The 57,671-nt window shown below is 53.3% G+C and carries 48 protein-coding genes, 3 pseudogenes and 1 riboswitch (1 of these 52 running past the window's edge); of the genes and pseudogenes, 33 read left to right on the top strand and 18 right to left on the bottom strand.

Features of this window, described 5'->3' with window-relative positions; genetic code table 11:
• Positions 1–740 carry the 3' portion of an FAD-binding oxidoreductase gene (locus tag ACR0IU_RS20325; RefSeq protein ID WP_480717523.1) on the top strand. 676 nt of this gene lie to the left of the window's left edge, so the window shows 740 of its 1,416 coding nt (coding positions 677–1,416); its start codon lies off the left edge, out of view; its stop codon occupies positions 738–740.
• Positions 741–1,053: 313 nt separating this feature from the next.
• On the opposite strand, the pseudogene ACR0IU_RS20320 reads toward ACR0IU_RS20325, so the two are convergent.
• The 10 genes and pseudogenes from ACR0IU_RS20320 to ACR0IU_RS20275 form a co-directional block, all read right to left on the bottom strand.
• Positions 1,054–1,246, bottom strand: a pseudogene (locus tag ACR0IU_RS20320) (IS6 family transposase); the annotation flags it as partial.
• A 119-nt stretch (positions 1,247–1,365) separates the two neighbouring features.
• On the bottom strand, positions 1,366–2,418 hold the full coding sequence (pseI, locus tag ACR0IU_RS20315) for a pseudaminic acid synthase (protein ID WP_480717522.1): 1,053 nt from the start codon (positions 2,416–2,418) through the stop codon (positions 1,366–1,368).
• Complete coding sequence (pseC, locus tag ACR0IU_RS20310) at positions 2,415–3,572, bottom strand: UDP-4-amino-4,6-dideoxy-N-acetyl-beta-L-altrosamine transaminase (protein ID WP_480717521.1); 1,158 nt, start codon at positions 3,570–3,572, stop codon at positions 2,415–2,417. The genes pseI and pseC overlap by 4 nt, the downstream gene beginning before the upstream one ends.
• Positions 3,572–4,570 carry a UDP-N-acetylglucosamine 4,6-dehydratase (inverting) gene (pseB, locus tag ACR0IU_RS20305; protein WP_480717520.1) on the bottom strand — a complete coding sequence of 333 codons (999 nt, stop codon included), beginning with the start codon at positions 4,568–4,570 and terminating at the stop codon, positions 3,572–3,574. The genes pseC and pseB overlap by 1 nt, the downstream gene beginning before the upstream one ends.
• Before the next feature lie 77 nt (positions 4,571–4,647).
• Positions 4,648–5,556 carry a class I SAM-dependent methyltransferase gene (locus ACR0IU_RS20300; protein ID WP_480717519.1) on the bottom strand — a complete coding sequence of 303 codons (909 nt, stop codon included), beginning with the start codon at positions 5,554–5,556 and terminating at the stop codon, positions 4,648–4,650.
• The gene (locus tag ACR0IU_RS20295; protein WP_480717518.1) at positions 5,553–8,417 is read right to left on the bottom strand and encodes a hypothetical protein; all 2,865 of its coding nucleotides are present in this window, start codon (positions 8,415–8,417) and stop codon (positions 5,553–5,555) included. Before ACR0IU_RS20295 ends, ACR0IU_RS20300 begins: the two co-directional genes overlap by 4 nt.
• An 11-nt stretch (positions 8,418–8,428) precedes the next feature.
• Entirely contained in the window at positions 8,429–9,220 is a 792-nt protein-coding gene (locus ACR0IU_RS20290; RefSeq protein ID WP_480717517.1) for an SDR family NAD(P)-dependent oxidoreductase, read from the bottom strand.
• A gap of 32 nt (positions 9,221–9,252) precedes the next feature.
• Complete coding sequence (locus tag ACR0IU_RS20285) at positions 9,253–10,140, bottom strand: aldo/keto reductase (RefSeq protein ID WP_480717516.1); 888 nt, start codon at positions 10,138–10,140, stop codon at positions 9,253–9,255.
• The gene (locus ACR0IU_RS20280; protein ID WP_480717515.1) at positions 10,137–10,847 is read right to left on the bottom strand and encodes a cytidylyltransferase domain-containing protein; all 711 of its coding nucleotides are present in this window, start codon (positions 10,845–10,847) and stop codon (positions 10,137–10,139) included. The genes ACR0IU_RS20285 and ACR0IU_RS20280 overlap by 4 nt, the downstream gene beginning before the upstream one ends.
• Positions 10,844–12,517 carry a capsular polysaccharide export protein, LipB/KpsS family gene (locus ACR0IU_RS20275; RefSeq protein WP_480717514.1) on the bottom strand — a complete coding sequence of 558 codons (1,674 nt, stop codon included), beginning with the start codon at positions 12,515–12,517 and terminating at the stop codon, positions 10,844–10,846. The genes ACR0IU_RS20280 and ACR0IU_RS20275 overlap by 4 nt, the downstream gene beginning before the upstream one ends.
• A 166-nt stretch (positions 12,518–12,683) precedes the next feature.
• Between ACR0IU_RS20275 and pseG the strand changes: the two genes are divergently transcribed.
• From pseG to ACR0IU_RS20170, 21 genes and pseudogenes are all read left to right on the top strand, one after another.
• On the top strand, positions 12,684–14,306 hold the full coding sequence (gene pseG / locus ACR0IU_RS20270) for a UDP-2,4-diacetamido-2,4,6-trideoxy-beta-L-altropyranose hydrolase (RefSeq protein ID WP_480717513.1): 1,623 nt from the start codon (positions 12,684–12,686) through the stop codon (positions 14,304–14,306).
• A 789-nt stretch (positions 14,307–15,095) separates the two neighbouring features.
• A complete protein-coding gene (locus ACR0IU_RS20265; protein ID WP_480717512.1) occupies positions 15,096–15,929 on the top strand; it encodes an arsenate reductase/protein-tyrosine-phosphatase family protein in 834 nt (277 codons plus the stop codon).
• Positions 15,926–16,924: an ArsJ-associated glyceraldehyde-3-phosphate dehydrogenase gene (locus tag ACR0IU_RS20260; protein ID WP_480457185.1), complete on the top strand. Its 999-nt coding sequence runs from the start codon at positions 15,926–15,928 to the stop codon at positions 16,922–16,924. The genes ACR0IU_RS20265 and ACR0IU_RS20260 overlap by 4 nt, the downstream gene beginning before the upstream one ends.
• Positions 16,921–18,186: an organoarsenical effux MFS transporter ArsJ gene (gene arsJ, locus ACR0IU_RS20255; protein WP_480717511.1), complete on the top strand. Its 1,266-nt coding sequence runs from the start codon at positions 16,921–16,923 to the stop codon at positions 18,184–18,186. The genes ACR0IU_RS20260 and arsJ overlap by 4 nt, the downstream gene beginning before the upstream one ends.
• Complete coding sequence (gene arsB, locus ACR0IU_RS20250; protein WP_480717510.1) at positions 18,183–19,199, top strand: ACR3 family arsenite efflux transporter; 1,017 nt, start codon at positions 18,183–18,185, stop codon at positions 19,197–19,199. The genes arsJ and arsB overlap by 4 nt, the downstream gene beginning before the upstream one ends.
• A gap of 210 nt (positions 19,200–19,409) precedes the next feature.
• Positions 19,410–20,411 carry a glycosyltransferase family 2 protein gene (locus ACR0IU_RS20245; protein WP_480717509.1) on the top strand — a complete coding sequence of 334 codons (1,002 nt, stop codon included), beginning with the start codon at positions 19,410–19,412 and terminating at the stop codon, positions 20,409–20,411.
• 1 nt (position 20,412) lies between these two features.
• A complete protein-coding gene (locus ACR0IU_RS20240) occupies positions 20,413–21,777 on the top strand; it encodes a DUF2142 domain-containing protein (RefSeq protein WP_480717508.1) in 1,365 nt (454 codons plus the stop codon).
• A gap of 29 nt (positions 21,778–21,806) precedes the next feature.
• Positions 21,807–22,493, top strand: a complete 687-nt coding sequence (locus ACR0IU_RS20235) for a class I SAM-dependent methyltransferase (RefSeq protein WP_480717507.1) — start codon at positions 21,807–21,809, stop codon at positions 22,491–22,493.
• The gene (locus ACR0IU_RS20230) at positions 22,486–23,466 is read left to right on the top strand and encodes a lysylphosphatidylglycerol synthase domain-containing protein (protein ID WP_480717506.1); all 981 of its coding nucleotides are present in this window, start codon (positions 22,486–22,488) and stop codon (positions 23,464–23,466) included. Before ACR0IU_RS20235 ends, ACR0IU_RS20230 begins: the two co-directional genes overlap by 8 nt.
• A 520-nt stretch (positions 23,467–23,986) precedes the next feature.
• A complete protein-coding gene (locus tag ACR0IU_RS20225; protein ID WP_480717505.1) occupies positions 23,987–24,946 on the top strand; it encodes a glycosyltransferase family 2 protein in 960 nt (319 codons plus the stop codon).
• Positions 24,947–25,141: 195 nt separating this feature from the next.
• Positions 25,142–26,638 carry a DUF7056 domain-containing protein gene (locus ACR0IU_RS20220; RefSeq protein ID WP_480717504.1) on the top strand — a complete coding sequence of 499 codons (1,497 nt, stop codon included), beginning with the start codon at positions 25,142–25,144 and terminating at the stop codon, positions 26,636–26,638.
• A 440-nt stretch (positions 26,639–27,078) separates the two neighbouring features.
• Positions 27,079–28,395, top strand: a complete 1,317-nt coding sequence (locus ACR0IU_RS20215; RefSeq protein ID WP_480717503.1) for a TolC family protein — start codon at positions 27,079–27,081, stop codon at positions 28,393–28,395.
• Positions 28,396–28,967: 572 nt separating this feature from the next.
• A pseudogene (locus ACR0IU_RS20210) lies at positions 28,968–29,396 on the top strand (ATP-binding cassette domain-containing protein); the annotation flags it as partial.
• Complete coding sequence (locus ACR0IU_RS20205) at positions 29,359–29,760, top strand: beta-barrel domain-containing protein (protein WP_480717502.1); 402 nt, start codon at positions 29,359–29,361, stop codon at positions 29,758–29,760. The pseudogene ACR0IU_RS20210 and the gene ACR0IU_RS20205, both read left to right, overlap by 38 nt.
• A gap of 716 nt (positions 29,761–30,476) precedes the next feature.
• A complete protein-coding gene (locus ACR0IU_RS20200) occupies positions 30,477–32,150 on the top strand; it encodes an acetolactate synthase large subunit (RefSeq protein ID WP_480717501.1) in 1,674 nt (557 codons plus the stop codon).
• Entirely contained in the window at positions 32,147–33,532 is a 1,386-nt protein-coding gene (locus ACR0IU_RS20195) for an aldehyde dehydrogenase family protein (protein WP_480717500.1), read from the top strand. The genes ACR0IU_RS20200 and ACR0IU_RS20195 overlap by 4 nt, the downstream gene beginning before the upstream one ends.
• 112 nt (positions 33,533–33,644) lie before the next feature.
• Positions 33,645–33,847: riboswitch (cobalamin riboswitch) on the top strand.
• A gap of 130 nt (positions 33,848–33,977) precedes the next feature.
• Positions 33,978–34,763: a DUF4198 domain-containing protein gene (locus ACR0IU_RS20190; RefSeq protein WP_319544458.1), complete on the top strand. Its 786-nt coding sequence runs from the start codon at positions 33,978–33,980 to the stop codon at positions 34,761–34,763.
• 6 nt (positions 34,764–34,769) lie between these two features.
• On the top strand, positions 34,770–35,381 hold the full coding sequence (gene cbiM / locus ACR0IU_RS20185) for a cobalt transporter CbiM (RefSeq protein ID WP_480717499.1): 612 nt from the start codon (positions 34,770–34,772) through the stop codon (positions 35,379–35,381).
• Positions 35,378–35,959: a cobalt ABC transporter permease gene (locus ACR0IU_RS20180; protein ID WP_480717498.1), complete on the top strand. Its 582-nt coding sequence runs from the start codon at positions 35,378–35,380 to the stop codon at positions 35,957–35,959. The genes cbiM and ACR0IU_RS20180 overlap by 4 nt, the downstream gene beginning before the upstream one ends.
• Positions 35,959–36,741: a cobalt ECF transporter T component CbiQ gene (cbiQ, locus tag ACR0IU_RS20175; RefSeq protein WP_480717497.1), complete on the top strand. Its 783-nt coding sequence runs from the start codon at positions 35,959–35,961 to the stop codon at positions 36,739–36,741. Before ACR0IU_RS20180 ends, cbiQ begins: the two co-directional genes overlap by 1 nt.
• Positions 36,738–37,388, top strand: coding sequence for an energy-coupling factor ABC transporter ATP-binding protein (locus tag ACR0IU_RS20170; RefSeq protein ID WP_480717496.1), 651 nt, complete (start codon positions 36,738–36,740; stop codon positions 37,386–37,388). The genes cbiQ and ACR0IU_RS20170 overlap by 4 nt, the downstream gene beginning before the upstream one ends.
• A gap of 77 nt (positions 37,389–37,465) precedes the next feature.
• Here ACR0IU_RS20170 and ACR0IU_RS20165 read toward each other — a convergent pair whose 3' ends face one another.
• On the bottom strand, positions 37,466–38,713 hold the full coding sequence (locus ACR0IU_RS20165; RefSeq protein ID WP_480717495.1) for a glycosyltransferase family 2 protein: 1,248 nt from the start codon (positions 38,711–38,713) through the stop codon (positions 37,466–37,468).
• A 238-nt stretch (positions 38,714–38,951) separates the two neighbouring features.
• Here ACR0IU_RS20165 and hpaR point away from each other — a divergent pair, with 238 nt between their 5' ends.
• Complete coding sequence (gene hpaR, locus ACR0IU_RS20160) at positions 38,952–39,392, top strand: homoprotocatechuate degradation operon regulator HpaR (RefSeq protein WP_010443472.1); 441 nt, start codon at positions 38,952–38,954, stop codon at positions 39,390–39,392.
• Between the two features lie 35 nt (positions 39,393–39,427).
• Here the strand turns inward: hpaR and ACR0IU_RS20155 are convergent, their stop codons facing one another.
• Positions 39,428–40,780 carry an aminotransferase class III-fold pyridoxal phosphate-dependent enzyme gene (locus ACR0IU_RS20155; RefSeq protein WP_480717494.1) on the bottom strand — a complete coding sequence of 451 codons (1,353 nt, stop codon included), beginning with the start codon at positions 40,778–40,780 and terminating at the stop codon, positions 39,428–39,430.
• Between the two features lie 25 nt (positions 40,781–40,805).
• A complete protein-coding gene (locus ACR0IU_RS20150; RefSeq protein WP_480717493.1) occupies positions 40,806–41,591 on the bottom strand; it encodes an IclR family transcriptional regulator in 786 nt (261 codons plus the stop codon).
• A gap of 124 nt (positions 41,592–41,715) precedes the next feature.
• Between ACR0IU_RS20150 and ACR0IU_RS20145 the strand changes: the two genes are divergently transcribed.
• The 7 genes from ACR0IU_RS20145 (at position 41,716) to ACR0IU_RS20115 (ending at position 49,782) form a co-directional block, all read left to right on the top strand.
• Positions 41,716–42,648 carry a tripartite tricarboxylate transporter substrate binding protein gene (locus ACR0IU_RS20145; protein WP_170703645.1) on the top strand — a complete coding sequence of 311 codons (933 nt, stop codon included), beginning with the start codon at positions 41,716–41,718 and terminating at the stop codon, positions 42,646–42,648.
• Between the two features lie 62 nt (positions 42,649–42,710).
• Positions 42,711–43,247, top strand: coding sequence for a tripartite tricarboxylate transporter TctB family protein (locus ACR0IU_RS20140; RefSeq protein WP_480717492.1), 537 nt, complete (start codon positions 42,711–42,713; stop codon positions 43,245–43,247).
• An 8-nt stretch (positions 43,248–43,255) separates the two neighbouring features.
• Positions 43,256–44,788: a tripartite tricarboxylate transporter permease gene (locus ACR0IU_RS20135; RefSeq protein WP_480717491.1), complete on the top strand. Its 1,533-nt coding sequence runs from the start codon at positions 43,256–43,258 to the stop codon at positions 44,786–44,788.
• Between the two features lie 7 nt (positions 44,789–44,795).
• Positions 44,796–46,280, top strand: a complete 1,485-nt coding sequence (locus ACR0IU_RS20130; RefSeq protein ID WP_480717490.1) for an aldehyde dehydrogenase — start codon at positions 44,796–44,798, stop codon at positions 46,278–46,280.
• Between the two features lie 26 nt (positions 46,281–46,306).
• Positions 46,307–47,542 carry a Tm-1-like ATP-binding domain-containing protein gene (locus ACR0IU_RS20125; RefSeq protein WP_480717489.1) on the top strand — a complete coding sequence of 412 codons (1,236 nt, stop codon included), beginning with the start codon at positions 46,307–46,309 and terminating at the stop codon, positions 47,540–47,542.
• Between the two features lie 21 nt (positions 47,543–47,563).
• Positions 47,564–48,853 carry an aspartate aminotransferase family protein gene (locus ACR0IU_RS20120; protein WP_480717488.1) on the top strand — a complete coding sequence of 430 codons (1,290 nt, stop codon included), beginning with the start codon at positions 47,564–47,566 and terminating at the stop codon, positions 48,851–48,853.
• 35 nt (positions 48,854–48,888) lie between these two features.
• The gene (locus ACR0IU_RS20115; protein ID WP_480717487.1) at positions 48,889–49,782 is read left to right on the top strand and encodes a phosphotransferase enzyme family protein; all 894 of its coding nucleotides are present in this window, start codon (positions 48,889–48,891) and stop codon (positions 49,780–49,782) included.
• Positions 49,783–49,842: 60 nt separating this feature from the next.
• Here the strand turns inward: ACR0IU_RS20115 and ACR0IU_RS20110 are convergent, their stop codons facing one another.
• Genes ACR0IU_RS20110 through ugpB form a run of 4 tightly spaced genes read right to left on the bottom strand, consistent with a single transcriptional unit; the run spans position 49,843 to position 54,008 of the window.
• Positions 49,843–50,898, bottom strand: a complete 1,056-nt coding sequence (locus tag ACR0IU_RS20110) for a sn-glycerol-3-phosphate import ATP-binding protein UgpC (RefSeq protein ID WP_480717486.1) — start codon at positions 50,896–50,898, stop codon at positions 49,843–49,845.
• Between the two features lie 3 nt (positions 50,899–50,901).
• A complete protein-coding gene (ugpE, locus tag ACR0IU_RS20105) occupies positions 50,902–51,738 on the bottom strand; it encodes a sn-glycerol-3-phosphate ABC transporter permease UgpE (protein WP_010443483.1) in 837 nt (278 codons plus the stop codon).
• Between the two features lie 20 nt (positions 51,739–51,758).
• The gene (ugpA, locus tag ACR0IU_RS20100; protein ID WP_010443484.1) at positions 51,759–52,640 is read right to left on the bottom strand and encodes a sn-glycerol-3-phosphate ABC transporter permease UgpA; all 882 of its coding nucleotides are present in this window, start codon (positions 52,638–52,640) and stop codon (positions 51,759–51,761) included.
• A 57-nt stretch (positions 52,641–52,697) separates the two neighbouring features.
• Positions 52,698–54,008 carry a sn-glycerol-3-phosphate ABC transporter substrate-binding protein UgpB gene (gene ugpB, locus ACR0IU_RS20095; protein ID WP_480717485.1) on the bottom strand — a complete coding sequence of 437 codons (1,311 nt, stop codon included), beginning with the start codon at positions 54,006–54,008 and terminating at the stop codon, positions 52,698–52,700.
• Positions 54,009–54,189: 181 nt separating this feature from the next.
• Here ugpB and ACR0IU_RS20090 point away from each other — a divergent pair.
• From ACR0IU_RS20090 to ACR0IU_RS20080, 3 genes and pseudogenes are all read left to right on the top strand, one after another.
• Positions 54,190–54,369 (top strand): annotated as a pseudogene (locus ACR0IU_RS20090) (helix-turn-helix domain-containing protein); the annotation flags it as partial.
• A gap of 54 nt (positions 54,370–54,423) precedes the next feature.
• Entirely contained in the window at positions 54,424–55,104 is a 681-nt protein-coding gene (locus ACR0IU_RS20085) for a LysR substrate-binding domain-containing protein (protein ID WP_480717530.1), read from the top strand.
• A gap of 260 nt (positions 55,105–55,364) precedes the next feature.
• Positions 55,365–57,341 carry a bifunctional 2',3'-cyclic-nucleotide 2'-phosphodiesterase/3'-nucleotidase gene (locus ACR0IU_RS20080; protein WP_480717484.1) on the top strand — a complete coding sequence of 659 codons (1,977 nt, stop codon included), beginning with the start codon at positions 55,365–55,367 and terminating at the stop codon, positions 57,339–57,341.
• Positions 57,342–57,391: 50 nt separating this feature from the next.
• On the opposite strand, the gene ACR0IU_RS20075 is transcribed toward ACR0IU_RS20080, so the two are convergent.
• Positions 57,392–57,671 (bottom strand): hypothetical protein (locus ACR0IU_RS20075; protein ID WP_480717483.1); only part of this gene is annotated, 280 nt, incomplete at its 5' end.

Here is a 57,671-nt window from a genome sequence, read left to right as displayed (position 1 = left end):
GCCTCATTGTTCATCCGATAGAAAATGCGCCAGAGCTCCTCGCTGAATTTGCTACGATTGCTGACAATTCCCCGGATGAGCTGACCGTCTGGAGCGTGATGCGAAAAGCGCCTCCTCTACCGTTCCTGCCAGTTGAGTGGCATGGGCGAGAGGTGTTGATCTTTGCAGCCTGCTATAGCGGGTCGATGGAGGAAGGTGAAAAAGCTATGGCGGCATTGCGCGCGCTAGGTGAACCAATCGCCGATGTGATATCTCCCCACAAGTTCGTAGACTGGCAGGCCGCCTTTGATCCTTTGTTGACGCCAGGCGCCAGGAACTACTGGAAGAGCCATGATTTCGATGCACTTTCTTCGGATGCAATCTCAGGACTCTTGGAAGCGATTTCCAGCCTTCCTGACCCGGCGTGTGAAGTTTTTATTGCCCATGTGGGCGGAGCAATGGCGCGCGTCGAGGCCGGTTCTACCGCTTATCCCCAGAGATCTGCTCACTTCATCATGAATGTTCACACGCGTTGGGAGGATCCCAGCAAGGATTCCGAGTGCATTGCTTGGGCGCGTGATCTTTACGACCAGATGCGACCACACGCGACCGGTAGTGCGTATGTCAACTTTATGCCTGAAGACGAAGCGGATCACATGGCAGGAGCATATGGTGACAACGGTGAGAAGCTTTCTAAGATCAAGGGCACATATGATCCCACCAACTTGTTCAGGGTAAACCACAATATCTTGCCTGCGTAATCGAATCCAGAACTGCATAAATTGATCCAGATTGATGTTGATTGTTTTGCCTTGGCGTCACGCCGCATTTCTCGTTGGCTAGTTTTCAGGCCAAGTCGAGCAACCAAGCGACGATCCCGCTGGTGATCATGCACCCAACGGGTTGAGGTTCCATAGATACCGCCCTGAAATTCAATATACGTATGTGTCCGCCTTGGGTTCGTTGCGGCCATTCTCCGCAGGTTGCTTGAACGTCGGCTTGGTCTTACGCGCGCTCTGCGCTACCGGAAAAACCTACTTCGGCCACTTCCCCATCGGGCGTTCAAAAACCTATTCGGCTTCGCGCGGTTTCAGCAACGAGCCCGGCATATTTGCCACCCTTCGGTTCAGCGTCGCATGATCCAGGTCGACGCTCCTTTCGGCCATGATTTCTTCCTGATTACGATACGAGACACCGTATCGAACCTCAAAAACACCGCGAATAGGATAACATCCTTCGGATACTCCGCGCCTTTGAAGGAGATAATGAACCGGCTTTCGATTGTTGAATACGGTTGGCCAGCCGCCGCCTAACCTGCCCAACTCCAATGGTCAAATGTTCGCAACAAACCCGTGCGAAATAAGTTGGCGATCTCCCTGATACCATTTAGATCATGTCCCAGCTGATCGGCTCCCCCTTGGCAATAGCGCGGCGCGCCGTGCGCCCAAGAACCATGTGCATGTTTTTCGGCTCCAAGCCATGCCCCGGTCGTACGATCCGGACCGAAGTAGCATCTAGAACCTCGCCAGTCGCGATGTCGCGTGCCGCGAAAAGCGAGCGACGGAACTGAATGTTCGCCCGCTCCTGTCCGACAAGATCAAAAGACACCTTGCCCAAGGCATCCCATGCCTGACGGGAGGCGAGGCACAGGTCCGAGAACTCTTCCGGCTCCAGCGAAAACGCCGCATCCGGTCCACCATCCTCGCGGGCAAGGGTGAAATGCTTTTCGATCACGCAAGCCCCCAAGGCGACAGCCGCCACCGCTACCGCATGCCCATGGGTGTGATCGGACAGGCCAACTAGCGGGCCGAAGGTCTTCCCGAGAGCTGGAATCGTGTGCAGGTTAGAATCTTCACTTGGCGCGGGATAGCTAGAAACACAATGCAACAGCACTATGTCGTCGCAACCGTTCTGACACGCAGTGCGGACCGCGTCATCAATTTCGCTCAGATTGGCCAGTCCAGTGGACATGATCATCGGACGCCCCTCACGCGCCACGCGGGCGATCAGCGGCAAGTCGGTCAATTCAAAGGATGCTATCTTGTAGGCAGGAGCATCGAGCGACGAGAGTAGATCTACAGCCGTGTCGTCGAAAGGTGTCGAGATCAGCGTCTTGCCGCGCAGCTTTGCACGCTCGAAGATGGGAACGTGCCAGTCATAAGGCGTTTGCGCCTCCGAATAGAGATCATAGAGTGTGCGTCCATCCCAAAGTCCCCCCTTGATGCGAAATTCGGGGCGATCGCTGTTGATCGTCATTGTGTCGGGCGTGTAGGTCTGAATTTTAATGGCATCACAGCCTGTTTCGGCGGCGGCATCCACCAGACTCAGCATGCGGTCGAGAGAACCGTTGTGGTTAGCTGATATCTCGCAGATCACATAAGGGGGGTGTGCCGGACCGATCAGGCGGCCATCAATTTCGATTTCGCTCTTCTGTGTCATGCATGCGCTTCCAGGGTCTTATCCAAAGCCGTTACAACCGTCTTTTGATCCGCATCGCCGAGACCCGCATAAAGCGGAATACTGATGGCGCGCGAGTAATAATCTTCAGCCACGGGTAAATCTCCGGGTGCAAAGCCGAGATCGCGATAATAGGGCTGCAAATGCACGGGTATATAATGTACGTTGACGCCGATACCGACGGCCCGCAGTGCTTCGAATACTGCGCGCCGCTTCGTCGCATTCGGTAGCCGAATCACATAGAGATGCCAGGCGGACAGGCAGCCCGGTGTTCGCTCGGGGCGTTCGATGGCGAAATCAGCTAGAAGCGCATCATATTCATCTGCCAGATACCGCCTGCGCGCGACGAACTCGGCGAGCCGGGTCATTTGCGACGCCCCCAAAGCCGCCTGCATATCCGTCATCCGGTAATTCAGCCCAAGTGCCTGTTGCTGATAATACCAGGGGCCATCACTGGCACCCCGCATTCGAGCCGGATCGCGTGTCACCCCATGGCTGCGTAGCTCACCCATGCGACTTGCAAGTTCGGCATTCTGCGTCGTGGCCATCCCACCTTCCGCAGAGGTCACGATCTTGACCGGATGGAACGAAAACGCGGTAATGTCGCTGTACCGGCACTCACCCACGGGGTGGCCGAGATAATCGGCACCAATGGCATGGCTGGCATCCTCAATGAGCGCGATGCCATGGGCCCTCGCCAGTTCGCTGATACGGGCCATATCGGGTGACTGACCGCACATGTGAACAGGAATAATCACTTTCGGCAGCCGTCCTGTTGCACCGGCCTGCGCGAGCTTCTCTTCCAAAACCTCGGCACTCATGTTGAATGTACCTTTATCAATGTCGACAAAATCTACATCGGCACCGCACAGGCGCGGGGCATTGGCAGTGGCCACGAAGGTAATCGGCGAGGTCCAGACCAGATCACCAGGCCCGACATCCAATGCTAGGCAAGCCACATGCAGGGCGGAAGTGGCCGAATTCATCGCCACGGCATGGGTTGCGCCCGTGGCTTCGCAAACGGCTTGCTCAAATCGCCCCACGGCAGGACCCTGTGTCAGAAAATCGGATTCGAGAACCGCCCTGACGGCAGCGATGTCATCTTCAGAAATATCCTGACGCCCGTAGGGTATCATTAGATGCCCCCGATCCGGTCCTTGTTGACCTCAAGCCATTCGCGTAGGTCATGGTGTTCCATCCACTCCTGATTGAGATCGCTGGAGTAAACGAAATTTTCGGGAACCTTTTGCCCGTCCTTGACCCGCTCGGGGCTAAGCCACCAGTCATTGATCGCGGGCAGAATTTTGAAATGCTCCGGGTAAGCATACGTGAATGGTGCGTCCTCAATCCCGATCATCTGCTCATGAAGCTTCTCACCCGGGCGAATCCCGACCACATCTTGCTGAGCATCAGGTGCGATCACATGCGCGATATCCGTGACCTTCATGGATGGAATGCGCTTCACATAAATTTCTCCGCCAAGCATGTCGTCAAATGCATGCCAAGTCAGTTCCACTCCCTGTTCCAGCGTGATCATGAAGCGGGTCATCCGGGGGTCGGTGATCGGCAGGACACCTGTGTCGCGAATCGACATGAAGAACGGAATGACCGAGCCGCGTGATCCCATAACATTGCCATAGCGCACCACCGAAAACTGGGTGCCATGTTCACCGGAATAAGCATTGCCCGCGATGAACAGCTTGTCCGAGGCCAGCTTTGTGGCACCATAGAGGTTGATCGGGCTGGAGGCCTTGTCAGTGGACAGCGCCACAACGCGTTTGACTCCTTTGTCGATGCAGGCATCGATGAGGTGCATGGCACCATTGATGTTGGTTTTGATGCACTCGAAGGGATTGTATTCCGCAGTGGGAACGATCTTGGTTGCCGCGGCGTGCACAACATAATCAACCCCGTCCAATGCACGATACAGGCGATCTCGGTCGCGCACGTCGCCTATGAAGAAGCGAACCCGCGGATCGTTTTTAAACAGCTTTGCCATTTCCCACTGCTTCATCTCGTCACGAGACAGGATTATTATTTTCTTCGGGTTATAACGCTTCAGCGTCATTGGTACGAAAGTATGTCCGAACGAACCGGTGCCGCCGGTTACGAGAATGGTGCTATTTTCGAGCATTGTGTCATCTTTTGTTTCAGCAGGCTCTCGTTACTACCTTTTGTAGGAAAGTGATACTCAAATTTCTGGTCGCGCAATCACTCGGGTGGTAGCGGTGCTGTGCCCAGGAACACCCCGTCTTCCTCGGACAGGCAGGCGATGCCTCCCAGTACCGGGTAGGCAAAGGAACCATCCTCGCATTGATACCCGTCAGACGTTTCGAAAAGGGGAATGCCGCTGCCCGGTGCACGCATCTGGACTGGGCCTTCGGGCAGGGGCGATTCGCGACGCATTACAAGATAGGAGGTGCGGTTGTCGGGGTTCGGGCTGATCTCGAAGTCTCCGGTCGCAACTCGTACGAAGCCCTCTTGTGCCTCGGCCATCTCCCAGATGTTGCGCGCATAGCCGTGTTGCTCCATTCGGGCCCGCATCGCGGGATGTGCATCGCGGTAATTGGGTTCGAACAGTACCACAAGTTTGCGGGCCACTGAAAACAGATTGCCGATGATTTGCGCGGCATTCGCATCCGTGTTGGGTTCCAGCGAATGGCTTGTGAAGACCGCATCGAAACTGCCGGGCGCAAATGGGATATCCATCATGTTGCCCTTGATCCGTTGATAGGAGGCAATGGCAGGAACACGGGCCATGACGGCGGGTGCATAGGTCAGACGGGCCCAAGAGCCTTCCATCAGTGCCAGATGCTCCAGGGGGGCGGAAAAGTCCAGCCAACGGGTGCCTTCACCTGCACCACAATCCAGCAAGGTCCGGCATCCGTATGCTGCGAGTAGCGGTTCGAGAATGGCATGGCCTTCCCGGCGGCTCAGACCCGCGGTTTCGGTCTTAGCATACTTGGTGTAGCTGCCGCTTTGAAGCGCATAGGCGATCTCGATTGCCACTGTCCGGGATGCGTTTTCCTCCCGTGTGAGGCCATGAATGATATTTTCGCCCCGCGCCATCATGGCGCGCGCCTTGGCAAAAAGGCGAGCGCGGTCTCCATTTGCAATCATGGGATTTCCTTGTGTTGTCTGAAATGCGTGAAATCGAGCGGACCGCGTGTGTTCAATCCCATCCAATAATCCGCCGCAGCCCCGATATCGAGACCCGCACCGCCGGAGTTCTTTACATGATTGAGCAGTAGCTTACCGGCAAGTCCGCCTGCAACGAAAAAGACAGCTCCCTGGCGCGCGTGCTGATAGATCTGTTCGAACAAGTCATCCATCATGTCGGGCATGCGCGCGCGCGAAATCGCATCATCGGGAACCGCGTGACGCACCTTGGAATGTGGTGGTAGGCGGATCGCTTGGGTGAACACCGGGGAATCGAAAGCATCGTTGATCTGCGACTTGTCGAAACAGGAAATCAGAACCGCCGGACGTCCGCTTGAGAGAAATCGCTCTAACCCTGATCTGGTGAAAAGCTCCTGATGGCAGCGGTCATCCAGAAGGACCTTTTGGCCCCAGTTGAGGCTTCCGTCTGCAGCCATGCGGGCTAGTTCTTCTGAAAGGATGAAATGCGCTCGGGCGGTCGCACTCCAGCTTTCGATCGGTCCGCGCATCGCACCAATCTGCCGGGGCAGGTCACGCAAAAGGCGCCAGATCGACGGAATGCCGAGAAAATCCGCTCCCGAAATTGCCCCCTGGACACCTGCTTGCAGCATGCGTCGTTTTTCGGGCTCCAACCGACTGGACCACCAGATGTTCTCACGCTTGGCCCGGTCATGTTCCTGCGTGTCCTCTGATATGTAGTCAGGATCAAACGCATAGGCCTCGCCATCACCGAGCCGAACCATTGAAAATGGCTCAGGGGTGGCAAGGCGTTCAACAAGCGCGTGCGCTAGCTCCGCCTGTTCACGAGCGGAGACCCGGGTGTCTGGGAAAGCCGCCGCTGCCGACTCAACAATGGTTTCATATCTGTCAGCAATCCTCTCCAGCCCTGAGGAGAATTCTGACAGCGCCGCTTTCCCTCGGGTCCAGGCAGGTCCATCCGTTGTCGTCGGATTGCTCTGCAGAAAGTGTTCTAGAAATTCCGCGCGCAAGGGGGCCGAGGCCTGATCCGTTGTCGACTGTATGCGCTGCAACAATGCCTTGCGTTTTTTCGACGTATACCCTGTTGTACCAATCAGGGCCGCGCGGATGAACGCTGCCAGAAGGATGGGCGGTATGCCTTCCGCAATAGCTTCAGATATGAGCCAGATTTTTGAGTCGATCGTCAGAAGGGAGGCCTGATCCGAGCGTAACAGCGAACGGAGTGCCCGATAATAATCACGCGGCGCAGCCCACCGCTGTTTGACGCTCACCTTTATGACGGCCGAAAAATCGGCGGGCGTAGACAGCCCAGCAAGATGCAGCGAAACCGGGGTCGCCATTATCCAAAGGCTAGTCCGAATCATGCGCCTAAATGTAGTTCCGGGGCGCTTCGAGCTAAGCGCAGGCCGCTTGAGAAAGGTCATCGGGACTGTCAGACTGTCCTCCAACAAGCGACGTTCCATTGCGGTCATTGTGTGAAAAAAATGGTCCGTCGGAATCTCCTGTTGGGACATGGTTTCCAGCGTCTTTCGGAAATTCGAACCATCCGGCTCCAGAACCGGTATTCCATAGGTTTTCGCAATATCCTCCGCATATTCGACGGAAGGTAAATTCCACACCGCAATCCGGCAACCATCCAGCAACACATCAAACAGGGCACTGGAGCAGATGCTGGCAACATAGCGCACTTTTCGGGCGGCGACGTGAATATCCACATCTCCTGAAATCACCTCGACGTTGGAACAGGCCTCAGTCAACTCTTCATACTGTTCGGGTTTCTCGCGCGGGTGCAGCTTGATCTGGAACGTCCAGTCAGGGGTCTGCTTTGCCAAAATGCTCAGGGCCCTGCGATAGTTGTCGCCCATCGCCCAAGAACTGGCGACCAGCAGCGTTTTTGCGGGCCGCTGTTCAAAAGCAACCCCCTCTTCCATCCGAGGGGTCTGTGTATCCAGCCCAACCATGCGCTGTTTGAGAGGGGAGGGCCACCAGTCGGAAAAGACCCAGGCTTGCCCCCACTGCCAGTGCTCATCGGGTAGGTAAGGCACTGCACGGTGCTCGGCGCGCAGGCCCGGATACCCGTATCCCATGTGGTAGCGCGAATGGATGCCGTGCTGATAGTCGACGGTCCAGATACTACGTTTCTGCGCTGCCTCGATTTGAGGAGCCCGAAAATAATGCGTCATCATGATGGACGCATTGGGGCGCAGGTGGTCAAGCAGGGCGCCATGTTGGATCGCCGCTCGCTTGTGGCTCAAGACTAGCGCACCAATCCGCTTCGCGTCAGGGGCGGAGACCCCAAGTTTGCTTGAAAACTGAGCACCAACAGCTGCCCAGAAATCCTCGTCTTCTACGGACATAACATGGGGCTTTATCTTGCGCGCCTCACCCCCCCAGAGGCGGAAATCCCTGAAGGTGACGGGCAGCAATCCCTCATAGTGTTCCAGGGTTTCGGGTGCGTCGTGAACCAGGAGTACCCGTTTGCCTTGCGCAAGGCAGTGACGGACGATGCCGTCGGTGTAAAGACACCCGGCCCCGCGCGTCCGATTGGCTGCTGCCGGTCCACCTGCACCAGTCTGAATGATGACATCGACAGGATCGGGAACGGGAGCGGGCGGGTACGGTTCAGTGACAGGCGTGCTGGGTGCCTCCTGAGTGTTGTATAGGCCTATTTGCGCGGCAAAATCGTAATAGTAGCGCACCCGGTTGGCAGTCCAGACTGCAACCCCCCCGTCGCGGCGGTAGATCAGATCGTACTGCGCCTCGATATCAGTGAGGGTCCGGTAAAAGTCCCAGAAAGTGGTTCCAAAAGAACTGGGCGACAACGGTTGATATGCGTTGTGCATGTGAGATGTCATCATATGGCCGTCCAGCCCCCGTCAACCGGAATGATGGCACCGGTCACAAAGCTTGCATCCGGGCGTAATAGGAAACGCACGGGCGGGTAAACTTCTTCGGCCCGCCCTAAACGCCTTAGGGGAACGCGCTTGGCAAGGCCATCTGTGAACTCCGGCAGGCTATCCTGAACCTTCTGAGTGGGGAACGGGCCGGGTGTCACGCAATTTACGCGGCAGTCCTGTTCCGCAAGCGTGATCGCGAGATACCGCGTCAGTTGGATCATGCCGGCCTTGGTGGCTCCATAATGAATGGGATTGATCGCAACCATTTCGGGATAAAGCGCAGGGTCTGGGCTGACACTGCCATACATGGAGGCAATGTTCACTACGGAGCTTGGGTGATTGAATTGGGCAAAAAGCTGCGTCAGATGCGCAACCGCTCCCAGGTTGACGCGTGCAGCCGAAGCAAAACGCTCGGATAGATCCTGCACGGTATCCTCGCTGGAGCCAGCAAAGGCATTATTGACCAGACCATCAAGCCGATATCCCTGTTTCTTTGCAACGCGCGCGCTCGCGAGCACAACCGCTTCCATTGTTGCTTGGTCGCTGACATCACCTGGGGCGATCAAGGCATCAAATCCGCTTTGCGCTAACTGGGTCTTCAAATGCTGCAACATTTCAGGGCGGCGGCCGTTAAGGACGGGCATTGCCCCGTCGCGCGCAAGACCATAACAGATGGCCGTTCCCAAATGACCGGCGGCTCCGGTTACCAATACGGCAGAACGTTTCAAATCACTTTTTTGAGTTTCCATATTTCGTCCAAAGACCTGCGCAATTCATGATATTATTGCCACTGAGAGGGATCAAGCAGCGCCGCCGGTACCATAGGCCGCTCTTTGCGGAGTGTTTCGATAGCAACATCCGGCAAAGGTTCCTCCGCCAGTATGCGGGACAGCGAAACCGCCTGTCGAGGTGTATCGGCCCCAACAACGAGAGCATCGATCCAGTCCAGCGATTTGACAAAGCGAAGACACAGCGCGGCTGGATCGCCACCCGTCCACTGATCGGACTGATGCGCTAGATAGCGGACAAGACCGGGCGCATCATAATCCGCTCTGAGCGTGGGCCATTTCAGCTGAGTGTTCCCCGTTAAAAGCCCCTGCAGGAATATGCTGCGAACCTCGATTCGTGCAGAAGCCGTGTGAAGGGCGTCACGCATTTGGGGCGTTTCATAACGCCAGTCGAGAAGATTGTAGGCTAGCTGAATCACATCTATATCTGGCTCTTTCAGTGCCTGAAGGGCTTCTTGCGGAGATTGCACAGACACGCCTATGTTTCCACAAAGGCCAGATTCTCGAGCCGCACGCAATCCATCCCAGAGCGCGCCGCCATCAGCAAACTTCTGCTCCCAACGGTGCAACAGGATTTGCGCCGGAGTTCGTTGCAGGGCCTGCCGCGATTTCTTCAAGGCGGATTGCAGCGCATCAGCACAAGTGATCTGCGGAGACAGCTTCGTATGTACTGCAAATTTGCTTTCCCGATGTTTTTTGAAGTAGAAGCCGATCCTGTCTTCGGCCAACCCGTAGGCTGCAGCCGTATCAAGGCTTTCAAATCCTGCCGTCTCTGCCGCACCCAAAAGCGCGAGAGCCTGCGTTTCGTTCGGCAAAGACCGGGCAAGGGCCTTGCCATAAGCCAATCCGATATTGGCGGTACCCAAAACCAGCGCCTTCATAGTGTTTGCGGGCGTATTGCAAATGCCCCCTTGTCATTACCAGCAACGCACCATTCCCTGATGATCCGGGCCACAGCCTCGTCACCCGCCCCGTGTCGTTTCATCAGACGCCACACCGATTGATACTGTTCCAGAGTGTCCACGGTCAGGCTGAGTTTCGTATCGCGTAACGCCGCGGGCGGAGATAGAACCTTAGCCTCTGCAAATTGCGCCATCCCGGTGGTAACGTGTTCTTGTCCTGCTAAGGGTAAGGTTTCCAAGCTGGTTTTCAAAGCCTGTACATCCACTAGCTCAGCAGCCGCTCCGTAGACCGTCTGCGCCAGATCGTGGACCAGATATGGGCAATGTGGGTGTGATTTTTTCTCCGCGATGAGCAGATCCAGCAACGCGGGTTCAGTAAACGGGTTGTCCCCGGTCACCCTCAGGAAGGCATCTGCCCGCATGAACTCGGCAGCCCCCAGCATCCTTTGACGCACATCTTCCAAAGAACCCCGGAAAATCCTTGCGCCGGCGTCTCGTCCAATCGCGGAAACAATGTCATCACTAGATAAATCTGATGTCGCCACACAGATTTCAGGCGCCGAGCGCGTCAGTCTGCAGCGTGCTATCACCCGTGCCAACAGGGGCATTCCGTGCATGTCGAGAGCCGCCTTGCCTGGCAATCTGGAAGACCCCAGGCGCGATTGAATAAGAACCACAATCTTCATGCAAACCTATTTTTGAACCTTTCGGTCTTTACAAAAAGTGTGACCAGAGACTCCAGATTACTTTGTGGTGTCAGGTCCTCGTAAAGCGGGGCGTGGCTGGGGTTGATGAAACAGCGTACACCGATCTGCTCGATGCGAGAAAGATGAGCGCGAATGGCCTGTTCAGTCGGGCTCCATCCCTCTTCGATTTGCTGCAAGGCTTTCGCCAGCGACGGGGCATCTTCTGCTTTCAATGTCACGCCTGAGGCTTCATACCATGCGCGCGCCAGCGTGACCACAGGGATGCCGCGCAGGGCAGCCTCCCAACCAATGGTACCGGTGATGGTCACCACTGCGCGGGCATGGGTGACCAGAGTCGCTGAACTCAGCTCCAGAGGAACAAGCGTAACCCTAGGCAGGGCAGCCAGCCGATCATAATAGCCATTGTCGCGCCCCAACTCTCCTTCTGTTTGCCACAAGAACTGACTGGGATGTTCCTTGACCAAAAGTGACCATCCCTCCGGCAGCGCCTCCGAGATCATCCGAACGGCCAACTCCTGATCCGCAAACCAGCCGCCTTCAGGCATTGTCGTGCGCTCAGGTTGGTAGTGCAGGGCGAAAACTACAAATGGCGTGGAAGTGGCCGTTTCGACATCGAACTCTCGGGTCAGCGCCTCATATTTGCGTTGCCATGCCCGTTTCTGAATCAGCGCCCAATCACGATAGGTATAATATTCCCGCCAACTGATCGCAGGGGCGGCAAATCCTTCTGGCTTATGGATGAAAGCACGGCGCATGCCCTCGTCATGCTTTGGCTGAAACTTACGCGCAAAAACATCGCGGTGGGTTGTGACCTGCTCCGCCAAAGGTGGCGGTTGACGCCGAAACAAACCCTGGCGAGGGGGCTTCTGCATCACCGTGCGTGTTTCCGTGAGTAAGGGCGGGACCTCGAAAGAGACGGTGCCAGGTTGAATTTCGCCCGCATCAAGAATTTTGTCCGCTGCAACGTACAAACGCTTTTGCAACTCAGTCTTCTGGTCCTGCTGACGCACATACCAGAGTGTCTGATCGGCATCGCGATCCAACAGCTCGGCAAGCGCTTGAGCACCATCGGGTGACAATTGCTGTTCGGTCGAGTTATCCAGTGCCTGCATACCAAGCGGGGACGCATTTGCACCATCGAGAATAATTTGTAGCCCGCGAAACCCCGTCAGATGGTGCATCCTGACTTCCCCTCCCAGCATGCGAACCGCAACATAAAAACACATGTCGAGCAATGCATGAGGTGTCGAGGCGATGACAAACCGCTTGATCTGCAAGGCCGAAACGACACGCAGACAGTAGTCCAAGCGCTCATTGATGATTGCAATCTGATGTTCACTGCTCAGTGCCCTGCCCAGAACATGGCGCGAAAGGGTCTGTGTCAGTTGCATCCAGTCCAGTGCGGAAGGGGCGTGATGAGCTATTGCGGGCAGCTCAGAGCGATCGATCGGATCGCCTGAGGCTCGGTTTGCTTCGGTAAAATCATGGCAATGCACGTCAGGAAACAGTTTTTTGACCGCGTCTTCGAGTTCAGGTTGGGTAATCCAGTAAACCGGCTTCCAACCGAGTTCCGCTTCAAGGCGCATTGCAAGCTCAGGCAGCTCTGGCAAGCGGCCTACAGAATACAACGTGTTCAAAGTTTCAGCCATGGACAGTTCCCAATTTACACTCTGTGCGTTCAGCGCAAAAAGTGCTGTCTGCACGTATCTCAATTGAAGGTCTGAGAAAACAGGGAAATTGCTCCGACACCTAGCCTGTTCCATTGAACCGGTTTCGTACAAGCGTTAACCTTGGTTCGAAAGTTCAATTGGAGATTTGGACGTCTTGTGCTCCCAGATCGCATTTCGCGTTGATGCCTCCGCGCGCATCGGAACCGGTCATTTCATGCGCTGCCTTACCCTGGCTAACGCCCTGTCCCGCTTTGGTTTTAAGAGCCTTTTTATTTGTCGGCATTCCAATGCACTTTTGCGCCAGGCACTGAAGCGAGCCGAGCATCACATCTGCCTGCTTGGACAGGACGAGCCGAAATCTCCAATACAAACCGAGGACTACGCCAAGTGGCTTGGAGTGCCCCAGTTGCAGGACGCGCAAGACACACTAAAGGCTTTGGCCGGACAGGACATTGCCGGCCTAGTTGTAGATCACTATGCATTGGACACAGTCTGGCAAGCAAAGATTCTGGGCAGCTGGAACATCCCCATGCTTGCTATTGATGATCTATGCCGGACGCATTCTGCTCACCTGATCTTAGACGCCACCCATGCGCGACAGTCCGACGCCTATGCCACCAGTAGCGGCGAGGTGCTTGCAGGTAGCCACTATGCCCTGCTACGCTCCGAGTTTGCGGCGCAACGCACCGAGACTCTGAAAAAACGGCGCGACAAAGAGCCAGTTAGTTGCGTCCTTCTGGCAATGGGTGGCGCCGATCCGGACAATCTAACTGCAGATTTCGTGCAAGCCCTGCTGCCGGGGTTGCGCGCGCGAAACATTCGTCTCGCGGCTTTGACAGGACCGGCCTATGCCTATGCCGACAGGTTGCAGAAGCAGGCAACCACCTCTGACGGTGCATTGATCCATTACCATAACACGGAAGATGTCGCCCGAGTGCTTGCTGACGCGGATATCTGCGTTGGCGCCGCGGGCTCGTCCTCTTGGGAAAGATGTTGTCTTGGCCTGCCCACCATCGGTATCGTGATCGCGGAAAACCAGAAAGATGTGTCGCAAGAACTTGTAAAGGCCGGAGCTATCTTAGATGGTGGTGCCTGTCTCGAGGGCACGCGGTCGAAGTTCAAGGAGAACCTTGAAGACGGAAGTTGGTATCGCCGTATTCTGGCCCCGCTGATCGAAGACGTTTCTGCACGTCACCGCATGTCGGAAAAGATGGCGGCCATGGTGGACGGACATGGGGCCACGCGCGCTGCCAACCGTTTTGCAAAATTGATCCTAGGCCAGGATGCTCTCTGGCTACGCCCTGCAGAGCCTGCTGACAGCCGCTCCATCTATAATTGGCGTTATGCGCAGGACGCCGCCCGGTTCTACAATTCCCCCACCGTACCGGAATACAGCGATCACGAAAACTGGTACCTCGCGGCGCTGAAAGATTCGCGCAGACGCCTACTGATCGCGCATCAAAACCAGAGCGCCGTTGCCCATTTGCGCTTCGATCTGACCGAAATCGGAACCGAGATAGGTATTTGCGTAGACCCTCGTTTCCGCGGCCGAAAGATCGGGCGCATGGCGCTGAGTGCAGCCATGCGCTATAGTAGGCAAAATGCACTGGGAGCGATTACGGCGCGTGTGCATTCGCAAAATCAGGTTTCCATGCGCCTATTCTTAGCTGAGGGTTTTTCGAAGGTTTCGCATGAAGGCCATTTTACGGTGATGCGGTCATCTGTTCTGGATGGAGCAGGCCGGACCGCTGATGCCTGCGAGACCTAATCGTCTCCATACGCGGCGAGGTTTCTGTCTCAATTGCTTTCTAAGGTTGTGGAGATGGCGCAGGCGGGTCTATTACTCCCCTTGTAGACCGTGGTGTCCACACATTCTAATCTCTAGTTAACTAGCCTTATGTATCTGCGTCCAGTAATGAAGGCCACAGTAACACTATGGTCCAATACCTTTGCTTCAGCGGCGGTTACGTCGGGCGGGATCGAAGTGACGCACATGATCCGCAAAAGTCAACTCATGCCCAGAATCTGTCCATTCCGTCAGTTCGCGGAACTCGCCACTTATTTCCACTTCCGCAGCGCGTTCTTGTCATCCAATCAAAAATTTCGCAACAGAACCATCAAAGAATGCCGATTCTTGGTAGTTTATCAGGACTCGTACGAAGCCGGTCTCCTTCGTAGAAACCAGTTTGAATCAGGCCAGTCCCACAATGTGAATCCCTCTTGTCAACACGACCTAGACTTGAGTTTATGAATGGGGATGTCTTCTTCAGCATAAAACCATCACAGATTTTGATCAAAGAATGGAGGAATCAGTACAATATAAAACGTCCGAGATGTGTTCCGGTAATTAACCCACCATTACCTGAAACCATTGTACAGGTGTGGCAATTGTTGATCATGCGTTAATAATCAAATCGGTTCACATAGATTGGATTGATCAATCTGAATCGAGCTACCGAGTGCCGACGAACCAAACGGGATGGTTGGATTATACACTGCGTTTCCAGTTCCCAGAAAAGAGTTGCATCACAGTTTGTAATTCATATATTCATGAATTATGGAATCACATGTCTCTAACCAACTTAACACATTGGGCCATCCACATCGGCTAGCGGTTTTTCGGATGCTTATGCGGCGATATCCTGATCGGGTACCGGCTGGAGAGTTAGGTTCGGCGCTGAATATCAAGCCCAGCACCATGTCGAGCTATCTTAGTGCACTGCAGAACGCTCAGATCATAAATCAGCAGAGGGTTGGAACCTCTTTGCTTTATTCAATTAATATGCATTCTGTGCGGGAAATGCTCGACTACTTGTTCTTGGATTGCTGCCTCGGACGACCTGATTTGTGCATGCCCTTCAATTTGGGAAATGACGTCGAGGATGATCGGAAATTCAACGTACTGTTCCTCTGCGTAGGAAATTCAGCCCGCTCTATCTTTGCGGAATCTCTGCTTCGTGAAATTGCAGGGGATCGGTTCAATGTATTCTCGGCAGGGATCAAGCCTTCCTCTGAATTGAACCCTTTTGCACTTCAGGTGCTGAAAGACAAAGGCCACGATATCTCGGCTTTACGTTCAAAGAACATAGCAGAATTCTCAGGGTCGAATGCACCAGACCTCGATTTCGTTTTTACGGTTTGCAATCAGGCGGCAAACGAGGAATGCCCGGCTTGGGATGGCCAACCGATCAGCGGTCATTGGGGCATGGCGGATCCGGTCAAGGCCGAGGGTACCCATGCGGAGAAGAGCCTCGCGTTTCAAAACGCCTATGGTGCACTTAAACGTCGGATTGAGGTCTTTTCCGCGTTGCCGGTCGAAAGCCTTGATCGCCTCGCCTTGCAATCCGCCATCGATGAAATCGGCAAATCTGCCGCTGAGAGTACAACATGACAACTTATGCAGTGAATGGTCTGGGCCGGATGGGAAAGCTTGCCCTGAAGCCGCTTTTGGAACGAGGGGCACGTGTCGCATGGATCAACGACGCGGTGGGTAACGCCGCAATGCACGCGCACTTGCTAGAGTTTGATTCTGTGCACGGCCGTTGGGCTGGTTCTTTCGATCATGATGACGAAAGCATCACCATCAATGGAACGCGCATACCGTTCGTCGGAACAAACGACCTGACAAAACTGCCGCTGGATGGCATCGACGTGGTGATCGATTGCACGGGCGCCTTCAAGACCGAGGTCAAGTTGGCCCCGTATTTTGAAGCCGGTGTTAAGAAGGTGGTTGTCTCTGCACCGGTCAAGGACGGTCCGGCCTCTAACATTGTATATGGTGTCAACGAAGATACATATGACCCCAAAATGCATCACATTGTGACTGCAGCATCCTGCACGACCAATTGTCTCGCTCCGGTCGTAAAAGTCATTCATGAAAACCTTGGAATCCGGCACGGGTCGATGACCACGATTCATGACGTGACCAACACGCAGACAATGGTAGATCGTCCAGCCAAGGACCTGCGTCGTGCGCGCTCGGCATTGAATTCGTTGATCCCAACCACAACTGGATCAGCAACGGCAATTACGCTGATCTATCCGGAACTAAAGGGTCGATTGAATGGCCATGCCGTGCGTGTTCCATTGCTGAATGCGTCGCTGACAGATTGTGTTTTCGAGGTTGAACGAGAAACAACCATTGAGGAGGTCAATGGCTTGTTCAAGGCTGCCGCTGAAGGGCAACTCAGCGGTATTCTAGGTTATGAAACGCGACCCTTGGTGTCGGCAGATTATACAAACGACCAACGCTCTTCGATCGTTGATGCGCCTTCAACCATGGTGGTGAATGGCACTCAGGTGAAAATCTATGCGTGGTATGACAATGAATTCGGATATGCGCACCGCCTGGTTGATGTTGCCTTGATGGTCGGGGCATCATTGTGACGCAAAGACCCGATGGGCTGCCGGCCTACATCGCCGTAACGGCCGCCTATTGGGCGTTTATGCTGACCGATGGCGCGCTCAGGATGCTGGTGTTGTTGCACTTTCATACTCTGGGCTTCTCACCGGTGCAGTTGGCTTACCTGTTTGTTTTGTACGAGATTGCTGGAATGGTGACCAACCTCGCTGCAGGTTGGATTGCAGCCCGGTTTGGGCTCGCGGCAACTCTCTATGCAGGTCTGGCGCTGCAGATCGTGGCATTGCTTGCGCTGACGCAGCTTGACCCGCAATGGGCCATGAGTGTCTCGGTGGCATTTGTGATGATTGTTCAGGGGGCAAGTGGGATCGCCAAGGACCTGGCAAAGATGTCGTCAAAATCGGCAGTCAAACTGCTTGCCCCAACCGAAGGTGGCGGTCTATTCCGATGGGTTGCTATCCTGACAGGATCAAAGAATGCCGTGAAAGGTATTGGATTCTTGTTTGGGTCGGCGCTGTTGGCGACTTTGGGTTTCAATTGGGCCGTTTTACTTATGGCGATCATACTGGCTGTGGTTTTGGGTGCTATTCTTGCCTTCATGCCAGTCGGTCTTCCCAATGGGCGAAAGGGCGCCAAGTTCTCTGAGGTCTTTTCGAAGTCGGCCAATGTAAACTGGCTTTCGGCGGCACGGGTCTTTTTGTTCGGCGCGCGGGACGTTTGGTTTGTCGTCGGCATTCCAATCTATTTCTATGCCGTGCTTTCCGATGGCACTGAGGAAGCGAACCGCGCTGCCTTCTTTTTGATCGGCACGTTTATGGCCATCTGGGTGATATTATACGGTGCGGTTCAGGCCGGTGCGCCAAAAATCCTGCGCGCGTCTGAGCGCTCTGAACGAGATTTAATACGCGCCGCACGTGACTGGGCTGCTGCTTTATTCTGCATCCCAGCAATTCTGACTGTCGCAGCCCTGCTGTCTAGAGGGGCGCCGGTATGGCTGACTGTCACTTTGGTAATTGGCTTGCTGTTCTTTGGGGCGATATTCGCGATCAACTCTTCGCTTCATTCCTATCTGATCCTGGCATTCACCAAATCTGAAAGGGTCACGATGGATATAGGCTTTTACTATATGGCCAATGCCGCGGGCCGATTGATCGGTACCGTTCTGTCGGGCGTCACCTATCAATTGGGAGGGCTTCCATTTGTGCTGGGAACCGCAGCAATCATGATCGGCCTTTCTGCACTCATATCCTGTAAACTTACAGCACCGACCAATGAGGCAATCTTATGAGTATCTTTGAACGCTACCTGAGTGTCTGGATCGCGCTTGCCATGATCGGGGGTGTATTAATTGGCCAGACAGTGCCCGGGCTGGTCGAGGTTATCGCATCGGCAGAGGTAGCGAGCGTTAATCTGGTTGTGGCGTTGTTGATCTGGGCAATGGTCTATCCAATGATGGTTGGCGTTGACTTTAGCGCTGTCGCGGGCGTTGCGCGTCAGCCTCAGGGCCTGATCATCACCCTTGTCGTGAATTGGCTGGTAAAGCCTTTCACCATGGCGATGCTCGCTGTTTTGTTCTTTGAGTTCGTCTTCGCACCATGGATTCAACCTGAAGACGCGGCTCAATACACTGCGGGCCTGATCCTGCTTGGGGCTGCTCCGTGCACTGCAATGGTTTTCGTCTGGTCGCAACTTACAAAAGGGGACGCAACGTACACATTGGTGCAGGTCTCGGTGAATGATCTGATCATGGTTGTCGCGTTCGCGCCAATAGTAGCATTTTTATTGGGCGTCACAGAGATTTCGGTTCCGTGGCAAACGCTTGTCCTGGCAACGGTACTCTATGTAGTCCTGCCCTTGATAGCCGGGTTGATCACGCGCAGGTGGCTTGGGTCGCAAGATGCAATCGATACATTTTCGACGCGTGTAAAGCCCTGGTCGGTTATAGGTTTGATCACCACAGTCGTCATTTTGTTTGGCCTGCAGGGGCAAACGATTTTGGCCCGGCCATTTGTAATTGCGCTGATCGCTGTGCCCATATTGGTTCAGAGTTACAGCATATTTTTCTTGGCTTATGGTGCGGCCTATGCGTTGAAAGTTCCGCATCGAATTGCTGCTCCTTGCGCCATGATCGGAACTTCGAATTTCTTTGAACTTGCGGTTGCGGTTGCCATCAGTTTGTTTGGATTGAATTCGGGTGCGGCGCTGGCAACCGTCGTCGGGGTGCTTGTCGAGGTCCCGGTGATGTTGTCATTAGTGGCATTCGCAAATCGCACTCGTAGTCGGTTTGCAGTGCCGGAATAATCGCCAAAAAACTTCTTACGAACTGTCATGCGCTGATTGAATTTTGTTTCCAACCAGGAGTTCAGCGGAGCATTCCAGATCGCGCGTGTGGGGCTTTTATGCAACGTGCGTGTATTATCGCTTTTGGTCGTTTTGCGCGGAATTCATCGCTGACATAATTACAGTTTGTGAGGCTAGGAGTGGACCCGAGGTTCAATCGGGGGATCAAATATGCGCATTGCAGTCGTTATTCCCTGTTTCAAGGTCAAGCGCCACATTGAAGATGTGATCGCGCGTATCGGTCCAGAAGTAGAGCATATTTTTGCAGTCGATGATGCCTGCCCCGAAGACTCAGGTGGTTTCATTGAAAAAACAATAAAGGATCCCCGCCTGACGGTTTTAAGGCATAAGACAAACACTGGTGTGGGTGGAGCTGTCATCACGGGATACCGGGCAGCATTGGATGCAGATGCCGAAATAGTCGTGAAGGTTGATGGGGACGGTCAAATGGCCCCTGAATTGATCTCTCAGTTTGTACAACCGATCGCAGTTGGGGAAGCCGACTATGTAAAGGGTAACCGGTTCTATTCGGGTACTGCGGTGAGGGAAATGCCCTGGGTCAGGCTGTTCGGCAACGCGTTCCTTAGCTTCATAACGAAGCTATCAAGCGGGTACTGGAGCATATTTGATCCAACCAATGGATTTACCGCGATACATGCCCGTACGCTCGCCTCAATTGATCTCGACAAAGTATCCCAGCGATATTTCTTTGAAAGTGACATGCTCATTCGTCTCGGTGATCTTCGGGCTGTCGTGATCGATATTCCTATGCGAGCGGTCTATGCCGACGAAGTCAGCGGGCTTCGTGTCGGACGTGTCATGTTTGAATTTCTTTGGCGCCATTTGGTCGCCACACTAAAGCGCGTTATCTACATGTATTTTCTGCGCGATTTCTCTCTTGCGTCATTAAACCTCCTGTTCGGAGTCCTTCTCTTGGGGTTTGGGGTCATTTTTGGTGCGGTGGCATGGTCAGAGTCTGTTGCGACCGGTGTGCCAGCCACGACCGGAACCGTAATGCTTTCGGCATTACCGATTGTCCTTGGATTCCAGATGCTCCTGTTTTTTGCAAGTTATGACATTGCATCTGAACCAAAGGTCCCAATTCAACGTCTACGGATCACCCGGCGCATACCGATGCTTGTCGGCAGTGGCGCAAAGACAGACGATAAATAACATGACGTACGATCGGAGTTTGCTTGCGGTCTTGTCAGTGTTCTGTGCCGCATTGTGGATAGGCCTGCTGACACCGCCTTTCCAATCCCCCGACGAATTCGATCACGTCGAACGCGCCTATTTGCTCTCGAAAGGTCAGTTACTGTTAAGCACTGACGAGAGTCGGGCATCAGGCGGGAATGTGGACACTGGGTTGCTCGACTATATGGCGCAGTTCAAATCCTTGCCGCATCACCCGGAAGTCACGGTCACTTCAGCGCAACTGAATTCTGCGAAAGACATAGATTGGAGCGGCAAGCGCGCCTACGAAACACTGCCTGGAACAGGGTATTATTTCCCTCTTATCTATTTACCTCAAGCACTGGCTCTCGCGTGCGGAGAGTTCTTAGGTCAAAGTGTCGATGCCAGCTATAAACTTGCGCGACTTTTTACTCTTAGCGCGGGGTCGTTGATTTTGCTTGCGGCATTTCGAATTATGGTGCCTTCGGCCTTGGTGATCGCACTATTATTCCTCCCGATGACGCTGTTTCAGGCTGCATCTGCAAGCATTGACTTCATATCCACAGCGATGGTGCTTCTGATAATCGCGCTATACCTCGACATAATGAAAAGAAGCACTCGGCCAAGTATTCAAAGGATGCTTGGATTATCGGCCCTGATATTCTTACTTGCGGGGTGCCGTCTGCATATGGCGCCACTTGTGTTGTTACCCCTGACGTTCGGGGTTCGCTTTCGGAGCATTCCTGCCATTTCCCTATTCATGGTTTTATGTATCGCGATCATTTCTTGGTATGGATTTGCATTATCCATAACTAAGGATATGCGCGTAGATTTAGGTGCGACCACGACCCAGATCTTGGAATATTATGTGCTCAATCCCTGGCAGTTCGCGGACACTCTTTGGGCCACGCTTTCGGACGGACAAAGAACTCTTTACTACCTTCATACATTTTTAGGAATTTTGGGGTGGCTGGATGTGCCATTCTCTCCTCAGACCTACACTACATTATTTCTTTTTGTCCTGTTGATCCTGATGTTTGCGATACTTCAGGGAAGAATAGATGATGGGCTGTCTTCATTTGCCTTGATTTCATCTGCATTTGGTGGGTTCTTCATAGTTTTCTTTTCACTTCTAGTAACTTGGACGCCCCATCCCGCCTCAGCTATATTGGGTGTCCAGGGCCGTTACTTTTTGCTACCCATCCTACTTCTGGCCTGTCTTTTCCAATCGCGTGGAACTATCGATGGCAGGGCAAGAAAATACAGAATAGCTGAGAATGTGCTGCTGATTTTACTGTTGTCATTTTCCCTGTTCGCAACGTCTGAAGCCTTGGAAACAAGGTACTACTTCTCCAGCAACATATAGGCTTGCGTAAAATGCAGGAGGCCAACGAGATGAAAAACTTTGTAGAGAAACCGGATTGGTCGAACTATGAAGAAAATTGGCTGGCGAACTATGACGCCTCAAATTACGGCTCAAGCTTAAGTGCGCGTATTTTACGTTCGACGCATAACTTGGTTGAGAAAAATGCCGGCCTTGATGATCACTACGGGACGGTTCTTGAGCTTGGCGTTGGCACGATGGCACATTTCGGATGCGTTCAACATGGTTTCGAGCGATACATCGCTTCCGACCATGATCCAAAAGTAATCGATTGGTTAACCAATCGTAGTTGGGACCCACGCGTCGAGATCAAGCAGCTTTCAGGTGCCAGGCTGCAATTTGAAGACGATAGTATTGATCGCGTGATCGCGACCCATGTTTTGGAGCACATTCCTGATCCGGTAAGTGCGTTGGAGGAGTGGGTTCGAGTTATCCGTCCGGGCGGGGTACTATCGCTGATCCTCCCGTGTGACCCCGGACTTGCGTGGAGAATTGGGCGAACGTTAGGGCCGCGAAAACGCGGTTATGCAGCGGGTCTGCCTTACGATTATTACATGTCAGTCGAGCATGTAAATGCGATCTATAACCTGCATCAGATTATTAAGTTTCACTTCCCAGAACGCCGTACCAAGTGGTGGCCCATGCGGGCCGCAATTCCGGACATTAACCTGATATACGGGGTTAATTGCTTTGTCTGATGGGACAAAAACACTAACTCGCAATAAACGCCTCCGTTGGACACTGGCAGGGCTCATTGCAGGATTGGCGCTGCTGGTTGTGCTCATACAAAAAAGTGGAGCAACTCTGTCGGGTATTTCTGAGGTGCTGGGCAGCGTACCCTGGCCCATTTACGCGCTGATTATGTTGACGCAAAGCACCATTGTTGTGGCCGCGGCAATGAAGTGGCGGATCGTGCTTTCAGAAACACTGGATATTCAGACAATATCCTTGGGAACGGCCACCTCCGCAACGGCGACCGGTGCGCTTTTGGGGCAGATAATTTCGATACAGATTAGCGTCCCGATTGTCCGCGCGTGGGTTGCGAGCAAAAACGGCATCCGCGCCCGCGCCGCTGCGGGTACCTCACTATTCGAGCAATCGTTAGAGCTTTTGACGCTGGGAATTGCGGTATTGGCCGGCCTTGTGTTTGTTGCGTTGGGTGCGGCTTTTGCAACATTCTCTTTGATCGTACTTCTCGGGGTTGTTGTCGCTGCGCTAAAGCCTGTCCTGCGTGGGAGTGCACTGGTGGTTCATCGAATTCGTGTGATGATAGGAGAGGGCGCGGCTTTGACGTCGCTCGCCGATGGTTTGAACCAAGCTGCTGACCAAAGATCCGTGGTTCTACATAGACTTATGGGGTTGAGCCTTTTGAGGTATGTGCTGATAGCGGGTTTGAATGTTGGTCTGATGGTGATGTTTTTGCCGGGGCTCGATCCCATGCCGCTTTTCGTCGCCTTCCCTTTGATACTACTCGTTTCGTCGATCCCGTTTTTACCTGCAGGATTGGGAGTGACTGAAGTGACATGGGCTAGCGCTCTATTCCTTCAGGGCATTGACGCGGCGACTGCGGCCGAAGCTGCGGTATCTTTGAGGATCGTAACCGTCAGCGGATTCTTGTTGTGCTACCCCTTCCTTGCTGCAGCGGGAATTAGGCGGCATCAGGATCTTTGATCGTGAAAATTTCGTTATTTGTTAGGTGGGTTCAAAGCACCAATTCCCTATCATGCTGGAATCTCTGGACTGAGTAGTTGTCCAATTGGTTTTTTACTCAATGATGTGGATCAAACTATCACGGCCTATTTGGTCATTTGGGAGAACCACAAATCAGTACGCGTGATGCCCCAATCTAGCCACAATAGCCTGATGAATCGGAAACAATCTGTTCTTGTTTTGGAATTCATAGCGCAAGAGAGTAAAAAAGAATGATAAACCTAATCGCATCAGATCTGACTTGGCAAAAAGAGCCCTGTTCGAAGAGCGGCAGCAACTAGCGCCACAGGTGATCAGATGGTGCCGGCTTTAGAAATTGCTGCTCACACCGCCTGAAGTGGAGGAGATGACCTAGATTGATGTACGCGCATAATTTCCGACAGCTAGGTCGCCCAATCGCAACATCAGTTGCGACAGATAATCCTTTGAGACTAGAGTCTTCGCTGACCAGGATTGCCTTCATGATCGGAATACATACTCAATGGCGCTGCACCCCATGACGCAACCATGGCTTACAGTAATTATGCCAATCTATAATGGCGGGGACACTCTGGACGCAGCGCTGTCGTCGCTAGATGGTCAATGCGAAGGGCTTGAGATTGTCGCCGTCAATCAAGGTTCAACGGATAATAGCCGGAAACTTCTCGAGGCTGCGCGGTCACGTCTTCCAATCCGGATCATCGACAATCCTGATGCAAAATCGTGGACCGAGAATACAAATCTTGGACTGCGAGAAGCAGCTTCATCCCTTATCACAATGTTGCATCAGGATGATATTTGGTCGCCTGGTCGTGCGGCATTGCTGAAAGAAATGTCCTCACGATACCCGAATGTCGATATATGGGTTCATGGTGCGAATCTCATTGATCTTAAGGGTAATACGGTCGGCCATATGTGTCCTCCGTTCGGAGGTGCTCAGCGCGTTCTTTCATTCGAAGAGGCACTTTCGTACTTGATTGTTCAAAATACCGTTGCGTTGCCTGCCGTCATGTTCAGGCGGGATGCGGCAATGCGAAAGGGCGGTCTTGATGAAGACCTTTGGTATACTGCCGACTGGGACCTTTGGTTGAGCCTCGCACAGAATGGATTGGCTTGGGATCCCACCTGCGCTGCATCGTTTCGTGTTCATGCAGCTTCCCAGACCATGACCGGGTCGCGAGACCTGCAATCGTTCAAGCGACAATTGAAGATCCCAATGGAACGGCATCTTGTGCATCTGCCAGACGATCTCAGAAAGATTGCCCGTAAACGCGCTGATACGGCCAATGCTTTTAACATTTGTTTGGCCAGCCTGCACCATCGCAGATTGCGTGGATGTGGTTCAGCGTTAAAGGCAATCATCTCACTTGGACCGCTTGAATGGCGCGAGTTTCTCACCCGCTCACAGATCGTGAACAGGCTCGTGCCCCGGCTTAAGCTGGCGCTGAAAAGAGGAACATGAGATGAGTCCATTCAGAGCGCCTATAGATTGCGCATTTGAGGCAGACGCGGGGTTTGCTTTGACATCGCGGCACCGTGTTTTTATTGAATTGGATTGTTTTTCACATCGCGTGAGAGGTTGGTTAAATCCAGTGGCAGATATTGAGATCACGCGCGGTGAAACAAGCCAGCAGCGTTTTATGTGATAGTGCACAGGATGACGGTGCGCACAAAGATCTTGCCACAAAACCTGAACCGCGCTGAACGGTTATCGTTTGCACTCAAAGCCTTCGTTTTATTAAAGATTGCATTCCTCGTTTTGCTGGCGGTCAATACTCGTTTTGTGATGGATGAGTTTTGGCATTTTACCCAGCCCGTTTATCTGTTCGACGGAACGTTCGAGACGATCTGGCCGAAAAAGGCGGTCGGATATGCTCTGTTCTATGAATTCTCTCATCTGATCGGATGGGATGCCACCTCAATGCTGATAGCAGGCCGATTGACGACAGCTTGCCTGGCAATAGCGACCGCTTGGTGCGTCTACCTATGCACCCGTACTTTGGGGGCGGAACGTGTTACGGCTTTGTTAGCCGTTGCACTCTTGCTGAGCTTCAGTAATTTCATCGAACGCGGATTCCGCTTGCGTTCAGAACCGCTTGCCACGCTATTTGCGATTATGGCAATTCTGGTCGTCATTCGGTCTGGAACTGACCGCGCCAAGCCTCTTCTGATTGCTGGTTTGCTAAGTGGGCTTGCATTTGTAACAACCCAAAAATCAATCTACTTCAATTTTGCGTTGGGGGCCGCATTGACTATTGATGCGCTAATCATGCGTTCAGTCGCCCGAGCGGTGAAGCGTGGGGTATTGCTTTTATTGGGGTGGGCAGCTGCAATAGCGGTTTACGGAGTCCTATTAGGGGGCGCTGCGATGCCACAGGTTCTTGCCGTGCTTTTCTTTGGGCCAGCGGAACTCGCGTTCAATGGGGGCAGTTATTATGAAGGACTTGATGCGTTCGTCTGGCAAACGCTCAAGCGAAATTCCCTGCAATATGGTTTGGTGATATTTGGGCTTTTTGTTGCGGCCTCTCGATTTGCCAAATGTGATAGTGCTGCGCGGGTATATTTTACCTTTACCTTAGTGCTTTCTGCATTGGTCTTTTTTCATAATCAAACATGGCCGTACGTTTTCGTCATGGTGCTGCCGTTTCTGGCTTTCTATTGTGCCGACGCCGTCGCCCGATTGATGCTGCGGTCAGAAACTTGGTATTCGCGTGTTATTGGCATTCTGGTAATTGTTGCTGTGCTGAGCACGCTGCGAAATGTTCAATATTTGGCCCACAATAACCGTGACCAATTTGCGCTTATTCAGCGAGCAGAAGAACTACTTGAGCAAGAGGAAACCTATTTTGACGGCATTGGCATGATTCCCAGTCGTCGCATGGAGCCGCGCCTCTGGCTCGATGCACAAGCTGTCAACAATACGAAGTCTGCAGGCGAAGAATCTGTCCTGTATCAGGCGTTGCTCCGCTCCGAGCCAAAACTTGTGATATTATCTTATCGTACAGACAATCTGGGATCGGAATTTGGCGCCGTGCTTGAGGCGAATTATGAGTTGCGAGCTCCGAACATTATGATGCCCCTTGCAACAAACAATTCGGTTTTGACCGATCCACGCGATCGTATTTTACTTTTTGAAGGCGTCTACAGCTACTAAGGTTAGCCTGCGTTTTTTGGGATCGGTATCGACTTAGAAAAGAGCCAAAGGTTCATACTGGGCTCGAGCGCCGATCTTCTGGATGCGGGTGGCGGTATCGACAGGTCGATTGTGGCGCAGGTAGATGACGTCAACCGTGATTTGAAGCTTGAATTGATGATATCTGGCTGGATATTGCGATCACGGATGAGGAACAGGCCGACGCAGTCGACAATGCACTGCAGATCGAAGGAAGTGGTCTTTGGCTGCGTGCAGATGGTGCATTAGGGGCGGCACGTGCGCAGTTGTTGTCACGCTTTAATCTAAATATGCGAGCAAAGCATAAGGTTGTTTCTCCGTCAAAATACCCTTTTAACGAGAACTTTGAATAGCACTTTGTTAAGAATATTGACCGATGATTTGTTGTCTGGCGCATAATTAATACCAGGAGCATTGGCATCATGAATGCTTGGTTGTCGGTTTTGATAACCACGATAGTTTTGGCAGGTTGCACTGAAGATATTCAGGGGACTCAGTCCTTTGATCCGACCGCAAATCCCGTGGAAGCACCCGCATCAAGTAGGAACAATCTGAAGGGAAGCGTTGCACATACCGATTTTGCCGAGCTGGTACGAACTTCGGTCGCTACTTCACCCACGACAGCCGCAGGCACCGCGAACGTTCTGGCATCGAAGTCTCGAATCGACGCAGCGCAGGGGGCGTTTTTGCCGCAGATAGAGGCCGAGACGTCTTTGACGTCTGGCGGTGATCCGGTTCCAATCCTGCGGTTGAGCCAGATCATTTATGATGGGGGCAAAGTCAACAGTCGCGTAGGATTGCGCCAGATCGAAGCCCGGCAGACATGGTTAAGTGAGTTGTCAGAGCTGAACGCATTAAGTTTCGAGGCCATAGAAACCATAGTCAATCTGGACCGCAATCGTCGCCTCGAACAGCAGGCTCGGCAGAATCTGGACCGCACGGATGTATTGGTTGACGACCTCCAGTCACGCTTTGATGCGGGGGCTGGATCTGTTGCAGATCTGCTGGCCGGGCAAGGGCGCAGGTCAAATGCCGAGGCAGAACTGGCACAAGCGCAGACTGAAGTGGAACTGGCAACCGCAAACTGGGTAGAAGTTTTTGGGACCCGTCCCGGTGTTATTCCGACGATCCCACCGGCCCCGGCTTTGGCTGGGTCTTCGGCGCAGGAGATGGTTGAGCGCAGCCCACGTTTACGGACTCAGGTTGCCGTTAGCCAGGTGCGCCAGCAAGAAGTTATCGTTGCGGAACGGGCGACTCGGCCGACCCTGTCCGCGATTCTTGAGACTGATTTCGATCAGGGGTTCATTGACGATGGGGCGCAGGCTCGATTGGGTGTGACAGTTCCGATTTACCAAGGTGGTTCCGCACGGGCCAACGTGAAATCGGCGCGCGCGAATCTTCAACAAAGCCAAGCCGATGAAGAGGAGTTGCGCCGCGAGTTGCAGCGTAATCTGTCTCGGGCGCTGGAAGAGACCAATTCAATCCAACGGCGGCTAGCGACAGCCCGACGCGCGGTCGAGATCAATGAGCAGGCGCTAGATGCTGCACGGGGTCAGTTTAATATTGGGCGCAGCACATTGGTTCAGATATTGGATGCATTGCGCGAACTGAACCTTGCACAGGTGCGGGTAATTCAACTTGAAGCTCAAGCGCGTCGCGCCGAATATGCTGTGCTGGCGGTCACCGGTGACATCCTGGACGCTTTGGGTGTCGCTCAGCCTACCGATCCGACCTTGTGACAGTCCCGATGAATTCAGCCACATCCGACCCGCTGATCAATCATCTCCGACTATTAACGGAACATCTAGGCCATGGTTTGTCCGAGGCAGATCTTTTTGGGGTTTTTAAAGGGCAAGTCTGATGCTTATGCCGTCGAAGACGCTGTAAGTGCGTTGAAGTGGCGGGTTACAGGGCGGATTTCGGCAAGGCGCGGTTGTTGAAGCTTGATCCGATCCTCTTTCCTGTTCTGGCCTTTGATGCCGAGGGCTCCCCTTTTGTAGTGCGGGATAGAGAGGATAAGGATCGATTTCCAGTGATTGATGCCAGTACTGGATCATCCGAGCCGCAGATTTTGCGGCGACAGGATCCGCGTCCGAGCAAAGCGCGCGTGGTTTAACACCAGATCGATGTGATTATGGTTCAAGAGTTCGACGTCAGCCTGGCCGGCGCTATTTGTCTCGGCGCAGGATCGAAGGTCAGATTGACTTCAAAGGTGTCAGTTTTGCTTACGATGACGCGTTGGGTTCGATTCTTAAGGATATCGAATTAGCGATCAAACCGGGGGAAAATCGCGATATAGGGCCCGGTTGGGTCTGGGAAAAGCACTCTGGCGCGCTTGATCTTGGGTTTGTATGAACCTGATACCGGGACGGTCATGCTGGATGGTCTGGATGCGCGTGCCGTGGATCCGGCGGATAAGATGCGCAATATTGGCGCTGTGTTGCAGGATTGCTGGCTGTTCTCAGGGACGCTGAAGGAGAACATCATTTCTGGCCGGTTTAGACAATCTCTTCCGGCTTCGGTCGCTTGTTTGCCATTCTTGGTCCTCCATTTCTTAAACATAGCGGTGGACTATTTCAGATGGGGAGGCTCACAAGCTGGCTCCGCTTGGAACCCGTATTCCAGCCTTTCAGACCTGCCTCGCACGTGCCGAAATTCGCGCACCGACACGCGGCATTGTCAATCAGGTTTTGATTTCGACTTTGGGCGGATTGGTCCATCTGGGTCAGACCGTAGTTGAAATCGTACCGATTTGTGAAACCGTCACAGTCGAGGCCTTTGTCGCGCCGGATGACATTGCATTTATTCGACCTGATCTGGAGATAAAGGTGCGTATTACGGCATATGACGCTTCACGCTATGGTGAACTGGACGGGCAGGTAACGCGCATCGGTGCGGGTTCGGTACTTGCCCCGGATGAAGAAACGTCAGTCTATGTCGTGGAGATATGGCTGGTTGGAGCGTTGACGGATGCGAATGGGCAGAATCTGGGCGTGATACTGGGTATGGTTGCTCACGTTGATATGCTGTCCGAAGCAAAAACAGTGCTCGAGTATCTGACAAAGCCAGTCATCCGCGTAAAGGACAGGGTGTTTCGAGACTGACGGATTACGCCTGTTCTGTCTCTGCGCTCATTTTGTTACCGCGTTGATATCACTTCACCAATACGTGATGAGCCCTGTGCTGGATTATGGCCGTTCCAGTTCCAATCTAGTTTGAATAATCAGCCATCGACTTGATTGCGGCGTACCTAGGCTGGGCCTAAGTCGAACCAAGAACGAGCCAAACAAACATGTTGCAGTTATCTAGTTCTCTCGTTGGCCTTGCAGTTCTTTGGCTCGTTGTGATTCACGTCTGGGTAATCACCCAATTCAATAGGACCATGAGGCGTAATTATCCCGTGGTCGCCCGATGTTGTCACGTTTTTGAGCGTTTGTGCGGGTTATTTTGGCAATATTTCTTTGTTCAGGATCGTGCGGAAACGCCCCTCAATTGGTCAGAGCAGTCAGGGATTGGGTGCGCCGATAAAAATGCTACTTCAACTGTCCCGTTCGGGTCGACGCGTGATTTGCGCTCCATTGGTGCAGTTCATTTTGCGCATTGCCCATTGCTGACAGTGGAGCAGGGAGCGAAAGGTCACTAAGTTGCGATTGTTGGAGAGTAAGCGCGGAACCCAATTCCGAGGACAAGCTGTTTCCCAAGCGACAGCGATTGCAAGACGGCGGTTAATCGATGGACCTGAACCTCGTTCAAAATGGTGGTACATTTAGTTTCGTGGCCACCCCAAGCTCACCGATCTGTCGTGAAATCAGGAGATTACATGTCTACCAATGACCAAATCGTATCGCCAATTAATAAAGCTTCTGATCTGCTGGTCGCAGCGCTTGAGGCGGAGGGTGTTGAGTACATCTTTGCTGTTCCGGGAGAAGAGAACCTGGATGTTCTGGAATCTCTAAGAACCTCAAAAATTGAGTTGGTTCTCACGCGTCACGAACAAGGAGCGGCTTTCATGGCTGCGACCTATGGACGTCTGACGGGTAAGGCCGGGGTCTGCATGGCGACGCTGGGGCCGGGGGCTACGAACTTTGCCACACCAGCGGCCTATGCTCATCTGGGTGGTATGCCGCTGATCATGATCACGGGGCAGAAACCCATCAAGAAGTCGAAACAGGGCCAGTTTCAGATTGTCGATATTGTTGGGCTGTTCGATCCGATCTGTAAAATGTCCAAACAGATTGTACACGGCAACACTATCCCCTCATTGATCCGCGAAGCCTTTCGTGTCGCGCAAGAGGAACGCCCCGGCGCGGTTTTGTTGGAACTTCCGGAAGACATTGCAGCCGAAGAGACTTCTGAGCATGTTCTTGAACCGCATCAGCGTCACTATGCCGTGGCCGGTGATGCAGTTCTGACCGAAGCGGCTGAGATGATCCGCGCTGCCAGGATGCCGCTTTTGCTTTTGGGGGCCGGGGCGAACCGAAAACACGCCCGCAGCGCACTGAGCAAGTTCGTGAACGATACTCAGATTCCATTTTTCAATACTCAGATGGGTAAGGGTGTCGTGGATGAGCGGTCCGAACTGTTTTTGGGCACAGCCGCTCTGTCGGATGGTGATTATCTGCACTGCGCCATCGACCGTGCTGATCTGATCGTCAACGTGGGTCACGATGTTGTGGAAAAACCGCCGTTCTTTATGGAAGAGGGCGGCACCAAAGTGATCCATGTTAACTACAAGGCCGCGCAGGTTGATCAAGTTTATTTCCCTCAAGTTGAAGTGGTTGGTGATCTGGCGCAATCCATCTCCAAATTGGGTGAGTTCCTGCAAGGACCTTTGGAATTTGACCGAAGTTACTTCCAGCGGGTCAAAAACGAGACCGATCTACACACATCAGAAGGCGCTGATGATCCGCGCTTTCCGGTCATCCCCCAGCGGTTTGTAGCTGACACACGTAAAGTCATGGGGGACTGCGATATCATCGCTTTGGACAACGGTATCTACAAAATTTGGTACGCCAGAAACTACCAGGCCTATCAACCCAACACGGTTCTGCTGGACAACGCGCTTGCGACCATGGGGGCAGGCTTACCTTCGGCCATGATGGCAGCGAAGCTATATCCTGAGCGTAGGGTTATGGCCATTTGCGGTGACGGAGGGTTCATGATGAACAGCCAGGAGATTGAAACCGCCGTTCGTCTTGGCCTCAATCTTGTTGTTACTGTTCTGAATGACAGCTCGTACGGAATGATCCGTTGGAAGCAGTCGGATGCGGGGTTTGATGATTGGGGATTGGAATTTAAGAATCCTGATTTTGTGCAATACGCTAACAGCTATGGTGCTACGGGTCATCGGGTCGAAAGGACAGAAGATCTGGTGCCAACCTTTGAAAAAGCGTTTGAAGCAGGTGGTGTGCATCTGATCGACTTGCCGGTCGATTACAGTGAAAACCAACGCGTTCTCATTGATGAGCTTGCGGCGAAGGTCTGTCTGATATGAGTAATGTTGTTGAAGTTCTGAACCCGTTTGATCTTGAGAAAATCGGTAGTGTCGAGGTTAAAAGCTGGAACGATATCAATGTCATGTTGAATGTGGCACACGGTCTGCACCGTGATCGAGGCGCTTGGTTGCCTGCTTACAGGCGGATTGAGGTTCTGAAGAATACAGCTCGGATCATGTCCGGCCGCGCGGAAGACCTTGCGATGCTAATCGCCAGCGAAGGTGGCAAACCCTTGATTGACGCGCGCATCGAAGTGACGCGTGCCATTGATGGTGTCGAGCTGTGTATCCATGAGATCGGTCAGATGGCGGGTCGGGAAATACCGATGGATCTGACGGCGGCAGGATCGGGTCGGATTGCCTTTACACAGCGTGAACCTATCGGCGTAGTGGTTGCCGCAAGCGCGTTTAACCATCCGTTGAACTTGATCGTACATCAGGTGGCGCCGGCTGTGGCCACTGGATGCCCGGTCCTCGTCAAACCGGCACTTGATACACCACTGTCATGCGAAGCATTTGTCGACATCCTGTACGAGGCTGGCCTACCAAAGGAGTGGTGCCATCTGACAATTTGCCAAAATGATGTAGCTGAACGGATGATCACGGACGCGCGTGTCGGATTCTTTTCTTTCATCGGATCGGCACGTGTCGGTTGGATGCTGCGCTCGAAGCTGGCGCCGGGGACGCGATGCGCGTTGGAGCACGGCGGAGCGGCGCCAGTTATCATCGATGAGACAGCGGACATTGATGCCATGATCCCCTTGTTGACCAAGGGTGGATTTTATCATTCCGGTCAAGTTTGTGTCTCGGTTCAGCGTGTTTTTGCTCCATCAGGGATGGCGGAAACGGTCGCTCGAAAGTTGGCAGAAGCCGCCTCAGCGCTGAAGGTGGGTGATGCCCGTGACGCCAGCGTGGAATGTGGGCCACTGATCCGTCCGGGTGAAGTTGATCGAGTAGAACAATGGGTAGACGAAGCGGTTGCGGGAGGTGCCCGCGTAATGACAGGGGGTAAACGGCTGGGCCGAACGACCTATGCTCCGACTGTCCTTCTAAACCCACCCGCTGATGCGAGCGTGTCCACCTCCGAAATCTTCGGGCCGGTCGTTTGTGTTTATGAATATGATGATCTTAGTGCTGCATACGAAGCTGCAAACGCTCTTCCTTTTGCATTTCAGGCGTCGGTCTTTACCAAATCCCTGGATACAGCAATGCATGCCGTGCGGTATTTGGACGCCACGGCCGTCATGGTGAACGATCATACTGCTTTTCGGGTCGACTGGATGCCATTCGCGGGTCGCCGTCAATCAGGGTACAACACCGGCGGTATCGGCTACACCATGCATGACATGACGCAAGATAAGATGGCTGTAATACGGCTGTGAAGAAGCTGTCAGGATCGATCCGATGCTGGTCGAGCGAATGTGGGTACTCTAATTTCGCAAATGGCCCGCTTAGTGACGGAAACGATTGTTGACCGTGCTTTGCATGTTCTGGCATGAACACGCCATGTTCGGTTCCGGGGGATTCCCCTGGAAGCAATAGGGAATGTAGTGCGGTGCTCTTCGCGCCAAATCTGCAACTGCCCCCGCAACTGTAAGCGGCGAGCGCGGCTGACAATGCCACTGGGATATCCCGGGAAGGCCAGCATAGCGCTTTGACCCGCAAGTCAGGAGACCTGCCGAACACGCGCCCTCGGAAAGGGTGCTCATTGTCGGCGACGGGGTGTGCGCCTTATCCGTTTGTCTCGGTCGACGAACGGACGCGGGCCTTCCCCAAGTCAAAACCAAATATGTGCCGGGGAAGGCGCGACCTGAGAAGGACTGAGTTTTGAAGAAATTGCTTTTGGCAGCAGCAGCTGCTGCAGTGATGCCTGCGTTTGCGAGCGCTCATTTCCTAATGGAATACACAGAAAACACGATGATCGAGCGACCCGGTGATGTGCCGGTAAAGCTGATATTCTGGCACCCGTTTGAAGCTGGTCATGTGATGACGCTTGAAAAACCGGAAGAATTTTATGTGATCCACAACGGCAATAAAACCGATCTGCTGGACACATTGGAAGAAACCACATTTGACGGCCCAGACAACAGCGCCAAGGCGTTCAAAGGCTCGGTCCCGGTGAAGCGTTCGGGCGACTATGTGGTGGTGACCGTTCCTGCGCCTTACTACGAAGAATCTGAGGATATTTATATCCAGCAGATCACCAAGGCCTATCTGAACCGAAATGAACTGCCCACCGACTGGGATCAGCCGCAAGGTCTGGCAACAGAAATCCTGCCGCTTAACAAGCCCTACAACATCATTGCTGGCTCAACTTTCACGGGTCGCGTGCTGAGCGATGGCAAACCAGTTGCAGGGGTCGAGATTGAGATCGAATACATCGCCGCCGCCCCTGACCTCAAAGGCACGGGCGCCGCTGCACCGACGGTGTCACCGCTGCCAGGTGGTGCGCTGGTAGCGATTTCGGACGAGAATGGCTATTTCAGTTTTGGTGTACCCAAAGCCGGTTACTGGGGTTTCGCCGCTCTGGGCTCTGGTCCGAAAACCGAGCATGAAGGTAAAGAGCTGAGCCAGGATGCCGTGATCTGGATCCGCGCCTGGGATCTGGAGTAAACCCTTATGCACATTGTAGATGGTGCTCTTTCGAACCCTGTCGTAATCGGCGGTGCGATCGCTGCTGCAGGCGGGATTGCAATGGGGCTGAGGTCGCTGGATCTGGATCGCATTCCCACAGCGGGTGTTCTGTCAGCCAGTTTCTTCGTTGCTTCGCTGATTCATGTGCCGATTGGCCCATCTTCTGTGCATCTGATCCTGAATGGCCTGGCCGGGCTTTTGCTCGGTTGGGCCGCCTTTCCGGCTTTGTTTGTAGGGCTGCTGTTACAGGCTGTATTCTTTGGATTTGGCGGATTGACTGTGCTTGGGATAAATGCGCTGAATATTGCCCTTCCGGCGGTACTGACCTGGATGATCTTTGGCCGCCTCATCGCCCGAGGCTCGGCCATTCAGGGGGCGATTTGGGGCGGTATCGGGGGGGCGTTCTCAATCGCAGCCACAACCGCGTTTGTTGCCATTTCACTGGCGATGTCCGGTGACGCGTTCCTGCCTGCGGCCAAGCTGGTGTTTTTCGCCCATATACCGGTTATGGGCATTGAAGCCATGCTTACGGGGTTTGCCGTGATGTTGGCGCGCAAGGTGAAACCGGAACTGTTCAAAAAGGCGGTTTTAACATGAAACAACTGGTTGTTATTGCCACGCTGATGCTCACACCAATTTCGGCGCTCGCACATAAGGTCATCGCGGGGGTTTTCCCCGCTGGCGAAGCGATCGAGGGTGAGCTGGGGTTCTCCAATGGCGATATGGCAAGCGACCAGGAAGTTTTCGTCTACGGCCCCGATGGTGCTGAACTAGGTCACACCGTTACCGATGGAGACGGGTTCTTTTTGTATATCCCCACAAAACCTGTTGCGCATACCTTCAAGGCCGATCTCGGCGCGGGCCATGTGGCTGAAGTGACCATGTCCGCAAACGAGGTGGCCGAAATCATGGGAGTTGCCGTTGAGGTTGCGGAGATCGGTGCTCAGCCGACGACTGTTGCAAGCGTTGGAACCGTGATGGTTGCGTCTCTGTCCGATCAAGAACGCGCCGCGATTGCTAAAGTGGTGCGCGACGAAACCCGCCCCTTGCGCCGAGAAATTGCCGCCTATCGCGAACATAACGATATGCAAAGTATTTTGGGGGGCATCGGGTATATCGTTGGTCTCTTTGGTGTCGGGTTCTATTTCGCCGCACGTCGCAAGTTGGCCGCCTGATGGCACATGCGCTGGAACCCCAGGCCAAAACTCTGGCCGAGGCAGGTGGGATTGAGCCCTACGGGGTGATCGCGGATTTGGATCCGCGGATGCGCATCGCGATAACATGTCTCTTTGCCGCCGTCACCGTTGCACTAAGTTCAATCCCCTCATTGTTGATCGCGCTTTCAGTTTCGATCGGGCTGTTGCTGATGTCACGGTTGCCCATTCGCCGAACTCTTAAACGTATGGCGATGATGGACAGCTTTATCATCTTCATGTTGGTGCTTTTGCCATTCTCCATGCCCGGAGACACCATGTTCACCCTCTTTGGATTTGCGGCAAGCTGGCAGGGGTTCTGGAAAGCCATTGAGATCGCGCTGACGGCAAACGCCGTGATATTGGCGCTGATGGTCCTAGTAGGGTCGATGGAGCCTGTCACATTAGGTCATGCATTGCACAAACTTCGCTGCCCGGAGGTGCTTGTGCATCTGTTGATGTTCACGATCCGCTATATCGAGGTGCTGCGCGAAGAGTACCTGCGTCTGCGCGGCGCGATGAAAGTCAGAGGTTTCCGACCGGGCACCAACTGGCACACCTATCGCAGCTTTGGTTATCTGGTCGGTATGATGCTGATCCGCGCCATTGAACGTTCCGAGCGCATTCTGGACGCGATGAAGTGCCGAGGGTTTTCGGGTCGGCTTCTGTTGTTGCAGGAATTTAACCTGACCCGACGGGATTATTGGTTTGCCACGATGATGTGTGCGATTTGTGTCAGCCTTCTTATTCTGGATTTTCAATGACGATCCTTAAGCTCGAAGACATTTGCTTTTCGTACCCGGGTCACGCCCCGGTTCTGGACAGAGCGTCGCTGCAGCTTGAGCCTGGTCAACGGTTGTCGATTGCAGGTCCAAATGGATCAGGAAAATCCACACTTTTTCGCATTGTCCTTGGCCTTCAAGCGCCCTCTTCTGGGCGCGTGAACATCTTTGGTAAGGATAGGTGTGTCGAGGCTGACTTTCACGAGGTTCGCCGCCGTATAGGATTGGTGTTCCAAGACCCTGACGACCAGTTGTTTTGCCCGACCGTGGCGGAAGATATCGCTTTTGGCCCGCTCAATCTTGGGCGCAGCACGACCGAAGCGCTTGCCATCGTTGACAAAGTGCTGAGCGATCTGGATTTGATGCATCTGCGCGACCGTATCACGCATAAACTTTCAGGTGGTGAAAAACGGTTGGTGACCCTTGCCACCGTACTTGCGATGGAGCCTGAGGCGTTACTATTGGACGAGCCGACCAACGCGCTTGATGCCAAGAATGAAGCACGGCTTCTGGAAATTTTGCAGGGATTACCTCAGGCGATTCTATTGGTCAGTCATGCCCCTGCGTTCCGCCGCTCGTTGGCGCCCGAGACCCTCGAGCTCCGACGTGGGAAGCTTGTAACGGTGTAAGGCTGATACGCTGCGATCGGATGCCGCGCGTTGGCGGCAACCATCAGATCCAATGGAATAGGCAGATCAGCCGAAGATCATGTTGGTTGGTTCAACGCCATTAGATCGGGATTGGCAGAGACATTCCCTCGTTCGGGTAGAACCGCTGAATGACGCGAGCGATTGCCCGCAATCATAGACAACAAGAACCCGGAAAAAAAAGTTTGCACCCCAATAACAATCATCGTGAACGCAGCGATCAACGTGCGCATCTCGTTCAATGCCGCAAAGTCCGAGGCAATCCAGCTAGAGGTGATAGTGGCCGCCCATATCAAGCCGCCAAATGTCAGGACAAGCCCGGCCAGAATCCAATATTGCAAGCGCGAATATCCCAACAATACCCGAGCGCGTTCTGTTGGCAGTCGAAGCCCATCCCGATAGCTGCACATCAGTGCCGCCAGCCACAGCACCACCGTCTGAAAGGCCAGGACCATGGCTGCACTCGCTGCAACCGCCCAGTGATCGCCGATCCTGAAGCCACCGATCAGCGCCATTTCTTGATCTCCGCTAAGTTGCAGTAGAACGGTGATTGCAAATCCTGCGAGGAACAGGACCAGTGCAGGCACCAGAAACAGCCAGGTTGGGCTGAGCAAGAACATGTATATCAGGTGCCGAAGCCCATCTCTCCACGGATTTAAATGTGGTGCCCTGCCGCGTCCGTCAGGGGACAAGGTTACAGGAACCTCGGCTATATTCAGCTTCCGCAGCACAGATTTCAGCAGCATCTCGGAAGCAAATTCCATCCCGGTTGAAGATAGGTTGAGCCGCTCCAATGCCTCTCGCCGGATGGCGCGGATGCCGCAATGGGCGTCACCGATACCAGTGCGAAACAAAATTCTAAGAATGCCCGACAAGGCCGGGTTGCCGATATAACGGTTCTTCCAAGGCATTGCGCCTGGCTTGATTTCGCCACGAAAACGGTTGCCCATGCATAATTCGACACCATTCATCAACTGTTCGATCATCGGAACCGCTTCGACGAAATCATAGGAACAATCGCTGTCGCCCATTACCAGATATGTGGCGTCGCTTGCGGCAAAACCACCAATAAGGGCAGCGCCATAACCGCGTTCTTGAATGTCTACGACCCGGGCACCGGCCTTTTCAGCTAGGGCTTGACTGCCGTCCGTGCTGCCATTGTCTGCAACGATTACTTCGCCTGATAGCTGGTATCGCTCAGCGAGTATCTGCAAGGCTTGTTGCGCTCTGATTACACAGGAAGAAATCGTTGCCGCCTCGTTCAGGCAAGGCATAACGATAGCGACCGAGTTTTCGGCTGGCACCATGGTTCAGATAGCTCCCAATAGCGGATCGTAACATCAACAATAAAAGATAATAGCCATAATAGTGTCCAAATCGTGGCCTTAACTGGCCGCAGTTGGAACATTTCGCTTGAAAGGGCTTGCTGGAAATTCTCCGAAGCGGCGGGCGCTAGTTAAAGATAAATCTACAATAACAGGCACGGTCGCAGGAACTTGCCTTGTTAAACTTTGCAAACCAAGAATTGACGATTAAGAAGGACATATGAATACTCAGTCTCATACTAAAAGTACCGCCCGATCTCTCCCAATTGCGCTTTTGCGCGCGCGTGAAACTGTTATGGCACCCATCCGGGATATGCTGCAGGGTATTCGCCTGACTGAACAGAAATGGCGAATTCTGCGCGTACTGGATGAGTTGGGAGAGGTGGAGCAAAGCGCAATTGCGCATGAGGCTTGCCTGCTTTTACCCAGTGTGACCCGAATTCTACGGACGATGGAGGCAGACGGGCAGATTACACGCCGTCAAGACAATGAGGACAAGCGCCGGACTATGGTGCAGATCACCGACGCGGGTCGAATGATATTAGAGAACAATCTCGCCACATCGCTTGCAATATCGAACAATATCGAAGCGCAACTGGGGCGTGAAAAGCTAGATCAACTTCTGGATCTTCTCGAGGAGCTGCAAGAGGTTAAAGTCTGACCCCGTCCTGGGAAAAAACGAGGTCAGTAGACAAGTCAGAGACTGGCCAGTCCGGTATCAAGCGCCGAGAGGATTTTGGCCACATCTTCCGAAGTGATCACCAGAGGCGGTGACAGGATGATGTTATTGCCGGACACACGAACCATTACACCATCTTCATAGGCTGTTTTTTGTACCTGCAGAGGCAAGTGTTTCGCGATCGGTGCCTTTGTTTCGCGGTCTGAGACCAATTCCAGCGCACACATGAGGCCCTCACCCCCACGCACGTCACCGATGACGTCATATTTTTCGGTCAGCTTTTGCAATCCGGAAAAGAGTTCGTCTCCGCGTGCGGCGGCGTTTTCCCAGACCCGAAGGCGGTTAATTTCGGACAGTGCGGCAAGTGCTGCCGCCGCGCCGACTGGATGGCCCGAATATGTATACCCTTGATCAACCGACGCCAGACCAGTTGTATCGGTTTCAAACACCTCAGCCACTGCGCCAGAAATCAACGTTGCACCGAATGGAAAATAGCCATTTGTAATCGCCTTAGCCGTGGTCATTATGTCTGGTTTCACGCCCCAATGCCGCGCGCCGCTTTCGCTGCCTGTTCGGCCAAAGGCGGTGATGATTTCGTCCGAAATCAACAAAATACCGTGTTTTGAGCAAACCTCGCGCACCATGGGCATGAAGCTGTGATGTGGTGGGATCACTCCCCCTGCGCCGAGAACGGGTTCCATAATGAACGCCGCAACGGTGTTTGCACCCTGAAATGCGATTTCGGCTTCTAACGCTTTCACGCAAAGTTGCGCTAGCCGTTCTGGATCGGTCTCATCAAACGGGTTGCGATAGGTCCAAGGCGCGGGGACGTGAAAACATCCCGGCAACATGGGCTCGTAGGCTGCGCGAAATTTTTGATTTCCATTGACCGAGGCAGCTGCAAAGTGCGTGCCGTGATAACCCTGCTTCAGACTGATGAACTTGGTGCGGCCGGCCTCACCGCGAATTTTGTGGTATTGGCGGGCCATTTTCAGGGCGATCTCTACAGAGTCCGAACCGCCCGACGTGAAAAACGCGCGTGTCAGGCCATCTGGTTCAAAAAACAGCGCAAGCTCATAGGATAGTTCGATTGCCTTGTCGTTGCTGGTCCCACGAAACGTGGAATAGTAGGGTAGGGCATTCAACTGGTCCGCAATCGCCTGCTTTACTGGTTCGCAGGAATAGCCCAGATTCACGTTCCACAGACCACCGACTGCATCCAGTGCCCGGTGGCCATCAACATCCACGATGCTGACCCCTTCACCGCCACTTAGAATAGTGGGAGGGTTTTTTTGACTGTCCGCCGGATGGGCCATCGGATGCCAGAAATATCGCGCGTTGTTTTCTTTCAGGAAGTTTGAGTCTTTCATGGCTCTCTCTGTCGTCGTGTCGGTATCAACTGGTCTGCAACTGATTCAGGCGGTAGTTGGCAGGAAACTGCCCGCCATAGACTGATGTGATCTCTTTTGAGGCAATGCTCAGTGCGTCGAGCACGGCACCCCGCAGGTCCGATGTGACCCGAGGCTGCGGAATGACGCAGGCGATGGCTCCAATCGCGGTTTGTTCCTCGCCGAAGATTGGTGCGGCGAACCCGTGTACGCCTGTTTCATAGCCGCTCACACTTTCGCACCATCCTTTGCGCCGTGTTTCATCGACAAGATCCATCAGGCGATCGGGGTTTGTCAGGGTGTGTTCGGAGTAGCTTGTTAGCGACCCATCCAGTACGTGTTGCAATAGATTTCTGGGGCCAAACGCCAGTGAAACGATGCCCGAGCCGGTCGCATGCAAAGGCAAAATTTCAGAGGCGCCGATACTTATGCGAACGGAATGAGCCTGTGTTTCTTCAACCAAAGTGGTTTGCAGTAGATCGGATTTCAAAAGTGACATGTGCATCGTTTCATGCACTTTCAGCACCTGCGCCTTCATAATTTTTCGGGCCGCTGTCAGCCGTGGTTTGGCGGCCTCTCGTAGATTGGCCAAACGAAGGGGGGCGGTTCCGATCGAATACAGTTTGGATTGTGGGTCCTGTTCGACCATGCCGTAGTCCGCCAGATTCGTCAGATACCTCAGTGCAGTCGCCTTGTTGATCTGATTCATCCGAGCAATCTGCGACAACCCAAGCTCAGGTTGTTGCAGAGAAAAGCTATCCAAAAGTTTCAGTACTTTCAGTGCAGTCCCCATGATCCAGTCCTTTGTTTCACAATTATCTTGACAGAAAGAGCTTAACACAGCAACAATAAAGCTTAACACAGCAATAAAAAAATTGATACTGTGTTTCAATATATGAACCGCTTGGGAGGACGTAATGAAAAAATTCATGGCTACTGCCGCAGCAATGGCCCTAAGTGCCAGCGCTGTTTTGGCTGAATATCCTGAAAAACCCGTTTCTTTTGTTGTGCCATGGCCACCGGGTGACCTTGAGGATGTGCTTACCCGCCTCATCGCCGACGAATTTCAGGCGATGTACGGTGTTCCCGCAGCAGTGGTTAACAAGCCCGGCGGTGGCGGAGGCCCGTTTCCCGGCGCGGTTGAAGTGGCTACAGCTCCGGCGGATGGATATACAGTGGGCTCTTTCGTCATAGGCGTACCGGTGATCGGCCCTGACATTGGTATTCCCGAGCTGAACCCCAATCCCTTTGACCCGATTGGCATTTTCCTGACCTACCCATTTGTGATCGCATCCAGCAAGGATGCGCCCTTTTCGACTTGGGCGGAATTGGTAGAGCACGGTAAGGAAAACGACGTTGCATTGGGGCATTTCGGCTCTGTGCTGCCACCCACACAGGTAACATTTGCAGCTGCTGTCAGCAGCGGGTTTGATTTCGCGAGCGAAGCCGCTTTCGACGCACTGGACTGCAACACATTGGCTTCGGGCGACGTGGATGTGATCAACACCACGCTTCAACTCATACTTCCCTGCTTGGATCAGGTGAACGTCCTGGCCAGCATCGGAGGAGAGCGGATATCGCTGGTTCCTGACACGCCAACCGTTGTTGAACTTAACCCTGATCTGCCTTTGGCACTTTGGAACGGTCTGTTCGTGCACAAAGACACTCCAGCCGATGCACGTGAAAAGATCACCGCAGCCGCGCAAAAGGCCCTGAGTTCCGATAAGGCCAAGCAGCTTGCTGAGGAAACGGGTGCGCTGATCTACTGGCAGGATCCAGATGCGTCCAACGCACAGATCGAACAAGACAAAGCCTCGTTCGCCAAAATCGAAGAGATTCTGGGCGAATAACATGAAACTGGCCCGGCAGCATCAAATCTGCCGGGCCTTTTTCAATCAGGGGAGGGGTTTAGATGATCGCGAAGACCTTACAGGACATGTTCAAACGGTATCGCCGACCTGGTGATGTTGTATTCGCAGTGCTCTTCCTTGGTTTTTCGGTTTTTCTTCTGACGCAATTGGGCGAGCAGACCAAAGCCGTAAAGCGGACCAAATGGTTTGCCCAGCCCAACCTCTGGCCAATGATCTCGCTCTGGGCGATGGTCATCTTTGGGTTCCTTCACTGGCTGAGCTCAGCCATGTCCCCCCGTCTTCTTGGTCGCTGGACAGAAGTCGGGTTCTGGCTGCGATCGTTTGAATATGTAGCATATTTTTTGGTTTACGTGATGCTGGTTCCCATTTTGGGATACCTGCCGTCGACCGTATTGTTTGCTGTTTTTCTGGCGTTACGAACTGGGTTTCGGGACGCGAGAACAATCTGCATCGCGGCTTTGTTCGGCGTTTTTGTCACTGTCGTTTTCCGAGCCTTCCTGCAGGTCAAAATCCCTGCTGGTGCTGTTTATGAATATCTGCCCGACAGCGTTCGCGCCTTTGCGCTGACATATCTCTGAGGTTCGAAATGGAAACTCTATTTTCTGGTCTTTCGATCCTGGCGCAATGGCAGGTAATTATTGCGCTGCTGATCGGGTCAATCGGCGGGGTCATAATAGGTGCTCTTCCCGGAGTTGGTGCGCCCGTTGCCATCGCAATTCTATTGCCAGCAACATTTGCTTTTGAGCCGATTGTCGGTCTGACATTGCTGCTCGGAATATACGGGTCGTCCATGTATGGCGGCGCAATCCCGGCGATTTTGATCAACACGCCAGGGACGGCCGTGAATGCGCTGACAACGTACGACGGTTACCCAATGACTAAACGCGGGCAGGGGCACCGGGCGCTCTCACTGGCATACTCGGCCTCGTTCTTCGGTGGGGTCTTCTCAATCATCTGTCTGATGATCCTGTCGCCGGTGCTGGCTTTGATTGCGCCGCATTTCGGTAGCCGCGAAATTTTTCTAGCTGCTTTGCTGGGAATTATCTTGGTGGTGCTTGCCCACCGCGGACAAATATTTGCTGCGGGAATGCTGGCAGCCTTTGGCATTTTTCTGAACACTGTGGGTTTGGAACCGGTCAAGTACACGCGTCGGTTCACATTTGACCAAAGTTGGCTTGCTTCAGGTATCGATTTGATCGTTGTGGTTTTAGGCCTGTTTGCGATCAGTCAGGCGTTGCTGTTGCTTCTGGAAAAGAACCATGCACCCGGTAAAGCGCATGTCAGCGGCAGCATTTTTGCGGGCTTGAAAGAGCTTTTGGGCGTCAAGCGCGTCGCGACGGTGTCTTCAAGCATTGGTGTTCTCATGGGTATGGTGCCAGGCACTGGCGAATTCACCTCGCAGTTTTTGTCATACACCTATGCTCAGAAATCCTCGAAGGATCCCGATAAGTTTGGCAATGGATCACCCGAGGGACTGGTGGCATCCGAGGCGGCCAATAACGCAGTGCCGGGTGCTGCGATGATCCCGCTGCTTGCGTTGGGCATTCCGGGTGAAGCGCTGACGGCGATGATGCTGTCGGTGTTTTATGTCCACAACGTCATTCCTGGCCCTCAGCTGTTTGAATCTCAGATGGACTTTGTGATGGCGCTGTATATGGCGTTGATCTTGTTGAATGTTATCGTTCTGGTGTTCCTGCTGTTTTCGACAAACCTGCTTCTCAAGATTATCCAGATACCAACTCGCTTTCTGGGGATCATGATATTGGTGTTGTCTTTTGTTGGTGTTTATTCGCTGAGGAACTCGATAACCGATTGTGCGCTTGCGGCGGGTTTTGGTGTCTTTGGCCTTATTCTGAAACGGTTGGATTTGCCGATTGTGCCAATCATTCTTGGAATGGTTCTTGGTGGTATCATGGAGGTGAAACTTCGTAGCGCCATGGCAAGGGTGAAAACCCCACTCGACTTTGTCGACCGGCCAATCGCAGCGATCTTGTTTGGCCTGATACTGCTGATCCTGATCCTTCATTTCCGCACTCTGTATTTCGAGTTCAGAAACAAGTTGCGGCCCGAGCCTACGGCTGAGCCTGTTGATGCCGACCACCCAAACCAACAAGGGTAATCCTTTAATGATCCAGTCAGAAATCGACGCTCTTCGCGGCAAGGTGTTGACGCCCCGAAACCATTTTATCAATGGGAGTTCTGTCCCTTCGAATGAAGGCAGAACGCGCGATGTTCTGTCGCCGATTGATGGTCAGGTTCTGACGCAGATTGCCGAGGGTACACCTTTTGATATGGATGCGGCCATCGCTTCCGCGCGGGCGGCTTTTGAAGATGGTCGTTGGGCACGGCGCGCACCATCTGAGCGTAAGAAAATCCTTCTGAAGCTTGCCGATCTGATCGAGAAACATGCGCTGGAGCTTGCGGTTCTGGGAGTGCGTGACAATGGCACCGAAATAACGATGGCCATGAAGGCCGAACCCATGTCTGCGGCTGGAACTTTCCGTTACTACGCCGAGGCAATAGACAAGGTCTATGGCCAGATCGCACCCACTGCCGAAAATGTCCTTGGGCTGATCCACCATGCGCCGGTCGGCGTCGTCGGGGCGATTGTGCCTTGGAACATGCCGATGATGATCGGAGCGTGGAAGCTGGCCCCGGCCCTGGCGGCGGGGAATTCGGTAGTACTGAAGCCTGCGGAAAGCGCATCTTTGACGCTGTTGAAACTGGCGGAACTGGCGGTCGAGGCGGGTATTCCAGAGGGCGTACTAAATGTCGTCACAGGCTCGGGTCGGGTCGTGGGCGAGACCCTGGCGCTGTCGATGGATGTGGACATTCTTGTTTTTACGGGTTCGGGCGCAACGGGGCGTAAGCTGCTTGAGTATTCGGCGCGTTCAAACCTCAAACGTTGCTACCTTGAACTTGGTGGAAAATCCCCGAACATCGTATTCAATGATGCAACTGATCTTGCGCAGGCGGCGAAAGTGTCGGCCGCGGGGATATTCCGGAACTCAGGTCAGATTTGCGTTGCGGCGTCACGTTTGCTTGTTCAGGCAGATATTCATGACGATTTTGTCGCAGAGTTAGTCGAGAACGCCGAAGCGATGCAGGTCGGGGATCCTCTAGACCTGAACAACCACATTGGAGCGGTGCACTCCCTGTCCGAATTGGATGCGAACCTGGAATATGTCAAAAAGGCGCAGGTGGAAGGTGCTGAACTAGAACTTGGTGGTGACCAAATTCTAAAGGACACTGGTGGTTACTATATGGCCCCGACCGTTATGACGGGAGTCCGCTCGACTGACACTCTGTTTCGAAACGAGGTGTTCGGCCCAGTTCTGGCCGTGACCCCGTTTGAAACAGAGGAAGAGGCGATTCAACTGGCCAACAGTACAGAATATGGACTGTCCGCTGGCGTCTGGACATCTAACCTCAGCCGTGCGCACCGGATGGTGGCAGGCATCCGCTCGGGTGTGGTGCATGTCAACACATATGGCGGTTCGGATCTCACTGTTCCCTTGGGTGGGGTGAAGCAATCCGGTAATGGCCACGACAAATCCCTTCATGCGCTGGAGAAATACAGCGATTTGAAAACAGCGTGGATTCAACTCTGATCCCGGAACTTCAAAGGAGAGCCCCCATGGGTGACAAAACCATTTTGTTGATCGGGACCTACGACACCAAAGACCCAGAGATGCGGTATCTAGAGGAATGCATCGTAGCGCAGGGGGGGCAAGTGCTGACGATGGATGTTTCCGTATTGGGCGACCCGTCCCAACCCACGGACATTTCCAAACATGATGTTGCTGCAGCATGCGATATGACCATCGAAGACGTGATCGCGTTGGGCGATGAAAACAAGGCTTTTCGCGTTATGTCAGAAGGGGCCGCCAAAGTCGTTCGCGACGCCCTGTCCAAAGGGCGCTTTGATGCCATGTTGGCAACCGGTGGCACAATGGGAACCGATTTGGCGCTCGATTGTGCGCAAGCGATCCCCATGGGAGTGCCTAAATACATTGTGTCGACCGTCAGCTTTTCCCCATTGATCCCACCACATCGCTTAGCACCAGACATCCAGATGATCTTGTGGGCCGGAGGCCTGTACGGGATGAACGCGATCTGTCGTTCCTCTCTTTCGCAGGCTGCGGGGGCTGTACTTGGTGCGGCGCGTGCTGTTGAGCCACCAAAGGCCGAACGCCCGGTGGTGGGTATGACGTCACTGGGTTCAAGCTGTTTGCGCTACATGAAGATCCTGAAACCGGAGCTGGAAGCCCGCGGTTTTGATGTGGCCGTTTTCCATTCGACTGGGATGGGGGGTATGGCGTTCGAAAAGCTCGCGGGCGAAGGCGCTTTTGCGTGCGTGATGGATTTCTGCATGCAGGAATTTGCCAATATGTTGGCGGGCTCGCTGGTCTCATCTGGCGAAGATCGCCTGACCAATGCGGGCCGGGCCGGAATTCCGCAAATGGTTGCTCCGGGCGCGCTGGACTTGCTGGATTTTGCGGGTTGGCAAGACATCCCGCCGCAGTTTTCCGACCGCCCGTTCCACGAGCATAACCGCCTGATAAAAAGTGCCGTGTTCAACGCCGATGAGCGTCGCAACGGTATCCGGGAGATGGCAAAACGTCTTGAACAAGCCACTGGTCCGACCCATTTCTTCCTACCGGTTGGTGGAGTTGAGGAATGGGATCGTGAGGGTCAGGAGGCGCACGATCCCGAGGGTCTTGCCGCCCTGATTGACGAGGCACGTAATGTCATGCCTGCGATCGTAAATACAACCGAGATTGACGCGCACATCAATGATCAAGCCTTTGCGGATGCCGTTCTCGCACAGTTCGACGAATGGGTCGCTGAGGGCGTTGTGCGCAAAGTGTAACCTCATCTGGAGGGTAAAAAATTGACCAGATCGAACGCTGAGTTGATCGCAGATCGCGCCCGACTGCTGGGTCCGAATGTCTCTACATTTTATGACAACCCAGTTCACATCGTGAAGGGCGAGGGTGTTTGGCTGTGGGACGCCGACGGGCGCAAGTATCTGGATTGCTACAACAATGTGCCACATGTTGGGCATTGCAACCCGCGCGTGGTCGACGCGATTTGTCGTCAGGCCAGTACACTGAACACTCATACGCGTTATCTTCATGACGGCATTCTCAACTATGTCGAAAAGCTGACCAGCACCGTGGATGACCATCTGGATACCGCCATTCTGACCTGCACTGGTTCCGAGGCCAACGATATTGCCTTGCGAATGGCCGAAAGTATGACCGGCAAGCGTGGAATCATCGCAACAGATGCGACTTATCATGGCAATACCTCACTCGTCAGCCAGCTTAGCAAATCAAACGTTCCGACGGTTGGGTTTGGCCTTGGTCAATTTTTTCGTTTTGTCGGTGCGCCAGACAGCTATCGCAACCCGGATCCCGAGGGGATGGGATTTGCAGAATCTGTAGCTGAACAGATTGCCGAGCATGAAAAATCAGGTATCGGGTTTGCCGCATTGGTTGTCTGCCCGTATTTTCTGAACGAAGGTTTCCCGGATAATCCGGACGGTTGGCTGAAGCCTACTGCCGAGGTTGTGCGTAAGGCAGGTGGCCTGCTGATTTGCGACGAAGTTCAATCCGGGTTTGGTCGTACAGGCACACATATGTGGGCGCATCAGAAGATGGGCGTGGTACCGGACGTCATGACATTGGGTAAACCGATGGGGAATGGCCATCCGATCGGAGGTGTCGTCACCAACTCGGAAATCCTGGGAACTTTCAGAAAAGGTTATCGCTATTTCAATACGTTCGGGGGCAACCCGGTTTCTTGCGCTGCAGCCATGGCCGTTTTGGAAGAAATCGAGGACAAGCACCTGCTTGAAAACGCCAGAAAAGTCGGCGCGCACGCTCGTATGAGGATGACTCGATTAGCGAAAAAGCATGAGTTCATTGGTGACGTACGCGGTTCAGGTCTGATTTTCGGCGCCGAGATGGTACTGGATCGGGAAACGAAGCAACCCGCCAGTGCATTCACAGATCGAGTAATCAATGGCATGCGGGAACGGGGCGTCATTCACTCAAAGCTGGGACGGCATAAGAACACGCTGAAGATACGTCCACCGATGCCGTTCTCTATCGAGAACGCAGATCTTTTGTTTGATACGCTGGACGAAGTTCTGGCCAAAACTCCGCTAGACGCATGAATTTGGCGGTTAATCGGGTGTTGGAGCTATGGGGGATGCAGGGTGCATCTTACCATTTGATCGCGGCCCGCGAAAATCAGGTCTTCCGTGTCGATATCAATGGTTCCTCTTATGCGCTGCGATTGCATCGAGCGGGGTATCGTACCAATGAGGAATTGCGATCGGAACTTCAGTGGATGGATGCGGTATCGCGCGGCGGATTACATGTGCCAGCACCGATTGCCTCGGCGTCAGGAGATTTTCTGCATATCGTTGATGGGGTCCAAATTGACGTTTTGTCCTGGCTGAACGGTGCGCCAATGGGCGCAACGGGTCAGCCGCTGGGGACGAAAGACCGAACCTCACTATTCCTAGGCATCGGGCGTGAAATGGCACGGTTGCATCACGTTTCGGACAGGTGGGTGTTGCCTGACGATTTTGACAGATGTTCCTGGGATCGGAATGGTCTGCTGGGGAGTAACCCGTTGTGGGGCAGATTCTGGGAAAACCCGACTTTGTCTGCCGAGGACCGCGAATTGTTTGAGGCTTTGCGCGGAAAGATGGCGACCGAATTGACCCAACTGGAAGATACGTTGGACTACGGTCTGATCCATGCGGATTTGGTGCGCGAAAACATTCTGGTTGATGGAGATCGTCTTCAACTCATTGATTTTGACGACAGCGGCTTTGGGTTTCGCCTGTTTGATCTGGCTACGACATTACTCAAGAATTTGCAGGAGCCAGACTATCCTGAATTAAAAGAGGCTTTGCTTGCGGGTTACCGGTCTGAACGACCCCTGGATGACAGCGCGCTTGATCTCTTTTTATTGCTGCGTGCGGCGACCTACGTGGGTTGGGTAATCGACAAACTGTCGGAAGAAGGCTCTGAACTCCGAAATCAGAGATTCATTGATACAACACGCAAGCTTGCGCTTCGGTATCTGGGTTAGGGGTGCTTTGTGCACCGACATATTGAGTGACCAACGACCATAGAACCGCCCAGAGGGCCATCAAACCTCAAGTCGCTTACCGGTATCCGGATCAAACAGGTGCATCTGCTCGGGGGCGACCGAGAACCTTACCGCAGGATGCCGCCCTTCGATTGGGTGTACGCCGGGGAGGCTGGCCGTGATCACATCTTGGCTGCCTGTCAGGCGACCGTGTAGCAGCGTATTTGCGCCCAAAGGTTCAGCCATCTGAATTGCGGCTTCCAGCGGGCCATTTTCATCCATTGACAGGTGTTCTGGCCGGATTCCCAGTTTTACAGAGGTATCTGGGCCTTGAGATGGACCAATTTCCACGTCTTCAATTTTGATCACTCCACCTACACGCTGCGCGTCAAAGATATTCATCGCGGGACTGCCGATGAATTGAGCCGCAAAAAGGGTTTTTGGGGTTTCATAGACGTCCAGAGGTGTACCGATTTGCTCGGCGATCCCGCCGTTCATTACGATCATTCTGTCTGCCATCGTCATGGCTTCGACCTGATCATGTGTGACATATAGGGATGTAATCCCCAGCTTTTCCTGAAGCTCGCGGATCTCCAGGCGCATTTGAACGCGTAGTTTCGCATCAAGGTTCGAAAGCGGTTCATCAAAAAGAAACACGGCTGGTTCACGAACGATGGCGCGTCCCATTGCAACCCGCTGCCGCTGCCCGCCCGACAACTGTCTGGGCTTTCGGTCTAGCAAGGGTTCCAATTGCAACAGCTTTGCTGCTTCGGTCACCTTTTGATCGATCTCCGCCTTAGGTAACCCGGCAATTCTTAGTCCATATCCCATGTTCTGGCGTACAGACATATGCGGGTATAGCGCATAGTTTTGGAATACCATCGCGATATCCCGATCCATCGGTTCTTTGTCATTGGCCCGCTCGTCTCCGATGCGGATTTCACCCGAAGTCACGGTTTCAAGACCTGCCACCATGCGCAAAAGCGTGGATTTGCCGCATCCTGAAGGCCCGACGATAACGATGAATTCGCCGTCTGCGATATCAATGTCGATACCATGAATGACGTCTGTGGTGCCAAAGCTCTTTTTGACGTTTTCTAGGGTTACAGTTGCCATTTCTTATTTCTCGCTATCGACAAGGCCGCGAACAAACAGTTTTTGCATCGACACCACCACAATGACCGGTGGGATCATGGCCAATATCGAGGTTGCCATGATGACGGGCCATTCGGCCACATCATCGCCGGATGGGAACATCTGTTTGATGCCCATCACAATGGTATTCATCTCGGGATCCGTGGTGATGAGCAACGGCCATAAGTATTGGTTCCAGCCATAAATGAAGAGAATGACGAACAAGGCCGCGATGTTGGTTCTGCTCATCGGCACTACAATGTCGACAAAAAACCGCATCGGCCGCGCACCGTCTACTCGCGCCGCTTCAGCAAGTTCATCCGGGATTGTCAGAAAGAACTGCCGGAACAGGAAAGTGGCAGTGGCTGAGGCGATCAATGGGAAAATCAGCCCGTAATAGCTGTTTAGCATACCAAAACCGGCCACAACTTCGAATGTTGGAACAATCCGCACTTCGACAGGTAACATCAGTGTCAGAAAGATCAGCCAGAAGAAGGTCGTTCGCCCCGGGAAGCGGAAGTAGACGATCGCAAAGGCCGACAGAAGTGAGATCACAATCTTGCCAACGGCAATACCGATTGCCATCACAAGGCTGTTGAACAGCATGGTAGCGACAGGCACGTTTACTCCGGCAAAAAGGGCTGCTCGGTAGTTCTCCCAAAATTGATCACCCGGCCAGATCGGCATAGGGGGAGAGACGATTTCAGGCTGGGATACTGTTGAGGCAACAAAAGCCAGCCAGATCGGAAAGAATATGATCAGGACGCCCAGTACCATAAAGGCGTGGGTTAGCCAGATACCCGCGCCTCGTTTCTCGACCATTCCGTGTTGTTGGGCCGCCATCAGTAATGCACCCTTTTTTCGACGTATTTGAACTGGATCACCGTTAGCAAACCAACCACGATCAACAGGATGACGGATTGTGCCGACGAAGACCCAAGATCTTGCCCGACGAACCCATCGGAAAACACCTTGTAGACCAGGATCGTTGTGGCTTGTTGCGGACCACCTCCGGTGATTGTGTGGATAACACCGAATGTTTCAAAAAACGCATAGACGACGTTGACCACCAGCAAAAAGAAGGCCGTTGGCGACAGCAGTGGCAAAACAATTGTGAAGAACCGGCGCCAGAAATGCGCCCCATCGATTGCGGCTGCCTCGATGACTGACTTTGGCACGGATTGCAGCGCCGCAAAGAAAAACAAAAAGTTATAACTGATGCGCCCCCACGCGGATGCGACAACGACCAGCCCCATTGCTTCGGCGTCATTCAGAACGTGGTTCCAATCATAGCCGAGTTGTCCAAGATACCAGGAAACAACTCCGACGCGTGTGTTGAACATGAAAAGCCAAAGCACACCAGCAACAGCTGGTGCGACTGCGTAGGGCCAGATTAACAAGGTACGGTAAACACCCGAGCCTTTGATCAACCTGTCGGCAATGACTGCAAGAAAAAGTGCCGGAATCATCGAGCACAAGGTGACAAGCGTCGAAAAGATCGCCGTTGTTAAGAAGGATGCACGATAGAATTTGTCGCTGAGAAGGAATTCAAAGTTGCCGAGCCCGACGAATTGAGATGACAGCCCGAACGGGTCAGGAATAAACAGCGACTGCCAGATTGCCTGCGCCGCTGGATAGAAGAAAAATATGGCAGAGACGATCACCTGAGGTGCGATCAGAAGCAGGGGCAGCAACCAGCCCCGAAAGGTGACGCGTTTTTCCAAATTAGTGTCCCACCAAAAAAGAAATGCGGGCCGATAAAGGCCCGCATGATATCATTTTCATTGATTGGCTGATTCAAACCGGCGCAACAACGCGTCGCCACGTTCCTTGGCGCTGTCCATCGCTTCCTGAGCCGTCTTGTCACCAGACCAGATGGCCTCGAGCTCTTCGTCAATGATTCCGCGAATCTGATCGAATGACCCCAAACGCAAACCTTTTGAGTTTGCGGTTGGTTCTTTCGCAGTCATCTGGATAACCGCGATATCTGTGCCGGGATTGTCTTCATAGAATCCTGCCGCGCGGGTTGCATCTCCCGCTTCAGCAGTAATCGGAAGATAGCCGGTATTCTGGTGCCAATTGGCCTGTACATCTGACGATGACAGGAAGCTCAGGAACTCTCCAACTCCTTTGTAGGCTTCGGGGTCGTGCCCTTCCATCACCCACAGGGAGGCACCACCGATAATGGTGTTCTGAGGTTCGGCTGTGACACCTTCCCAATAGGGTAGGGGCCGTACGTCAAAATCGAACTCAGCTTCCGAGCTGATGCCCGCGTAGCCCGCCGAGCTTTCTGTGAACAAGGCGCATTCTCCGGCCCGGAAGTTGGCTCCACCTTCGTTTCTTCGACCGGTGTAGATGAATTTACCGTCCTTGGCCCAATCACCCATTGCGCTTAGGTGGGCCACTTGCACCGGGCCATTCAGCATCAATTCGGTGTCCAGACCGGCGAAACCATTATCTTTCGATGCAAATGGTACATCGTGATAGGCTGACATGTTTTCCAGGTGAACCCAGCTTTGCCAAGCAGTGACAAGCGGACATTCTTCACCGCCTGCCTTTAATTGATCAAGAACCTCGCCAACTTTTTCCCAAGTGGAAAGATCGGTATCAGGATCGACTCCCGCTGCCTCCATCGCATCGCGATTGACCCAAAGAACGGGTGTGGAAGAGTTGAAGGGCAATGACAACATGTCGCCATCGGTAGTGGTATAATACCCTTTTACAGCGCCGATATACGCGTCGGGATCGAATGACGCGCCACTTTCGGCCATCACTTCATAGACTGGTTTGATGGCGCCTTCAGCCGACATCATTGTCGCGGTGCCAACTTCGAATACCATCAGAATGTGGGGCTGTTCGCCAGCGCGGAACGCGGCGATACCTGCATTCAGCGTTTCCGAGTAATTACCTTTGTGGCTTTCAACCACGACAAACTCGTCCTGGCTGGCGTTGAATTCTTCAACCTGGGCTTTCACCAGATCACCAAGACGGCCGGTAAAGGCGTGCCAGAACTGGACTTCGGTTTGAGCCATTGCCGCTACAGGGGACAAGGCAGTTACTACGGCGAGAGCGCCGAAAAATCTCTTTTTCATGATTCCTCCCATGCATCAGGTTCGATGCTTCGTTGAATACCGACCGCTACGGGTAAACGGCACACATGACGATTTCACGACGTTAGCGTTACAGAAATATAATTCAAGACCTTAGTATTGATAAAAAAAATAACACGGCATTATATTCGTGAGCGAAAAATTGGGAAATACTAGTTCAAACATGCGGCAAACCCTGAGAATCAGACAGCTTGAAGCCCTTATGGCAGTGACGACCAATGGATCGATCACTTCTGCAGCCACTGATCTTGGGGTCAGTCAGCCAGCTGTGAGCCGATTAATATCTGATCTGGAGAAGTCACTTGGGTTTCAGCTTTTTGATCGTCGCGAGGGGCGGTTAGTGCCGACTCAGGAAGTTCGGTATTTGCAGCCCAGCGTAGAGCGTGTTCTGGAACTGATGAAGCAGATCACCGACGTCAGTCAGGACATCACGCAACGAAAGGCGGGACATATTCGCGTCGCTTGCCTGCCCGGATTTGCAACCAGCCACCTGCCACAAGTTGTCGCCGAATTTCTGAAAGACCGCCCCGGCGTCACCATGACAATTGAGCCGGATCGGCCCGAGCGCATTCTAGAATGGATGATCGGTGAGCAATATGATTTTGGGATCACCGACAGTTTTATCAGCCACCCGGCCGTGCAAAATACAGATGTGCACTTACGCACGGTTTGTGTATTTCCAAGCGGTCACGAGCTGGAAAGCGTTTCGGAAGTTACACCCAAAGAGCTTGAGAGCGAGAAAGTTATTCACACCCGTCGTGATAGCGACTTTTTTGCGCGCCTATCGAAAGCGTTCCAAAGCGCAAATATCTCACTGAACTCTCACATCGAGGTCAGGCAATTTACAGCAGCTTGTGAACTCGCCTTAAGAGGCGTGGGAGTCTCAGTAGTGAGCGAACTGGATGCGGTTCAATATGCCCATCTTGGACTGTGCTACAGGCCATTCGTACCGGTGTTACCTCATACACTTTCCTTAGTGCGCCCTATATTGAAACAACCATCTTTGGTAACTTTGGAATTTATCGAACAGTTCAGCGAAAGCTTGAACCCGTTTCGCGTCAAATCGATTATGCGCTGATCGCTAAGGACTTGTAATTCGGGGGTGTTTGTCGATTTGCCATGTAACTGCCTGCGCTTCATCAGTTTTGGTCTGGCTGATATCACAAAATAAATTCCAAATTGAGACCTTGATGAGCTTTACGCTCTTCGGGTTTGTCGGCACAGTATCGTCAATCTTAACCATAGTTCGATGCTTGATCGGCTTAGGTGATCTTTATTCATCTTTGTTACAATCGCCATCTACAAAGCGTTTCGAACATATTTCCAGAAAGGTGTGATATGCCCTTTTCCAGCAGTAAGCTCTCTCGCCGTAAGTTTCTTGCCACAACGACAGCCAGTGCAGCTGCGATTACTCTGCATCCGTTCTCTGCGTCTGCTGCCAACAATCAGGCTCATCTGAGGATCATGGAAACAACAGACATCCATGTGCATGTTTTCCCTTATGATTACTATGCAGATAAACCACGGGACACTGTAGGCCTGTCACGCACGGCATCTATTATCAACGACATCCGATCAGAGGCGACTAACTCGCTTCTTGTTGACAATGGCGACTTTCTGCAGGGCAATCCGATGGGTGACTATATCGCCTATGAGCGTGGAATGAAGGCGGGTGACAGCCACCCGATTATCACTGCATTCAACACGGTCGGCTATGATGCCGCCACCTTGGGCAACCACGAGTTCAATTATGGTCTGGAGTTTCTTGATAAAGCGCTTGCCGGCGCCGACTTCCCAGTGGTTCTGGCCAATATTGCCAAGAAAAAAGGGGCCAGCCCGCGCGATGACGAAACTCTGGTGAAGCCCTATGCCATTCTTGATCGCGAGATTGAAATGGGGGACGGCTCCAAACATCCGATCAAGATCGGCGTCATCGGTTTCACTCCGCCGCAGGTCATGAATTGGGATCGTAAACACCTTGAAGGCAATGTCGAAGCGCGCGATATCGTCGAGACAGCGCAGGCTTACGCACCCGAGATGAAAGAGCAAGGCTGTGATCTGATCATAGCACTTTCGCATTCAGGTATAGGTGAGGCCGATCCTTCGGAAGGAATGGAGAATGCCTCGGTCGTTCTTGCCGGTGTTGACGGTATCGATGCCTTGGTCACCGGGCACAACCATTTGGTCTTCCCATCTCCAACATTTGCGGACCGTCCCGGTATTGACGTGGAAACCGGAACTTTGATGGGTAAGCCCGCCGTCATGGGTGGATTCTGGGGATCGCATCTTGGCCTGCTTGATCTGTTGCTGGAACGAGATGGTAACGCCTGGCGTGTGGTCACCACCACTTCCGAGGCGCGGCCGATCTCCAAACGCAACGAAGATCGGTCAATAACTGCGCTGGTCGGAGATGATCAAAAGGTTCTCGACTCGGTGGCGAAAGATCACGACGAAACGCTGGCCTACGTCCGCCGCGCTGTGGGTAAGACTTCGGCCCCATTGCACAGCTATTTCGCATTGGTTGCCGATGATCCGTCTGTGCAGATCGTTTCGATCGCGCAGAAATGGTATGTCGAAGAGATGATGAAAGGCACCGAGCACGAGGGTCTGCCAGTCCTTTCGGCAGCGGCGCCATTCAAGGCTGGCGGCCGTGGCGGCCCGGAATACTACACTGATGTTCCCGTCGGTGACGTTGCGATCAAGAACGTGGCCGATCTTTATCTTTACCCAAACACAGTTCGTGCCGTACGGGTTAACGGGGCGCAGGTTCGAGGCTGGCTTGAACGTTCGGCGGGCATGTTCAATCAGGTTGAGGTAGGTTCTGAAGACGCGATCCTGCTTAACCCGGAATTCCCATCATATAATTTCGATGTGATGGACGGTGTGACCTATCAGATCGACCTTTCACAGCCGTCCCGCTTTGGTCCAAAAGGCGAAGAACTTAATCCAGATGCAGCCCGGATCGTGAAGCTTGCCTTTAATGGTGCACCGGTCACGGATGACATGGAGTTCATTATCGCCACCAATAACTACCGAGCATCGGGCGGGGGCTCTTTCCCCGGCGCAAAGGGTGACACAGTTGTTTTTGAGGCTCCGGACACCAACCGGGATGTCATCGTCCGCTATATTGTCGAGCAGGGTACAATTGATCCTAAAGCAGATGCCAACTGGTCATTTGCGCCGCTCACCGACACGACCGTATTGTTTGAAACCGGGCCAAAAGCGCGGGACTACATGAATGATGTTAAAGGCGTTGTTATCGAAGATGCGGGAGAAGGTGCAGATGGCTTTGCAGCGTTCCGCATTAAGCTCTGACCTGTACGAGATTAAAAAACCCCCGCTTTTTTGGCGGGGGTTTTGAGAGTTTACTCTGCGGCTTCTTCGTATTCTGACATTGGAGGGCATGTGCAGATGAGGTTTCGGTCGCCATATGCGTTGTCGACGCGGTTGACGGGGGACCAGTATTTGTCGACGCCCATGGAGCCCGGAGGGAAGCAGGCCTGTTCGCGGGTATAGGGGCGGTCCCAGCTGCCCACCAGATCGCGCACCGTGTGTGGGGCGTTTTTCAGTGGGTTGTTTTCCGCGTCGATCTTGCCGTCGATGATGTCCTGTGCTTCCGCCCGGATCGACAGCATGGCGTCGCAG

Source organism: Ruegeria sp. CL5 (assembly GCF_056536485.1).
Note: the sequence above shows the minus strand (reverse complement) of the source record. Positions and strands in the feature narration are given on the sequence as shown.

Excerpts from the sequence above, each read along its gene's own strand:
- pseI (WP_480717522.1), bottom strand. The coding sequence starts at position 2,418 with ATGACACAGAAGAGCGAAATCGAAATTGATGGCCGCCTGATCGGTCCG.
- pseC (WP_480717521.1), bottom strand. The coding sequence starts at position 3,572 with ATGATACCCTACGGGCGTCAGGATATTTCTGAAGATGACATCGCTGCC.
- pseB (WP_480717520.1), bottom strand. The coding sequence starts at position 4,570 with ATGCTCGAAAATAGCACCATTCTCGTAACCGGCGGCACCGGTTCGTTC.
- ACR0IU_RS20300 (WP_480717519.1), bottom strand. The coding sequence starts at position 5,556 with ATGATTGCAAATGGAGACCGCGCTCGCCTTTTTGCCAAGGCGCGCGCC.
- ACR0IU_RS20295 (WP_480717518.1), bottom strand. The coding sequence starts at position 8,417 with ATGCACAACGCATATCAACCGTTGTCGCCCAGTTCTTTTGGAACCACT.
- ACR0IU_RS20290 (WP_480717517.1), bottom strand. The coding sequence starts at position 9,220 with ATGGAAACTCAAAAAAGTGATTTGAAACGTTCTGCCGTATTGGTAACC.
- ACR0IU_RS20285 (WP_480717516.1), bottom strand. The coding sequence starts at position 10,140 with ATGAAGGCGCTGGTTTTGGGTACCGCCAATATCGGATTGGCTTATGGC.
- ACR0IU_RS20280 (WP_480717515.1), bottom strand. The coding sequence starts at position 10,847 with ATGAAGATTGTGGTTCTTATTCAATCGCGCCTGGGGTCTTCCAGATTG.
- ACR0IU_RS20275 (WP_480717514.1), bottom strand. The coding sequence starts at position 12,517 with ATGGCTGAAACTTTGAACACGTTGTATTCTGTAGGCCGCTTGCCAGAG.
- ACR0IU_RS20265 (WP_480717512.1), top strand. The coding sequence starts at position 15,096 with ATGGAATCACATGTCTCTAACCAACTTAACACATTGGGCCATCCACAT.
- ACR0IU_RS20260 (WP_480457185.1), top strand. The coding sequence starts at position 15,926 with ATGACAACTTATGCAGTGAATGGTCTGGGCCGGATGGGAAAGCTTGCC.
- arsB (WP_480717510.1), top strand. The coding sequence starts at position 18,183 with ATGAGTATCTTTGAACGCTACCTGAGTGTCTGGATCGCGCTTGCCATG.
- ACR0IU_RS20245 (WP_480717509.1), top strand. The coding sequence starts at position 19,410 with ATGCGCATTGCAGTCGTTATTCCCTGTTTCAAGGTCAAGCGCCACATT.
- ACR0IU_RS20240 (WP_480717508.1), top strand. The coding sequence starts at position 20,413 with ATGACGTACGATCGGAGTTTGCTTGCGGTCTTGTCAGTGTTCTGTGCC.
- ACR0IU_RS20235 (WP_480717507.1), top strand. The coding sequence starts at position 21,807 with ATGAAAAACTTTGTAGAGAAACCGGATTGGTCGAACTATGAAGAAAAT.
- ACR0IU_RS20225 (WP_480717505.1), top strand. The coding sequence starts at position 23,987 with ATGGCGCTGCACCCCATGACGCAACCATGGCTTACAGTAATTATGCCA.
- ACR0IU_RS20220 (WP_480717504.1), top strand. The coding sequence starts at position 25,142 with ATGACGGTGCGCACAAAGATCTTGCCACAAAACCTGAACCGCGCTGAA.
- ACR0IU_RS20215 (WP_480717503.1), top strand. The coding sequence starts at position 27,079 with ATGAATGCTTGGTTGTCGGTTTTGATAACCACGATAGTTTTGGCAGGT.
- ACR0IU_RS20200 (WP_480717501.1), top strand. The coding sequence starts at position 30,477 with ATGTCTACCAATGACCAAATCGTATCGCCAATTAATAAAGCTTCTGAT.
- ACR0IU_RS20195 (WP_480717500.1), top strand. The coding sequence starts at position 32,147 with ATGAGTAATGTTGTTGAAGTTCTGAACCCGTTTGATCTTGAGAAAATC.
- cbiM (WP_480717499.1), top strand. The coding sequence starts at position 34,770 with ATGCACATTGTAGATGGTGCTCTTTCGAACCCTGTCGTAATCGGCGGT.
- ACR0IU_RS20180 (WP_480717498.1), top strand. The coding sequence starts at position 35,378 with ATGAAACAACTGGTTGTTATTGCCACGCTGATGCTCACACCAATTTCG.
- cbiQ (WP_480717497.1), top strand. The coding sequence starts at position 35,959 with ATGGCACATGCGCTGGAACCCCAGGCCAAAACTCTGGCCGAGGCAGGT.
- ACR0IU_RS20170 (WP_480717496.1), top strand. The coding sequence starts at position 36,738 with ATGACGATCCTTAAGCTCGAAGACATTTGCTTTTCGTACCCGGGTCAC.
- ACR0IU_RS20165 (WP_480717495.1), bottom strand. The coding sequence starts at position 38,713 with ATGGTGCCAGCCGAAAACTCGGTCGCTATCGTTATGCCTTGCCTGAAC.
- hpaR (WP_010443472.1), top strand. The coding sequence starts at position 38,952 with ATGAATACTCAGTCTCATACTAAAAGTACCGCCCGATCTCTCCCAATT.
- ACR0IU_RS20155 (WP_480717494.1), bottom strand. The coding sequence starts at position 40,780 with ATGAAAGACTCAAACTTCCTGAAAGAAAACAACGCGCGATATTTCTGG.
- ACR0IU_RS20150 (WP_480717493.1), bottom strand. The coding sequence starts at position 41,591 with ATGGGGACTGCACTGAAAGTACTGAAACTTTTGGATAGCTTTTCTCTG.
- ACR0IU_RS20145 (WP_170703645.1), top strand. The coding sequence starts at position 41,716 with ATGAAAAAATTCATGGCTACTGCCGCAGCAATGGCCCTAAGTGCCAGC.
- ACR0IU_RS20140 (WP_480717492.1), top strand. The coding sequence starts at position 42,711 with ATGATCGCGAAGACCTTACAGGACATGTTCAAACGGTATCGCCGACCT.
- ACR0IU_RS20135 (WP_480717491.1), top strand. The coding sequence starts at position 43,256 with ATGGAAACTCTATTTTCTGGTCTTTCGATCCTGGCGCAATGGCAGGTA.
- ACR0IU_RS20130 (WP_480717490.1), top strand. The coding sequence starts at position 44,796 with ATGATCCAGTCAGAAATCGACGCTCTTCGCGGCAAGGTGTTGACGCCC.
- ACR0IU_RS20125 (WP_480717489.1), top strand. The coding sequence starts at position 46,307 with ATGGGTGACAAAACCATTTTGTTGATCGGGACCTACGACACCAAAGAC.
- ACR0IU_RS20115 (WP_480717487.1), top strand. The coding sequence starts at position 48,889 with ATGCAGGGTGCATCTTACCATTTGATCGCGGCCCGCGAAAATCAGGTC.
- ACR0IU_RS20110 (WP_480717486.1), bottom strand. The coding sequence starts at position 50,898 with ATGGCAACTGTAACCCTAGAAAACGTCAAAAAGAGCTTTGGCACCACA.
- ugpE (WP_010443483.1), bottom strand. The coding sequence starts at position 51,738 with ATGGTCGAGAAACGAGGCGCGGGTATCTGGCTAACCCACGCCTTTATG.
- ugpB (WP_480717485.1), bottom strand. The coding sequence starts at position 54,008 with ATGAAAAAGAGATTTTTCGGCGCTCTCGCCGTAGTAACTGCCTTGTCC.
- ACR0IU_RS20085 (WP_480717530.1), top strand. The coding sequence starts at position 54,424 with ATGAAGCAGATCACCGACGTCAGTCAGGACATCACGCAACGAAAGGCG.
- ACR0IU_RS20080 (WP_480717484.1), top strand. The coding sequence starts at position 55,365 with ATGCCCTTTTCCAGCAGTAAGCTCTCTCGCCGTAAGTTTCTTGCCACA.